Source organism: Amphritea sp., from assembly GCF_048266285.1.
Lineage (GTDB): Bacteria > Pseudomonadota > Gammaproteobacteria > Pseudomonadales > Balneatricaceae > Amphritea.
Map to the genome: position 1 here is coordinate 1 of NZ_JBLWZV010000026.1, position 51240 is coordinate 51240.

40 protein-coding genes are annotated in these 51240 nt (G+C 46.1%); 28 read left to right on the forward strand and 12 right to left on the reverse strand.

All coding sequences use genetic code 11. The features are described 5' to 3' along the window. Positions 1-687 precede the first annotated feature (687 nt). On the forward strand, positions 688-1776 hold the full coding sequence (locus ACN0T0_RS18270) for a DNA-binding protein (RefSeq protein ID WP_417228171.1): 1089 nt from the start codon (positions 688-690) through the stop codon (positions 1774-1776). Between the two features lie 383 nt (positions 1777-2159). On the opposite strand, the gene ACN0T0_RS18275 is transcribed toward ACN0T0_RS18270, so the two are convergent. Then, a complete protein-coding gene (locus tag ACN0T0_RS18275; protein ID WP_417228172.1) occupies positions 2160-3086 on the reverse strand; it encodes a LysR substrate-binding domain-containing protein in 927 nt (308 codons plus the stop codon). A gap of 164 nt (positions 3087-3250) precedes the next feature. Here ACN0T0_RS18275 and ACN0T0_RS18280 point away from each other — a divergent pair, with 164 nt between their 5' ends. From ACN0T0_RS18280 to ACN0T0_RS18310, 7 genes are all read left to right on the forward strand, one after another. Continuing rightward, positions 3251-3811 carry a TRAP transporter small permease gene (locus tag ACN0T0_RS18280; RefSeq protein WP_417228173.1) on the forward strand — a complete coding sequence of 187 codons (561 nt, stop codon included), beginning with the start codon at positions 3251-3253 and terminating at the stop codon, positions 3809-3811. Continuing rightward, on the forward strand, positions 3804-5102 hold the full coding sequence (locus ACN0T0_RS18285; RefSeq protein WP_417228174.1) for a TRAP transporter large permease: 1299 nt from the start codon (positions 3804-3806) through the stop codon (positions 5100-5102). Before ACN0T0_RS18280 ends, ACN0T0_RS18285 begins: the two co-directional genes overlap by 8 nt. A 64-nt stretch (positions 5103-5166) precedes the next feature. After that, the gene (gene dctP / locus ACN0T0_RS18290; RefSeq protein ID WP_417228175.1) at positions 5167-6168 is read left to right on the forward strand and encodes a TRAP transporter substrate-binding protein DctP; all 1002 of its coding nucleotides are present in this window, start codon (positions 5167-5169) and stop codon (positions 6166-6168) included. A gap of 71 nt (positions 6169-6239) precedes the next feature. After that, a complete protein-coding gene (locus ACN0T0_RS18295) occupies positions 6240-7367 on the forward strand; it encodes an NAD(P)/FAD-dependent oxidoreductase (protein WP_417228176.1) in 1128 nt (375 codons plus the stop codon). Next, positions 7345-7665: a (2Fe-2S)-binding protein gene (locus ACN0T0_RS18300; RefSeq protein WP_417228177.1), complete on the forward strand. Its 321-nt coding sequence runs from the start codon at positions 7345-7347 to the stop codon at positions 7663-7665. The genes ACN0T0_RS18295 and ACN0T0_RS18300 overlap by 23 nt, the downstream gene beginning before the upstream one ends. Then, on the forward strand, positions 7662-9056 hold the full coding sequence (locus ACN0T0_RS18305; RefSeq protein ID WP_417228178.1) for an NAD(P)/FAD-dependent oxidoreductase: 1395 nt from the start codon (positions 7662-7664) through the stop codon (positions 9054-9056). Before ACN0T0_RS18300 ends, ACN0T0_RS18305 begins: the two co-directional genes overlap by 4 nt. A 52-nt stretch (positions 9057-9108) precedes the next feature. Beyond that, a complete protein-coding gene (locus tag ACN0T0_RS18310; RefSeq protein WP_417228179.1) occupies positions 9109-9459 on the forward strand; it encodes a RidA family protein in 351 nt (116 codons plus the stop codon). A gap of 299 nt (positions 9460-9758) precedes the next feature. Here ACN0T0_RS18310 and ACN0T0_RS18315 read toward each other — a convergent pair whose 3' ends face one another. The 8 genes from ACN0T0_RS18315 to ACN0T0_RS18350 form a co-directional block, all read right to left on the reverse strand. Then, on the reverse strand, positions 9759-10583 hold the full coding sequence (locus ACN0T0_RS18315) for a phosphodiesterase (RefSeq protein ID WP_417228180.1): 825 nt from the start codon (positions 10581-10583) through the stop codon (positions 9759-9761). Between the two features lie 22 nt (positions 10584-10605). Further along, positions 10606-11478: an EamA family transporter gene (locus tag ACN0T0_RS18320; protein WP_417228181.1), complete on the reverse strand. Its 873-nt coding sequence runs from the start codon at positions 11476-11478 to the stop codon at positions 10606-10608. Between the two features lie 179 nt (positions 11479-11657). After that, entirely contained in the window at positions 11658-13145 is a 1488-nt protein-coding gene (locus tag ACN0T0_RS18325) for a PLP-dependent aminotransferase family protein (RefSeq protein WP_417228182.1), read from the reverse strand. A gap of 221 nt (positions 13146-13366) precedes the next feature. Beyond that, positions 13367-14824, reverse strand: a complete 1458-nt coding sequence (locus ACN0T0_RS18330; RefSeq protein WP_417228183.1) for an APC family permease — start codon at positions 14822-14824, stop codon at positions 13367-13369. Between the two features lie 26 nt (positions 14825-14850). After that, complete coding sequence (gene dauA / locus ACN0T0_RS18335; RefSeq protein ID WP_417228184.1) at positions 14851-16572, reverse strand: C4-dicarboxylic acid transporter DauA; 1722 nt, start codon at positions 16570-16572, stop codon at positions 14851-14853. Between the two features lie 137 nt (positions 16573-16709). After that, on the reverse strand, positions 16710-17879 hold the full coding sequence (locus ACN0T0_RS18340) for an iron-containing alcohol dehydrogenase (RefSeq protein ID WP_417228185.1): 1170 nt from the start codon (positions 17877-17879) through the stop codon (positions 16710-16712). Between the two features lie 139 nt (positions 17880-18018). Further along, positions 18019-19404, reverse strand: a complete 1386-nt coding sequence (locus tag ACN0T0_RS18345) for an aldehyde dehydrogenase family protein (protein ID WP_417228186.1) — start codon at positions 19402-19404, stop codon at positions 18019-18021. 64 nt (positions 19405-19468) lie between these two features. Beyond that, a complete protein-coding gene (locus ACN0T0_RS18350; protein ID WP_417228187.1) occupies positions 19469-20332 on the reverse strand; it encodes a type 1 glutamine amidotransferase in 864 nt (287 codons plus the stop codon). 386 nt (positions 20333-20718) lie between these two features. Between ACN0T0_RS18350 and ACN0T0_RS18355 the strand changes: the two genes are divergently transcribed. From ACN0T0_RS18355 to ACN0T0_RS18375, 5 genes are all read left to right on the forward strand, one after another. Further along, positions 20719-21858 (forward strand): extracellular solute-binding protein, encoded by a 1140-nt coding sequence (locus ACN0T0_RS18355; protein ID WP_417228188.1) that lies wholly within the window; start codon positions 20719-20721, stop codon positions 21856-21858. Between the two features lie 382 nt (positions 21859-22240). Next, positions 22241-23326 carry an ABC transporter ATP-binding protein gene (locus ACN0T0_RS18360; RefSeq protein ID WP_417228189.1) on the forward strand — a complete coding sequence of 362 codons (1086 nt, stop codon included), beginning with the start codon at positions 22241-22243 and terminating at the stop codon, positions 23324-23326. After that, positions 23319-24332 carry an ABC transporter permease gene (locus tag ACN0T0_RS18365; protein WP_417228190.1) on the forward strand — a complete coding sequence of 338 codons (1014 nt, stop codon included), beginning with the start codon at positions 23319-23321 and terminating at the stop codon, positions 24330-24332. The genes ACN0T0_RS18360 and ACN0T0_RS18365 overlap by 8 nt, the downstream gene beginning before the upstream one ends. After that, entirely contained in the window at positions 24329-25219 is an 891-nt protein-coding gene (locus ACN0T0_RS18370; RefSeq protein WP_417228191.1) for an ABC transporter permease, read from the forward strand. The genes ACN0T0_RS18365 and ACN0T0_RS18370 overlap by 4 nt, the downstream gene beginning before the upstream one ends. A gap of 239 nt (positions 25220-25458) precedes the next feature. Beyond that, positions 25459-26745, forward strand: a complete 1287-nt coding sequence (locus tag ACN0T0_RS18375) for an NAD(P)/FAD-dependent oxidoreductase (protein ID WP_417228192.1) — start codon at positions 25459-25461, stop codon at positions 26743-26745. Positions 26746-26857: 112 nt separating this feature from the next. On the opposite strand, the gene ACN0T0_RS18380 is transcribed toward ACN0T0_RS18375, so the two are convergent. Then, the gene (locus ACN0T0_RS18380; protein ID WP_417228193.1) at positions 26858-28258 is read right to left on the reverse strand and encodes a hypothetical protein; all 1401 of its coding nucleotides are present in this window, start codon (positions 28256-28258) and stop codon (positions 26858-26860) included. A 198-nt stretch (positions 28259-28456) separates the two neighbouring features. After that, complete coding sequence (locus tag ACN0T0_RS18385) at positions 28457-30022, reverse strand: class I adenylate-forming enzyme family protein (RefSeq protein WP_417228194.1); 1566 nt, start codon at positions 30020-30022, stop codon at positions 28457-28459. A gap of 509 nt (positions 30023-30531) precedes the next feature. On the opposite strand from ACN0T0_RS18385, the gene ACN0T0_RS18390 reads away from it, so the two are divergent. Beyond that, positions 30532-31317, forward strand: coding sequence for an IclR family transcriptional regulator (locus tag ACN0T0_RS18390; RefSeq protein WP_417228195.1), 786 nt, complete (start codon positions 30532-30534; stop codon positions 31315-31317). 307 nt (positions 31318-31624) lie between these two features. Here ACN0T0_RS18390 and ACN0T0_RS18395 read toward each other — a convergent pair whose 3' ends face one another. Further along, positions 31625-32533, reverse strand: coding sequence for a helix-turn-helix transcriptional regulator (locus tag ACN0T0_RS18395; RefSeq protein WP_417228196.1), 909 nt, complete (start codon positions 32531-32533; stop codon positions 31625-31627). 129 nt (positions 32534-32662) lie between these two features. On the opposite strand from ACN0T0_RS18395, the gene ACN0T0_RS18400 reads away from it, so the two are divergent. The 14 genes from ACN0T0_RS18400 (at position 32663) to ACN0T0_RS18465 (ending at position 51010) form a co-directional block, all read left to right on the forward strand. Next, positions 32663-33172, forward strand: a complete 510-nt coding sequence (locus ACN0T0_RS18400; RefSeq protein ID WP_417228197.1) for a PaaI family thioesterase — start codon at positions 32663-32665, stop codon at positions 33170-33172. Between the two features lie 723 nt (positions 33173-33895). Continuing rightward, positions 33896-35098: a 3-oxoadipyl-CoA thiolase gene (locus ACN0T0_RS18405; protein WP_417228198.1), complete on the forward strand. Its 1203-nt coding sequence runs from the start codon at positions 33896-33898 to the stop codon at positions 35096-35098. A gap of 27 nt (positions 35099-35125) precedes the next feature. After that, entirely contained in the window at positions 35126-37228 is a 2103-nt protein-coding gene (locus ACN0T0_RS18410) for a 3-hydroxyacyl-CoA dehydrogenase NAD-binding domain-containing protein (protein WP_417228199.1), read from the forward strand. A gap of 94 nt (positions 37229-37322) precedes the next feature. Then, positions 37323-38318 carry an NAD(P)H-dependent flavin oxidoreductase gene (locus ACN0T0_RS18415; RefSeq protein ID WP_417228200.1) on the forward strand — a complete coding sequence of 332 codons (996 nt, stop codon included), beginning with the start codon at positions 37323-37325 and terminating at the stop codon, positions 38316-38318. A gap of 51 nt (positions 38319-38369) precedes the next feature. Beyond that, complete coding sequence (locus ACN0T0_RS18420) at positions 38370-39125, forward strand: enoyl-CoA hydratase-related protein (protein WP_417228201.1); 756 nt, start codon at positions 38370-38372, stop codon at positions 39123-39125. A gap of 492 nt (positions 39126-39617) precedes the next feature. Then, on the forward strand, positions 39618-40814 hold the full coding sequence (locus ACN0T0_RS18425; RefSeq protein ID WP_417228202.1) for an acyl-CoA dehydrogenase family protein: 1197 nt from the start codon (positions 39618-39620) through the stop codon (positions 40812-40814). A gap of 10 nt (positions 40815-40824) precedes the next feature. Then, a complete protein-coding gene (locus tag ACN0T0_RS18430) occupies positions 40825-41964 on the forward strand; it encodes an acyl-CoA dehydrogenase family protein (RefSeq protein WP_417228203.1) in 1140 nt (379 codons plus the stop codon). A 30-nt stretch (positions 41965-41994) separates the two neighbouring features. Further along, positions 41995-42744, forward strand: coding sequence for an electron transfer flavoprotein subunit beta/FixA family protein (locus ACN0T0_RS18435; RefSeq protein WP_417228204.1), 750 nt, complete (start codon positions 41995-41997; stop codon positions 42742-42744). A gap of 1 nt (position 42745) precedes the next feature. After that, the gene (locus ACN0T0_RS18440; RefSeq protein ID WP_417228205.1) at positions 42746-43672 is read left to right on the forward strand and encodes an electron transfer flavoprotein subunit alpha/FixB family protein; all 927 of its coding nucleotides are present in this window, start codon (positions 42746-42748) and stop codon (positions 43670-43672) included. 213 nt (positions 43673-43885) lie between these two features. After that, entirely contained in the window at positions 43886-45523 is a 1638-nt protein-coding gene (locus tag ACN0T0_RS18445; RefSeq protein ID WP_417228210.1) for an electron transfer flavoprotein-ubiquinone oxidoreductase, read from the forward strand. A gap of 146 nt (positions 45524-45669) precedes the next feature. Beyond that, the gene (locus ACN0T0_RS18450) at positions 45670-47475 is read left to right on the forward strand and encodes an acyl-CoA synthetase (RefSeq protein ID WP_417228206.1); all 1806 of its coding nucleotides are present in this window, start codon (positions 45670-45672) and stop codon (positions 47473-47475) included. A 483-nt stretch (positions 47476-47958) separates the two neighbouring features. Continuing rightward, positions 47959-49011, forward strand: a complete 1053-nt coding sequence (locus ACN0T0_RS18455) for a C4-dicarboxylate TRAP transporter substrate-binding protein (RefSeq protein WP_417228207.1) — start codon at positions 47959-47961, stop codon at positions 49009-49011. 124 nt (positions 49012-49135) lie between these two features. Further along, the gene (locus ACN0T0_RS18460) at positions 49136-49666 is read left to right on the forward strand and encodes a TRAP transporter small permease (protein WP_417228208.1); all 531 of its coding nucleotides are present in this window, start codon (positions 49136-49138) and stop codon (positions 49664-49666) included. Positions 49667-49669: 3 nt separating this feature from the next. Beyond that, positions 49670-51010, forward strand: a complete 1341-nt coding sequence (locus ACN0T0_RS18465; protein ID WP_417228209.1) for a TRAP transporter large permease — start codon at positions 49670-49672, stop codon at positions 51008-51010. The last annotated feature ends 230 nt before the right edge of the window (positions 51011-51240 follow it).

Here is a 51240-nt window from a genome sequence, read left to right on the forward strand (position 1 = left end):
TGGATTTATGCATGTTACGTTCCCATCTATTTTTAAATGGGAACTTCGCATCTCACTTATTTTCAAGCAACGTGTGAGCAGTCAACGCTTACATTAACACTGCATATTAAGTATTTTAACATCCTACATGTGTACCCATGTAGGATGTTATTCGTGCCTATCGGATTCGTGATGGCTTGCAAGTATGTCGTCAAAAACTCATTTATCCTTATCAGCAGCCTTTCGTTTATGTGATTTTTTGAGTGAATATGTAATTGATTTCTTAACTAGTGATAATTTATATTCCCGCTAGTTAAGACTTATTAATAGCCAGATTTTCACATGAAGGTCTGTTTTTATGTTGAAAGTCTTAGAGTTGGGTGTTATTTAACACTGTGCTTGATGTTAAATAACACTGCAGTGATATACACGTGTATGATGTTAAATGATAATTTATTCTTCGATTATTAATTGAATAGTCATGATTTATGATTAACTATGGATGATAGACTTTTGATGGTTTTATAAATTATTCAAGGCATGTTTTTATAATATTTTTAATAAGTGGTTATGGATTTTATTAGTAATGATGTAAATATATTGCTAGATTTTTGTTATATTTTTTAATTTTTTCTTGCATAATGTTATTTTGAATTTATTATTGTGTTTGTAAATAATAAAGGTGTATGTATATGTAGGATGATAATTATGAAATATGAAGGGCTTTCTTCTCGAGATGAAATTAAAATTGTAGCAAGGAGTTTGTTAAAAAAAGGCATAAGACCTTCTCAAAATAATGTAAAAAAAGAGCTTAATAAGAATTCAAGTAATACCACAATTAGCCAAGCTCTTGACGAATTTTGGTTGGATATTTCCAATGAGCTTGAATTAAATGATACTCGGCCAGGGATCCCTGATGAATTATATGAAATGATTCAGAGGTTATGGGTGATGTCTTTAGAATCGGCTAATAAAGTAGCGCAAGATAGAATGGATGAAGCGTTAAAAGTTGAATCTAATGCTTTAGAGCGTGAAGCAAAAGCACAGGAAGAAATAGCTAAGATTTCCTTGAAAAATGATAAGTTAGTAGGGGAACTTGATAAAATGAAGGCTCTTTTAAAAAATGAGAGGGCATCGTCTGCGGATCTAGGCTCACGCTTAGTTATGTCTCAGGAGAGTGTTCGTGATATACAAGCACAGCTTCAGGAAACGATTAAGAGCAATGAAGTTTCTCGTGCAGCAGAAAATCAACGTTTGGACTCATTAATGTCTGAGCAGACTCTGCTTAGAAGTAGGTACGAAGCCCGTGAAACTCAATTAAAGACCGAGTTGGATCAATCTGCTAAAGAGTGTCGGACATTAAATGAATCGCTTATGAGTCGCATAGCGAAAGTTAGTCAGCTGGAAAAATTCGAAGACCTACACGAGCATGAGAAGAGTGAGAATAAAAGGCTCTTAGCACAACAAGATAAACTAACAGATCAGGTTGAAGTGCTTCGTGATCAACTACAAGGCATGAGGGAAGAGATCGAGACACAAAGAAAGGATTTTGAACAACAGCTTAAACAACAGCGAAAATTATTAAGTGATAAGTCAAAAGAGATTGCCGTAGGTGAGGAGAGGCACCTGGTAGAAATAAAAGAGCGGCAGGTCTTAATTGAACAACTTAAGCTTGAGCATTTAACAAGTTGTCAGGAGCTAAAAATTCAGCATGAATTATTGAATGCAGAAATGGTTCAATTAAAAAAACGAGATGAAATAAGCCAGTCGAAAAAAAAGCCAGCAGGCGTTAATTAAGAAATTAAAGTGACCTGAAGAAATGACAGTCTCACCGGTTCGCAAAAGCGGCCAGCTAGGCTTCATTTCCCACACCTAAACAATAAATTGAGGTGTCTCATCTTTATGTTGCGGAAGAGGTTAGGGCACAGCAGTTTCTACCATTACGAGTTGCTGAAAAATTTGATATGCAGTGGAGTCTAGAAGCAGGGTCTACCCCTTGCAAAGTGTTGATCATAGTTAGTAAGTACGATCATTTAGTCTCCCCCCCCTATCAGATCGAAGTGTTGTATCGTCTGGCGCGATGGCTGCTTTTGACGTTTTAACTGTGGTGTAATATCCATGGATCCCGGTAGAAACGGTCTACTGAGGTTGTTTATTGATTGATGCTTAACAAGCTGCTTTTATGCAAGTTTGAACAGATTGTTTGAGTTATCAGAGAGCTCTTTTATGCGTGTTTTTAATAGCTTACTAAAATCCAATGCTAATTGTGATACTGGGCGCGCAGCGGGATAGGTTAGGTTGTAATTGAAGGGTACAAAGTGAGTAAAGGGTTTAACCACTAGGCCTTGTTTGATAAAGCTTATGGCTGTGACTGGATCCACTAGTGAAACTCCTGAACCTGCAAGTACATAGGTACAAGCGATATGCGATACCTGGGTATCAAGTAACATCTTTCTGTTAACTCCAGCCTGCTCAAAAACATCGTCCACCTTATAGCGAACGCTTTGTTCTGTTCCTAATGATATAAATATCTCATCTTCTAAGTCGTGTGGTTCTATACATGCTTTATTTTTAAGGCGGTGGCCTGGCGGTAATATGCAAACTAATTTGCTGCGAGCAAGGGGTTCCGTTTTTATTGCGGGGTCTAAAACGCCGCTGGCAGATAGGCCAATATCGAAATGTTGGGTAGATATCCAGTTTGCTACTTGTTCCGAGCCGCGAACCTGCAGAGTCATTGAAATCCCTTGATTTAATTCCATAAATTCTTGTGATATTCGTGGCACGAACTCATGAGCTAGAGCTGGCATGCAAGCGATCCGCAGTGTCCCTCGGTTAAATGCTCTTAGTTCTTCGGCGGTTCTTGCCAGCTTTTCAATACCGATGAATGAACGTTCTATTTCATCAAACAAAATCTGTGCTTCGGGTGTAGGCACCAATCTTTTTTTCTGCCGCTCAAATAAGGGCACTTTAACTGAGTCTTCAAAATCACCAAGCAGGCGACTCACCGCGGGCTGAGAAATGTAAAGCATCTCTGCCGCTCCGGTGGTGGTGCCTGCAATCATAACCGCTCGGAACGCTTCGACCTGTCTGAAGCTCAATTTAGCCATAGATAACCCCCTTTTAATTAAGTTACAGAATATAACATTATGTTATCAAGTGTCAGTTAATTGGTATTTGATATTATATCATTGATTGGAGATTATGTGATTTCAACATTAAGGGTGCTTTTCCAGAGGCACGAGTCATAGGCTCCAACATAGAGATAATAATTATGGAGACACTGTTTAAGTATATCTTGGCGGTATTGATAAGTACGGTTGCAGGTATGCAATTTGTACAGGTGGTAACGCGTTATGTTTTCGAAACCCCAATTATGGGACTGGAAGAGATAGCAGTTATTCCGACTTTATGGCTTTACATTCTTGGGGCAGTCAATGCTTCTCGAGAAGATACTCAAATTCGTGCGAATGTTTTGGAAATATTCCTCAAAACGGAGCGGGCACGTCATGTTTTACTCATCATTTCTGAGTCCATTAGTTTTGTCATATCAAGCTGGTTGACATATTGGGCTTGGGATTATTTCAAATATGCGATGCGGGTTTCAAAAGAGACGCCGACACTCTATTTGCCAACACTTATCTATGAATCAGCGTTGTTTATCGGTTTGTTGCTGATGACATTCTATGTACTGCTGCATCTTTGCAGGCACATTCGGCGTCTATTCGCAGGAGGAGTTGAAAACGATAAGTTAATCGATCATGAGCATCCTCATACGAGTGAGCTTGATGAATTCGAGTTGCTGGCACCGCAGGAGGATCGTAACAATGGTTGAAGTAGCACTATTAGCATTTGCTGTATTGATTATTTTACTTAGCCTTGGCGTCCCCCTGCCATATTGTTTTGGCGCAGGTTTAATGGTGATGACTCTCATTGGTGAGGCAACATTTAAAGGGATGATGTTATGGGGATTTAGTCAGCTTACCAATCCCGTATTACTGGCAATTCCTCTATTTGTGTTTGCCGGTACGATTATGAGTGTTAGCGGTATAGCGGCAAGCTTGCTTAAATTTGTCAACGTTTTTGTGGGGAGAGTGCGCGGTGGCTTAGGTGTTGTGGCATCGATCAGTTGCGCCATTATTGGGGCGATATCCGGTAGTGGGTTGACCGGTATTGCAGCGATTGGCCCTCTACTGATCCCAGAGATGGAGCGTAAAGGATATCCTCGGGCTTATGCTACGGCATTGATTGCGAACTCTTCGATACTTGGGTTATTGATTCCACCTAGCGTCACAATGATCGTCTATGGCTGGGTTACAGAAACATCAATCTTAGCAAGCTTTTTGGCAACACTGGGGCCTGGGATTTTGATTATGCTTAACTTTGCCATCGTTAACTTGGTTATGGCACGTAAGTTCCCTTTGATATTGGATGAGAAAGTCTCTTTTAGTGAAACCCTTAAATTAGCCGGAAATAATACAGTTTATGCCACGCCAGCGTTGTTGATGCCGGTGATTATTCTTGGCGGTATTTATGGTGGCATCATGACGCCAACAGAAGCCGCGGCAGTGGCTGTAATCTATGCCTTACCCGTTGGGTTTATGATTTATAAAGGACTGACTTGGAAGGCGTTTCTTGAAGCCGGTAAAGAGTCGGCGACGGCCGTTGGGGCAATCCTAATCATGATTTTGTTTAGCTTGATGCTGAGTCAAATTTTCGTGATGGAGGATATTCCTCAAGCGCTGGTTGAGTCGATTTTTGATATCACTCAGGACAAAACATTATTGCTGATATTGGTGACGCTATTTCTATTTGCTATCGGCATGGTGGTAAACGATATCACTGCGATCATTTTGACAGCGCCACTGCTGATGCCTCTGATGAATGCATTGGGGGTAAGTCCTATACAGTTTGCAGCCATTATGGGAGTGACGACTGCGATGGGTGGCGTGACTCCACCGTATGCCAGCATTCTTTATCTCGGTGCACGTATCGGCAAGGTGAAGTTCACCGAAGTGATTAAGCCCGCCATGATTTTATTACTATTTGGTTATCTACCGGTGGTAGCTATGGTGCTGGTCTGGCCTGAACTGTCGGAGTTTATTCCGACAATGCTCGGTTACTAACTAGCTGAATATTGAAGTTTAAAAAACCGTCCATTAGGACAAAAACAAAAAAATGAGGAAAGTTATGTTGACTGCACTATCTAAAAAGCTATTACTTGCCGCGTCTCTATCACTTGCGACTCTTGGCGTTGCTGAAGCTGCAACATTGAAGCTCTCTCATGTGCGGCCGCAGGGCACAGCAATTGATAAAGATGCTACCCAATTTGCCGAAGCGGTGAAAGCTGCAACCGATGGTAAATTGAAAGTAAAGCTATATCCGGCAAATGCCCTAGGTGATTATACTGTTGTTCAGGAGCGTGTGGGATTGGGAGCCATTGATATGGCGGTTCAGCCTATCGCTTCTAGTGTCGATAAGCGTCTGCAAGTCGTTTCTCTGCCATACATGGCTCAAAATTGGGCCGATGCACAAAAGAAATTTGGTCCGAATTCAGTGATGCGTAAGACTGTATCAGGCCTTTATAAAGAACAAGGAATTAAGGTGCTGGGTGCTTGGCCTGTTTATTTTGGTGGTATCGCTTTAAACCAGGCAGTTGAAGGCGCCGCTGATGCCGATGTTAGTAAAGCCGCGAAAGTACGAGTCCCGCCGATCAAGGTTTTCCAGCTGTTGGCCGATAATTTAGGCTATATCGCCTCACCATTACCGTTTTCAGAGGCTTTTACTGCAGTACAGACAGGAGTTGTCGATGGTGTAATTGGCTCGGGTGCAGAGGGGTACTACGCGTCTTTCCGTGATGTCACTAAATACTATGTACCGATCAACACTCACTTTGAGGTGTGGTATCTGCTGATTAACGAAGAACGCTTTCATGATTTAGATGGGGATCAGCAAGAGGCTTTAGGTAAGGCTGCCATGGTGTTTGAAAACCGTCGTTGGGCGACTGCAGAAGCAGATCAGAAAGCTAATGAGCAACGTTTGCAAGAGGCTGGCGCCACAATCGTCCCAGTTTCTCCTGAGCAGATGGCTGCCGCTGCTGAAAAAGTTAAACAGAATGTATGGCCTGTCATTGTTAATGATATTGGTAAAGAGTGGGCTGAAAAAATTCTCAAAGCAGCATTAGCTGAATAATACTGTTTTACCGGCTAGGTATTCGTCTAGCCGGTCTTTTAATTGAAAACCTCTTTTTCTGGAGAAAACATATGACGGAGAGTGTGCGGGATAACCGTAGGAACTCTGATATAGCTGTCATTGGTGGAGGCCTTGTTGGTTTGTGTGTAGCGTTAGGCATACAACGGCAGGGGCGACAGGTTACGGTGTTCGATGAGGGCGATCTTGCTTTACGCGCATCACGAGGCAATTTCGGCTTAGTTTGGGTGCAGGGGAAGGGAGATAACCTACCTGAATATGCGCAAATGACTCGCCTATCAGCCAAGCTTTGGTCTGACTTAGCAGAGGATTTGACACAGCATACTGGGATTGACATTCAATTACAGCAACGGGGAGGCTTATTTGTCTGTTTAACAGAATCTGAATTACAGAGTCGGAAACAGATGTTACAAACTATGGCTGCAGAGCATGCCGAGGGTTACCCCTTTGAGGTGCTTGATCTGCAGCAATTGCGCGAGATGATGCCTGATATTGGACCTACGATTGCTGGGGCTACATGGGGGCCGGAAGATGGACATGTCAACCCACTTTATTTAATGCGTGCTTTGGTCAATCGGTTTGAATCACTGGGTGGTGAGTTGGTCAATGCTGGTCAGGTGAATAGCATTAAGCCGCAACAAGGGCAGTTTGTTCTAAAAACTCAACAGGGTGATTTTAGTTGCAATAAAGTGGTTTTGGCGGCGGGCTTGGGTAATAAGGATCTGGGGCCAATGGTGGGTATTGACGCCCCAGTTGTGCCAAACCGAGGCCAAGTTTTGATTGCTGAGCGGGTGCGGCCCTTTTTAAATTATCCTACCGGGCATGTTCGTCAGACAGTTGAAGGTACCGTACAGTGCGGCGATTCAAAGGAGGATGTTGGTTTCGATACAGGAACGACAACTGATGTGCTAGCACAGATTGCCCACCGTGCAGTAACCATGTTTCCTTTGTTGAGAGAGGTGAACTTGATTCGCTCTTGGGGTGCTCTGCGTATTATGACGCCAGATGGGAGTCCTATTTACCAACAATCCGAGCAATATCCCGGAGCATACCTGGTTACCTGCCATAGTGGCGTGACCCTTGCTGCCGCTCATGCTGGACCAATTGCGGACTGGATTGCTACTGGTGTTGAGCCTGCTTTAGATTTGGAGAAGTTTCATGGCAGCAGATTTAAGCTTTAAACGTTTGCCTTGTAATGAAAGGGCAGAAGTTGAGATTATTGTTGAGGGACAAAAAGTGACTGCCCTCGAGGGGGAAAGTGTTGCTGCAGCAGTATTGCATGCGGGCCTTAGACCCACCCGCAAAACACCGGTGAGTGATGCCAGTCGAGCTCCCTATTGCATGATGGGCGTGTGTTTTGAATGTCTGATGAATATCAATGGAAAACCCAATACTCAGGCTTGTATGACAGAAGTGCATGAGGGGATGGTAATTACTATTCAACAAGGTACTCGAGAACTATTTGGAGAAACTCGATGACAGTTGAGCAGCAATACGATTTAGTGATTATTGGCGCGGGACCGGCGGGAATGGCTGGTGCTCATGAGGCTGCTGTGGCTGGGCTCAAAACACTGATAGTGGATGAGCAATCAGGTGCAGGTGGACAAATATACAGAAATATTGGCCAACCAATATTACAGAATCGTTCTATTCTTGGTCAGGATTATTATGTTGGTGAGTCGCTGCTAGCTGGATTGGCTCATACATTGATCACTCATATTGCCAATGCGACGGTCTGGGAAGTCGCCAATCATACTTTATACTTCTCCGTGGCCGGTGAAACTCGTCAGGTTCGTTTTAATAAGTTGCTGTTAGCGACCGGAGCGCAAGAACGTCCAGTGCCATTTTCTGGTTGGACTTTACCCGGTGTAATGACCTGTGGTGCCGCTCAAATACTATTGAAATCATCGGGTCTGACACCAGCGGGTCCGCTGGTGATAGCGGGCAGTGGTCCGTTATTATTGTTGATTGCTTGTCAGTTGATCAGGGCAGGGGTTAGCCTTGCTGCGATCGTTGATACAACCCCTATCAGTAACTACAAGAGGGCGCTGAAGGAGATAAAAGGCGCGGTAAAAGGTTGGCGGTATCTTCTGAAAGGCATGCGAATGCTTAAGGAGATCCGCGCTAGTGGTGTGAAATATTATAAGTATGCAAAGGAGCTAAGTGCTGAAGCTGACAGTGATGGTAACCTTAAATCCATTAGCTTTGGTAAAGGGAAAACTCGACATCAAGTAGATTGCCGGACTCTATTGGTACACCAAGGTGTCATTCCTAATACTCAATTAGGCCGGGCGCTTGGGTTAACGCATCAGTGGGATGACATCCAGCAGTGCTGGAAACCGGCACTTTCTGAAAACGGCAGTAGTAATCGTCCTGATATTTTTGTAGCAGGTGACTCAGGCGGAATTGGTGGGGCTATCGTGGCAGAGATTCAAGGTCGTATTGTTGCGAATGAAATAGCGAAACAATTAAATCACACGAAAAACGTTGTTAGCCGAATTACACAATTACGAGTCGAATTAGCAGACCAACTGGCCATCCGTCCGTTTTTAGATCATCTTTACCGTCCTTTGGATATGTTTCTGCGGCCGCAAGGTGAAACGATTGTGTGTCGTTGCGAAGAGATAAGCGCTGCTGAAATTCGCGGCCTTGCTAAAAAAGGCTGTATCGGGCCTAACCAGACTAAAGCGTTTTGTCGCTCCGGTATGGGGCCTTGTCAAGGGCGTCAGTGTGGTTCAGCGGTTGCCGCACTGCTGGCCGATGAGTTGGATAAAACCCCGGCACAAGTGGGTTATTACACTATTCGTTTTCCGATAAAACCGGTGACATTAGGCGAACTGGCTAGTTTGAACCAAACTGATTCAAACTAGCCATAAACCACTTATACAAATTAATAAAATTGAAAAGTTGAGATTTAAAATTATGACGATTGAACGCCACCAAACTGCAACCCGTATGAGTAAAATTGTGGTTCATAATAATACGGCTTACTTATGCGGCCAGGTTACAGAAGATCGCAGTGCAGGGATTACGGTGCAAACACAAACAATGCTGAAGAAAGTCGATGATCTATTGATATCGGTAGGTAGTAGCGCGGAAAAAATCTTATCAGCAACCATCTATATTAAAGATATGGCACTGTTTGCAGAGATGAATGCGGTATGGGATAGCTGGATTCCCGCAGGCCATGCACCGGCGAGAGCTTGTGTTCAAGCATCAATGGCTAGCCCTGAGTTATTAGTCGAAATATCAGTGATTGCCGCCATCGATTGAATCAGTTGCTGATTAATAGATGTGGTTTTAAGCGTTATTCGTTACGTTTTTAGATGGGCAGCTATATAAAGCCGAAGGGTTTTATGACATCTGGCAGATATCGTTACTTATGTAACTGCTGTTAGCGGCTGTTCACTTTCTCTTTATTAAATCCTAAACCCGACATTGAGTGCCGTGATTTATACAAAAAAAAGCCTGCGTTAGGCGCAGGCTAGGGAACGTTTCCCTTAAGTGGATGGTAAGGTGCCCATCCATAGATCCTAGTGACGGGAGTCAGAACTAGGACCGAACCGTGAACATTAAGGGGTGCTTTTTGGCGGCGTTGGCACACCTTCGGTGACTCCACCGGGGTAATCACCAATAAATGTTAGATGCGAAACCAGTCCCGTGTTCTCAGACCAGTAAAAGAGTCTGCAGATACCAGGTTCAAATACTGGATCGATATCGGGTACTTCATCCATTAATAGATCGTAGGAAAACGCTGAACTACCGGTGACAAATAGTAAGGTATCCGCCCAATTTACCGTGGCGTCACGATGCAAGTGCCCACAGGCTATGGCTTTTACTTGTCGGTGTTGTTCGATTATCTGCTTCATCTTATCGCCATTTTTGCAATTCATCGCATCCATATAAGGATATTGAACTGGCGCAGGAGGGTGGTGCATAAATATTAAAGTTGGTTTGTTCGGTTGTTCACTTAGGGTTTGTTCTAGCCACTGTAATCGTTCATTACAAAGTAGACCGTGATGCTGACCTGGATCGAGAGTATCTAATGCAATCAATCTTAATGGCAATTCTTCGATCGTGTAGTTAAGAAAGTTACTATTGCTCTGCAGATAGCCGTGATCAGAAAATATATCTCGAACCCGCTGGCGGTGATCATGGTTTCCCGGAACGATCAGGTATGGCATTTTTAGAGTATCAAGTGCTGCTTTCGTACGAATATAATCCTCTTCTCTTCCGTGGTTGGATATGTCGCCGGTGATGACAACTAAATCAGGTTGCGCATCTAGAGCGTTAATGTGGTCGACTGCTTCTAGTAGGCGATGATATAGGTCAATTGGGCCTGCAGTGGTTTCAATGATACGTCCGACATGAAAATCGGTAATTTGTGCAATTAGCATAAGTTTTCCCGCCTATGATTAATCAAACGCCAGACTGCGCTAGAAGAAAAATTGAGAAAGCAGCGCAACCGACAGCTGCTAGTTTGCGTTTGGTTATATGTTCCATTTTCATCATCACAGAAACCGCCATCGCAACAATAAAGCTCATATTGGCGATAGGAACCAGTACGCTGGCCTCTCCCCGCTCTAAGGCGGCGATAAGGAAGTTGACGATCATAAAAATGAGTACCCCGGATAAAGCAGAGTAACGCAATTTATCTAGGGAGATACGGACACGCTTTTCTCGTATTAAGGCATAAAGAAAGCCGCCGATGATCCAGCAAATTGAAGAGATCAGCATCATCGTGGCAGGCTGAGCACCTTCAGATATTCCGGCTTTGGAGATAACGCCATAACTTGCACGAACGATAGCTGCTAGCATTGCGACTACGAGGAATACTCGCGCCATGCTTGCCGCCTCATCAAGAGAAACATGTTTGTTACGTTTATAGAGAATTAAGACGCCAATAACGCCGCACAGAACCCCCGCACCTTTCATCCAGCCGAGAGACTCACTGAGGAAGATAAATGAAAACACAACCACGCCAATGGTATTTAGACGGTAGATAGTAGACCCGAGACTGACATCCAAATGCGTAAGGCTTTCCAATAACAGAATATTGGCTAAAGCAACGGCGATACCTGCTGCAATGCCGTAATACAATGTGGCTTCATTCAATATGATTGCTTGGTCATTAACCACGAACATCGTTAGCTGTAACATTGTCCAGATAATGCCAATACCACAGATATACATGCCCCGGGAACGTTCTTTTCCACAATACTTCTTGAAGACTACGTCGCTAAAGCCTGCTGCTAATAGGCTAAGTAACGCAAAAAATACACCACTAGTCATGGGCTTTGTATCCTTTGATCTTATTGTCAAATAGGTTGATTAAGTGGTCCCACTGGGACTTACTGTGAATCTAGATTAAGGAGAATAGCGGTTAGCTTAAATGTCCAATAAATAGATTGTCATAAGGCCGCTTTGTCTGAGCATGTAGGGTAGTGCCGACACCTAATGTGTCGGTTCGGCTATAGCATACTTCGAATGGCGTCTGCTAAAAGGGAGGCTGCTGCGGGCATCGATTCCGGGTCCACGCAGCTGAAACCAATGAGCAGCCCTGGTGGTTGAATGCTGTTTACGCAGTAGATTGATAAAGGAATGACATCGACGCCAAATTCTCTAGCGCGGATACTTACAGCGCGGTCGTCGAGATGCTCTGGCAGCCAGCCTATTAGGTGCATACCTGAATTTGAGGGGGCTGGTTTTATTAGACCCTGGCAGTATTGCTCTAAAACGTCGAGCAACGCCTGTTGGCGTTCAAAGTAGAGGTTGCGCATCTTGCGTATATGAGCAGTGAAGTAACCTTCACTGATAACGTCAGCCAGAATCGCTTGGGGCATGGTTGGTGCGGCCCGGTCGAGTAAGCTGTAAACGTTAGCAAAGCTTTCAATCAGAGGTTTGGGTACAACGAGGTATGCCAGCCTGAGTGAAGGAAACAGTACTTTACTAAAGGTACCTATATATATTACGTGGTTGTATTCATCTAGACCTTGCATGGCGGTTAATGGGCGGTCTTTAAAGCGAAACTCACTATCGTAGTCATCTTCAATTAGCCATGCACCTGTCTTATAAGCCAGTTGTAGTAACTCTAATCGACGGGAGAGACTGGTTGTTATGCCAAGTGGGTGTTGGTGAGAAGGAGTCACCATAATCATTTTAGGCTGGGCTTCGAGGCTCAAGCCTGCTTTTATATCGATACCTTCATGGTCTAAGGGGACCGGTACTATACGCGCTCCGGCACCTTGCATTACTTGGCGGGCGGCGATATGACCCGGGTCTTCAACCCAAGCGCTATCACCCTCATCCATTAGCGCCCATGTACAGAGGCAGAACGCTTGTTGTGCACCACTGACGACCAGTACTTGTTCTTCATCACAGTTCACCCCACGGGCATCGCGCAAGTAAGCAGCGATCTCTTGACGTAAAGGTAAGTATCCACGCGGATCGCCATAGTTGAGCATGTGGCTGCGAGCCCGACGCCAGTGCTTACCGGATATTCGCGTCCAGGTTTGAATTGGAAACTGATCTAGGGCGGGTGTTCCTGGATGGAATGGTCGAGGCGTTTGGTGATGGACTATCTTATCGCGGGGCTGTAGCGCCCGTCCCCGATCTGATATTCGGCCCCGCAGTTTTTTATCGCTGTTGACGGGAGTGATGTTAGGTTGGTCGGGAGAGAGGTCGCAGGAGTTTAAGTGTGCAACAAAGGTTCCTGAGCCTGTTTTTGCTTCAAGATAACCTTCTGCGATCAGTTGCTCATAAGTGTTTTGCACGGTCAGGCGAGAGACGCTCAAGGTCGTTGCTAATTCACGAGTTGAAGGTAGCTGTGTGCCCGTTTTCAATTGGCCGGAAAGAATCGCTTCGCGTAATTGTGTCCCAAGTTGACGAAACTTGGGTATAGCTGAATCCTGAGATAGTTGGATCATTGATAATAAAGCGCTACGAGAATATCGAGCCATGTCATGTTCCTGTTATTTACTTTAGCGTGCGGCTATCCCTGTTATGTCTTTAATTTATGGTGACTTATAACGTTTATGTCTTGGTCATTTTTACTTAGTGTACTCGATTCGAAAGATATAGAAACATGTTGAGTGTTCTTTAATATGTATTCTATGATTTGAATATATGTAGGGAAAAAAGGGCCAGAACTTGTCGTGAAAGTGCTGGCCCACTGGTCACATTACCGAGCTAACACAGCCTCTTTTTCTTCTTCCTGAGAGAGTGTGTGGTTTGAATTAATCTCAGCGTCTAAGATCGCTTTCACTTCACTTTCACTGTGTTGTGCAGATGTCATGATATAAAGAATTACCCCGAAAAGAGTCCAACCGAGAACAATAGCCCATTCAGGCGGAGTCAGAGCTGCAGGGCTGCCCGGTAGATACAAGGTACCAATGCCTGCAGACAAAACAACAGCTGACCAGCCAACCAGTTTCCCCATAGGGACGCGGAAAGGGCGTTTCATTTCAGGTGCTTTTTTCCTCAAAATTAGAAAACTGAAAGCAACAAGGGCATAGGCGACGATGATGCCAAGTCCGCCAGCGTCGACTAACCAAACCATTGATTTTCTACCCATTAATGGTGCTAATGTGCTGATAATTCCGATTAAGATAATGGCATTTACTGGGGTGTTATAAACAGGGTGTAGTTTGGCAAGAAAAGAGGGAAGCATACGGGCGCGTGCCATAGCATAAATAGCACGACTGCCACCAACATAGAAGGCATTCCAGCTAGTCACGATGCCGCCTAGGCCGGCCAGAACAATTAACTTTCCACCCCAAGTCGCACCTACGAGAGCAGACATTGCATCAGCCACTGGAAGGCTTGAATGCTTTAATTCTTCGGTGTCTAGTGCGACAGCGACGGACAGGGTGATAAATGCGTACCAGCATGTAGCGATGATCACGGATACGATGAGAATCTTACCTATCTCTTTATAGGGAAGGTCGATCTCTTCTGCTGCCTGTGGAATAACGTCAAAACCGATGAACATGAGCGGTACCATGACGATGACACCCATAATGCCTTTATAACCTTCGGTAAATAATGGGTCGGCCTTGGCGGTATCGCCTTCAAGTAGTGCGCCTGACATTAGCATTGCACCGGCGATTAAAATGAGAATAGTAACCACTTTTTGAAACAGCGCGGCACTTTTTACTCCGCGGTAGTTTATCCACATCATAACGATTGAACCGACGATGCCGACGAGAACCCAGGTGGCGTACACATCCCAGCCGGCAACGGTATATAAGTAGCCGACTTTATAATGGGGGAAGATATATTCCAGCACCGTAGGCAATGCAACGGCTTCAAATGCAATCACTGATATGTATCCGAGTAGCATCGCCCAAGTACATATGAAGGACCATTTAACACCCATGGCTCGATAGCTGTACACATGTTCGCCACCGGTAATCGGCATGGCGGAAGCAAGCTCTGCATAGGTCAAACCGATAAGAATGACCGCGACGCCCCCGATTATAAAAGCACTAAAAGCCCCCAACGCACCTGCTGAAAGTACCCAGTTACCAGCCAAGGCGACCCAGCCCCAGCCGATCATGGCACCAAAGGCGAGTGCCATAACGTCTTGCCGACCCAGTACGCGTTTAAGCGAACCTGAGTTTTGCTTAGATGAATTCATAATGTCTCCAGTTAAGTTATTATAATTTATGTAGCTATATTGAGATTGAATTTTTCTAGACTGCTTTCTAACGAGGGCTCAAACAGTAGCCAGTGCTGTTTTGGCGCAATACCGGCTAGCTTTAAAGCTTTACTCGGTTGAGGTTGTAAGTCGGTGAGTATGAGACGAATGTTGCGATGACGCATTTCTTGGATTACTGCTTCAAGGCAGGTAACACCGGTTGCATCGATGATAGGCACGGCCTCTAGATAAAAAATAATGGTGTCTAGTTTGCGATCCATCATCAGTACGCTTTGTAACGTTCTTTCAGCGCCAGCAAAGAATAAGGGGCCTGAAAATTTCAAGACACAGACATTATCAGGTAGGTCATAGGGCAGACTCGGACTCTTCTGCTTTAACTCTCTTACCTCTACGGTAGTGTCCATTCTGCGGATGAAAATCAGAGCGCCTAGCACAATACCAATCCCCACGGCGGCCACCATATTGACTGTTACGGTCAATAATAAGGTGGTGAGCAACAGAGCTTTGTCCCCTCTGGACGATATTCTTAATAAGCGCAGTAGATGTGGCAGTTCGCTCATATTCCAAGCGATCATCAGTAATAATGCGGAGAGTGCTGACATCGGTAAATATGATAACAACGGAGCTAGGTACAGAATGCCCAGCAGTACCACTGCTGCATGTATAACAGCTGATAATGGGGAGCAGGCGCCTGCCTTATAGTTAGCAACGGTTCGTGCTATAGCGGCTGTGGCGGTAATGCCGCCAAAAAATGGGGCTATGATATTGCCTAATCCCTGACCAACCAACTCACTGTTTGCATGATGACGATGGCCGCTCATTCCGTCAGAGATAACAGCGCACAGCAGAGACTCAATGGCGCCTAATAGGGCGATAGCAAGTGCGGGTATAAACAATTGCTGCAATAGGGATAAGCTGAGTTCGAGTGGCTGGCCGTCTGGGCCGGGTAAATCCCAAGGAAAGAGAAAAGAGGGGGCTAAAGGAGGGATTCCGGGTAAGGTTTTCCCTTGATCTTGATAGCTGAATAATGTGCCTATCGTGGCAATGTCACTGCCATTACTACTTAGCCATTGCGCAACGGTAACGCCTGCCGCTAGGGCAAAAAGATGCCCCGGGATACGTAAGGGTAAGCGGGGCCAGATAACCAATACTGCTAGGGTGGTTAATCCTATTAATAGGTCACTGCTGTTGTAGCTTGGAAGCGCCTGCCACAGTGTAATAATTTTATCGATATATCCCGCAGGCATGTATGCGATATTCAGGCCGGCAAAATCTTTTATCTGTAAGGTCGCGATAACGATGGCGATGCCCGCGGTAAAACCGATAACGACGGGGGCCGGGATAAATTCGATTAATTTCCCCATCCGAGCAAGGCCCATCAGCAACATCATCATGCCTGCCATGATTGTCGCTATCAATAAGCCGGCAATGCCAAATTGCTGTGTGACCGGGTAAAGAATGACAACAAATGCTGCTGTTGGTCCGGAAATACTAAGACGGCTGCCGCCGGTTAAAGCAATGACCAAGCCTGCGACCACGCAAGTATAGAGTCCATATTGGGGCGGCACACCACTGGCAATTGCCAGTGCCATTGCGAGTGGAATCGCTATGATACCGACGGTAATACCGGCGACTAGATCCCGGCGTAGATGGGACACGCTATAGTCGGCTGCAATTGACTGACGCAAGCCAGCTGCAAACGGTATCTGTAAAAGCCAGTTCAGCATAGAAAACTCCGAAGCTTGATGTAATACAAACGAGTAAAAACACTATTGCTAGGGTTGGCTGCTCCTCCCGGGGAACGCTATTACGCGTAGAGCTGAATAAAGCTCCTTAGTATGGGAGAGGCAGCCAGAACGGTTCTTTATAAATCTCCTCTGATGGCGGCAGTAAAGATGGCGCTATATTGATCGGCAGTGAACGGAATAGGGTTGCCTCCGGCGCTTGGGTCTTCACTGGCCATTTGACCTACTTTGACGGCATCGTAGCTATTGATACCGATTTCCGATAAAGAGTGTGGGATACCTAGACGTTCGCGCATTTCAAGCACCCAATTAAGGAAACCATTAAATGAAGCATCTTCCAGTCCCATGTAGCGGGCACATCGTTCGATTCGTTCATCAATCGCATGGCGATTTGCTTTGAGTACATATGGCATCAGGATAGCGTTGAGCATTCCGTGATGAGCGTCGTATAGTGCGCCCAGTGGATGAGCTAGGGCATGCATGCCACCTAGTCCTTTTTGAAACGCGGTGGCGCCCATTGCCGAGGCAACAATCATTTGCATACGTGCTTCTATGTCATGACCATCGCTGGTGGCACGTGGTAGATATTCCTGTACCAGTCGAATACCTTCGATTGCAATGCCTTCAGCCATTGGGTGATAAAAAGGTGAGCAGAGTGCTTCTAGGTTATGTGACAGAGCGTCCATACCGGTTGCTGCGGTGATATTAGAAGGCAATCCGACAGTCAGTTGTGGGTCAAGAATGACGACTGACGGTAACATCTTAGGGTGAAATATAATCCGTTTGATGTGATTTACATCATCGGTAATGACCGATGCTCGACCCACTTCAGAACCCGTACCGGCGGTGGTTGGTACGGCGACAATGGGGGCAACACCTTCTTCTTTTACATGAGTCCAATTATCGCCGACATCTTCAAAGCTCCATAGAGGTAAGTCTTGGCCTACCATAAGAGCTACCGCTTTAGCCGCATCCAGCCCGGAACCACCGCCAAAAGCAATGACGCCATCATGGTTACCCTTTTTATAAGCGTCAACGCCATCCATAACATTCTGCCCGGTTGGGTTACCTTTAATGTTACTGAATAGCTCACAGCGCAAGTCAGCATTGCGGCAACTGGCTACTGCATCGGCGATCATTGGCAGTGCGGCTAGGCCTGGATCCGTAATCAGTAACGGTGCTTTCATGCCTAGGCCTTTACAGACGTCTGCGAGTTCCGTGATACGTCCAGCTCCGGCACGGATGCTGTTTGGATAGTTCCAGTTACCATTAAGGTTTGCATATGTCATTTTTGTGCTCCAAAAGTTTGGCTGTGTTAGCAGCCCCGCTTATTCATTATTGTTTTACTGGAGTTAGGCACTCCGGTTTAGATTTGCCGATTGTTGTTAGGCGAAAAGCGTTACCGCCTAACAAGTCATCGGGTGCTGTTTAGTTTTTAATATGAAAGGACTTCGGGCGGGTCAGTGATTCGAAGCCCAACTTGGATAAAGTACAGCCGCGGCCTGAGTTCTTAATCCCCGTCCAGGCGAGGGCAGGATCAAGATAATCACAGCGGTTAATGAAAAAAGTGCCGGTTTCAACTTGTTCGCCCAGCTCTGTTGCATAAGCAACATCTCGGGTGAAAATTGATGCTGTGAGACCGAATTCAGAGTCATTCATCAAGGCAATAGCTTCTTCGTCACTAGTGACTTTCTGAATCCCAACGACCGGGCCAAAGGATTCTTCTGTCATTACCCGCATATCATGGTTGACGTTAGTGAGTATTTGCGGAGCAAGGTAAGCTGTACCTGGCTGATCCATCTCGAAAGTATCGGGTGAGATTTGTGCAATCGCCCCTTTTTCAACTGCATCGGCAATCTGTTCTCGAACGAAGTCAGCGGCAGCGGCGCGTACCACCGGACCTAACGTTGTGTCAGGATCATCCGAACGGCCCAGCTTGTACTGTTTGACCAATGCGACGGCTTTAGCCACAAAGTCATCATAAATAAATGCATCGACGTAGATGCGTTCGATACCGCAGCAAGATTGCCCTGAGTTAAAGAAGGCCCCATCAATTGTCGTTTCTACCGCGTAATCAAGATTCGCATCGGCACGGACATAGGCTGGATCTTTTCCGCCAAGCTCAAGTCCGACGCCGATAAAGCGTCCAGCAGCAGCCTGCTCCACCATGGCTCCACCAGGCACTGAACCTGTAAATGCAACGTAGTTAACTTCTTCTGCTTGAATAACGCTCTCAGTATCAGCATGACTAATATGTAGGTATTGGAAAACACCTTCAGGTAAGCCAGCCGCAACAAACGCTTCGGCAATACGCTCGGCACACAGTGGGGTTTGAGCTGAATGTTTCAGCACGACGGTGTTACCTGCCAGAATTGCCGGCATGATGGCGTTGATCGCGGTCAGGTATGGATAATTCCAAGGAGCAATAACAAATACCACACCAAGTGCTTCACGTTTTATGTAGCGCTTAAATCCGGCTTTTTCAGGCACGGTTACCGGCTGCAGTGCTTCTTCTGCCACCTCTATCATATAGCGTGCACGTTCTTCGAAGCCGCCGACTTCGCCTGCGGCATAACGGATGGGTCGGCCCATCATCCAGCAAAGTTCTTCACCGATTTGTTCTTTATTGCTGGCAAATGCATCGACGGCTTTGCTGCAGATCGCTTGTCGTTCAGCTAATGAAACTTTTTTCCAAGCCTTTTGGGCTTGTTGCGCTCGTTGTAGAGCTGAACGTATTTGCGTTTGATCGGCGTATTCACGTTCAACATAAACTGATCCGTCGATAGGAGATAGGGTACGTAGTTTATCGCTCATATTCATATTCTCATTACTATTATTGAGTCAGGTTTTTATTGTTGAGTCGTCGTTTGAATTAGCATCAAAGGTTTGATTTCATGCGTGGCAAGACAAGCTCGGTAATCCAGTTACGAACTTCTGTCTGGCGAACTTCTTCATGGGTCAGATCTGTGCTGATACCTAAGCGCCATGCGATATCTTTACGTTCTGGATGGGTATAGAGCGTTTCTAAATCTTCGACAAAGAGTTCTGCATCTTGAAGTGAATCAAAGAAACCAAAGCCGGCAAGGCGTTCACGCCGGGCATAACACAAGCGGGCAAGTTCATGCAGGTTATATTCTGGATGATATTGAGTAGCCCAAAAGGTACCCTTTTTATGGGTAACGCTGACCGCTTGGACGCGGGTGTAATCATTTCCAGCGAGAATCTGTGCGCCGGGAGGGAGGTGGGTAATTTCATCATAATGACTGATAAAACCATCAAATACTGTTTTCTTGTCGCGATATAGCGGATGACCACGACCGGTTTCAGTTAGGCTGATATTTCGAGCAATACCGAACTCTATGCCATCGGGATGGGCTGCACACTGACCACCTGCTGCAGTTACGGCCACCTGAGCTGCCCAGCAACTTCCGAATTGAGGAATACCCGCTGCAAATGCTAGTTGGGCTAGCTCAATCTGACGGGTCACCTGTGGTACATCCTCATAAATAGTTAAGCTTGAGCCCGTCCAGGCTATACCGTCGTAGGTGTTAAGTTGATCGATATTTGGCAGTTCATTATCTAAGTCGGCGATATAAAGAATTTCAGTGGTTGCCCCTTCTGCTACGTGCTTTAGTAGCTGACTGTAGAGTTGTGATGCGTTAGATGCCCCGTATTGGCCAAGCTCTTCGCGAGCTGCTTTCGGGTAGGCCTCTACGACCAGAAAGGATGGTTTGTTAGTCATGGGTCATCTCCTAATTTTTTGCCGTAGTCGTTTTATTATCAAAGCCCGATATCGAAACCCGGGTTTAAGTTCAGCAAAGTCTAAGAGACAAGTGGTATGTGTTTTATAGCCATTTGAATCAATCTTATAAGTCCGATTTTAACTGGCCTGCTTTCCTCTCTGTTTTAGTTACGATCAATAGCAGTAAACATAATGGACTTATTAAAGTGATTTAAATGGACCTTAAATAAGTCCAAAAGAGCGATTAGCTTTAAGTGAAGCTGTTTTGCAGTGGTGAATAATTAAGCCTTCAAATTTAGAGGCGTTCTCGATGGGTGTTATTTCACCTGTTATTGGGAAGCTCTTTATGCCGATGTGATTAAACCTAGTCTTTTGGAGAAAACGTTATGGCTAAAAATCAAAAATTAAATGTAGCTCGACGGTCCTTTATTAAGAAAAGTGCAGCAATGGGCGTGGCCGCCTCTGTTGCACCTTGGATTATAAGTCGGGATGCTTTGGCTTCGTCCGGTGAATTGAAAATTATGAACTGGGCGGGTTATCTTCCCGATGAAGTAAAAGAGCAGTTTGAAAAAGATACCGGAATACAGGTTAAATTCACTCAGTTTGGTTCTAATCAAGAACTGATCAATAAAATGAAAGCGACCCGGGGACGGGGTTTCGATATTGTCGGGCCGACCTCCAATATGATGCCGCAATGGCGTGATCTTGAGTTGTTAAAGCCTTGGGATATGAGCCGGATACCAACTGACAAAATTCTTGCTCCGATGTTAAGAACATCGATGGAGCACGGCGGTTGGAATGATGAATACCATCATCTGCCATATCTTTGGGGCACCGAAGCGCTTGCCTGGAATACTGAGAAGTTGAGTCGGGAATATAAAGACCTTAGCTATGGCGATCTATTCTCGCCGGAGGTAAAAGGTTTTGTTATGGGACGCCCACATTCAATGATGCTGGGCGTCGGTTTATATTTGGACTCGACAGGCGTCTTACCATCTAACCGGATGCTGGATGCTTATAAAGATGAAGAAAACATGCGGCGTATATGGGGAGAAATCACTAAATACTGTATCGAGCGTAAAGAGTGGGTTAAACAGTTCTGGGCCGATGCTGATGCGCAAAAAAATGGTTTTACACAGAATGATGTGATGATTGCGCAAACGTGGGATGGACCTGCGATGCAGCTTAAGAGTCAAGGTAAGCCGATCCAGTATATGGCACCCCAGGAAGGGGCACTTACTTGGCTAGATGGGCTAGCAATGCCTGTAGGCGTTCGTAACACCGATGCTGTTTATGCGTTTATTGAATATCTATATTCAGCAGAAGTTGGCGGGCTATTAGCGAATACTACGGGTTATAACAGCTGTGCTGCCGGGGGAGATCAGTTTGTTACTGATGAGGCTAAGAAAAATTTCCTTGAAGCATATCCGGAAGATGCGTTAGAGCGTTTATGGTGGTGGCCAGCTGAGCCTTCTTGGTACGCAGGTATCCGGGCTCAATACCGGGATAAGTTTGTAGCAGCCTGATTTTATCTGTTGTTATGAGGCGGCGGAGCTTTTTCGCTGCTATATCGGTTGGGGGTTAATGTTTCTGGGTTCGCTGTTTTATCGTACATATTACGTATCTAGATAGGCTTATCTATGTGATTACATTTGCTTGGATTAATGTTTATTTTAGATTCAGTGTATCAAGTTTTTATTGTTTCAGGATATTACCGTCTTAGTCCATCTTGGAATATCTACCTTTATAAAAGGTAGCCTCCATTTATCTGTTTATCATGGCCCTGAATAGGGCCGATATTAACCAGTTGCCCATTTGTAAAGTGCGGTAATCATACATATTTATTTCTATTTCTTTGTGTAGTTGGTTCTGCGCGTAAATTTGGCAAGTTAGTGAGAGAATTATCCCATGAGTTCTAATGTTGAATTGGAAAACCTGAATATTCGTTTTGGTGATTTTCACGCGGTTAAAAATATAAATCTCAATATTAGTGATGGTGAGTTTTTTAGTTTTTTAGGGCCCTCAGGCTGCGGAAAAACGACCATTTTAAGAGCTGTTTCCGGGTTTAATGATCCTTCTGATGGGCAGATCCGGATTGGTGGAGAGGATATGCTGGGGTATGGCCCGAATGAGCGACCTACAGCACTAGTCTTTCAAAATTTAGCGTTGTTTCCTTTGATGAGTGTTGCTGAAAATATTAGTTTTAGCCTAAAGGTGCGAGGTGTAGGTAAAGCGCAAAGGCGTAAAAAAGCAGATGAGTTGCTTGATATGATCGCGTTATCTGGCCAAGGAGACAAGTTGCCTAGTGAGCTCTCCGGTGGACAACGTCAGCGAGTCGCTATTGCCCGTGCTTTAGCGGTTGAGCCTAAAGTTTTATTACTTGATGAGCCTTTGTCAGCACTAGATCTTAAACTCCGTGAGCATATGCGGGTTGAGTTACGGCGTATTCAACAAAAAGTTGGCATCACTTTTATCTATATTACCCATGATCAGGGTGAAGCACTGACGATGTCGGATCGAATTGCTGTGATGAGCCATGGCGTTATGCAGCAAGTGGGGACTGCACAAGAAATTTATGATAATCCGGCCACTCCGTTTGTTGCTTCGTTCGTCGGTGAAAATAATTCTATTTACGGTACCGTTACCCGCGTAGAAGACGGGTATGCCCAGATAGAAACTTGCTTTGGCGAGTTGAGCGGACGGAATGAACAGAATCTAGTGGTGGGGGATTTCGCAACACTGTTTATACGGCCACAAAACCTCAGTTTGATGTCCGGTCAGCCGTTTGAAAATATCATTCAGACGCGGGTTAATGATCAGGTATTCGAGGGTGAGTTTGAACATCTTCACCTTGCGGGTGATCGCCGCAACTTGGTAGTCTCATTGGTTAACGATGGGAATATTCCGGCCTTCGAGAAAGGCGCGCTGATTAGTGTCGGGTTTAAGCCTGAGTGTGCCGTCGTATTGCCTGCGGGGGATATGGCCTATGAATAATTATCTATTACCGCTGGCGTCGTTAATCGGTGCAGCCCTTGTTGTCGCTTTACTGGTTGTTTACCAACGCAGTTCATTATCGGCAAGCACTGGTTTTGGGCGTTTTCTACGCCGAAATGGGATTGTCGTTTCGTGTTACCTCATTCTAAGTTTGATCGGCTGGCTGTTTTTCATGATCATTCTTCCTCAACTTTATATGGTTGATTTCTCTTTCAGTCAAAACTTACCCCCGAGCAAAATAGGCGGGCCTGAGGATGTCTATACCACACAAAATTATGAATACCTGCTATTTGGTCCGGAGGGTGGAGAGGAAAGTTTCAACTGGCTCCATTTGAAAATTTTCTTACGTACGATTATTGCGGCAGTGGTCGTGACTATTATTGATTTGGCAATTTGTTATCCCGTTGCTTACTACATGGCGCAAGTTGCCAGCTCCGGCAGGTTACGTCTGTTGGCGCTTTGTTTATTGTTACCTTTCTGGGTGAATGAAATTCTGCGGGCGTTTGCCTTTAGAATTTTATTTGGTAGCGGTGGTGTGATGAATTCGGTATTGATGTGGTTGGGTTTGACTGACCAGCCCGTTGACTTCATTCGTGCTGATGTTGCGCTATATTCCGGCTTGTCCTATGCCTATCTTCTACTGATGATTTTCCCTTTATATAACGCCATCGAAAGCTTGGATCATAATCAGATTGAGGCTGCAAAGGATTTGGGTTGTTCCTGGTGGCGAGTTCATTTTGAGGTTGTCATGCCTTTTGCTAAACCAGGAATTGCTTCTGGCTCGACGATGGTATTCATGCTTTCCTGTGGAGCTTTAGCTGCGCCGCAGATTCTTGGAGGCCCAAGTAGTCTTTGGTTTACGCAGATAATCTACCAGTGGTTTAACACCGGGGGGAATTGGCCACAAGGAGCCGCTTATGCCTTTGTGTTGCTACTGGTTTGTATCATTTTTGTAATGGCCGTGATGAAGCTCTTCAAAGTGAGCTTTGGGGAGATTGTAAAATGACTAGCGTTACACAAATTACACAGCCCCGCAGTAAAGCTAAAGTGGGGTTTCAGCTGAAGTCGACACATATTCGACAGTTTATGATGGCTTTTTATCTGTTGTTGTTTTTCGCTTACTTGTTTGGCCCATTATTGATGATGAGTGCCACGGCGTTTAACGATAATGCCTATCCACAGGTAACGCCGTGGGGAGGATTTACATTAAAGTGGTTTGAGGAGCTGCTAAATGATGGGTTTATGATAGAGGGCTTTATCAATAGTTTGATCATTGGTGTTGGTGTTATCTGTATGTCGATACCTTTTGGCTTGGCGGGTGCGTTGATGTTAAACCAAGTACATCACCGTGTACGGGGCATTTATTATGTAATCGTGTTGTCGCCGATCTTAACACCCGGCCTGATCATTGGTATTTCGACGTTAGTGTTCTGGGATTGGATGGGAATGATGCTGGATGCTGACTTTGAAAGCCCTTTTTACAACGGTATCTGGTTAACTATTCTGGGGCAGGCTACTTTTATCAGCTCTTACACAATGTTGATATTTCTGGCTAGATTACAGCGTTTTGATACTACTCTTGAAGAAGCCGCCCTGGATTTAGGGGCAACGAGAAATCAGGTGTTTTGGCAGATACTTGTTCCATACCTTAAACCTGCGCTGATCTCTGCTGCGGTATTGGCTTTTCTAACGTCGTTCGAAAACTACAATACCACCGTGTTTACTATTCAGGCTGAAAGTACCTTAACAACGGTGCTAGCGGCAAAAGTGCGGTTAGGTATTACGCCGGCGGTTAGTGCCTTGGCGGTGTTGATCATTGGTTTGACATTGATCGGCGCTACAGTGCATGAAGTGCTTCGGCGTCGTGAAAAAAATATGGTGAATGTTGCTTAGCTTCAAAAATTACTTATTTAATCAGTATGTGCTTATGGCTATTTATATCGGAGATTAAATGATGCTGTTTGGTTATTTAATGATGATTGATAGCTATGAGCCATTTTCAAACTAACTTATTGTCAATGATGTTTTGGTTTGAATATTAAGTTGCGTTATTTGTCTGTCTAGGGTTTTCAGTTTGTTCAGATTAAGGTTTTAGTTAGAGCCTTAATCTGAACTAATTTGAAGGGTCGATTATGAAAAACATTGTCATTGTAGGAGGGGGCGCTGGTGGACTAGAGTTGGCAACTCGCCTGGGTCATAAATACGGTAAAAACAAGCAAGCTAATATTATTTTGATAGATCGGAACAGAACACATATCTGGAAACCGCTACTGCATGAGGTTGCGACGGGCTCACTTGATATTAACACTGATGGTGTCGTGTATCGTGCACATTCTCACTCGCACTATTACCAATTCCAAATCGGAACCATGATCGACTTAGATTCTCAGAATAAACGGATAACATTGGCAGCGTTGTTTGATGATGAGGGCAAGGAAGTTTTGCCGGAAAGGACTCAGTCATTTGATACTCTTGTGCTGGCTGTGGGGAGTGTTAGCAATGATTTCGGTACTCCGGGTGTTTCTGAAAATTGCTTTTTTCTCGATTCGAACCAGCAAGCTGAACGTTTTCATCAAGCACTCATAAACCAATTTATGCGTATTAACCAGCAATCTTCTAAGAGTGAGCTACGACTGGCGATTGTGGGAGGAGGGGCCACGGGCGTTGAGTTGGCCGCTGAGCTTTATCATGTTGCTAGTTTGCTCAATATTTACGGGATGCCGGATATGTCAGCAAAGCGGCTTAAAATTGATCTGATCGAAGGTGGACCTCGCATATTGCAGGCTTTGCCAGAGCGTATTGCTGTTAAGGCTAAGCAAGAGCTAGCTAAATTGGGCGTGAGTATTCATGAAAATGTACGAGTAACTCAGGTCGATAAGAAAGCAGTGGTGGCTGATGATTTGCGTATAGGCGCCGATCTGATTGTATGGGCCGCCGGTGTTAAAGCGCCAAACTTTATTCAAGAGATAGACATTTTTGAAACGAATATAAGTGGCCAGATTGTTGTCAAACCGACGTTACAGAGCACCATTGATGATAGTATTTATGTCATTGGTGATTGTTGTGCATGTCAGCAAAAAAATGGATCTTGGGTGCCTCCTCGGGCACAGTCTGCGCACCAGATGGCAGGTTTAGTGTATAGAAATATTATCCAAAATAGACAGGGAGAACCGTTGAGCGAGTACGTTTATAAAGACCACGGATCACTGGTTAATCTGAGTAAATATAGTACGGTGGGTAGCTTGATGGGTAATTTATCGAAAGGCTCCATGTTTATTGAAGGGCGAATTGCAAGGTTCGTTTATATATCACTCTATCGTATGCATCAGGTGGCCATCCATGGTTTGCTTAAAGCTTCGACAGTCATGTTGGCTCAAAAAATTGGTAGCGCCGTAAAACCGAAAATAAAACTTCATTAAGCATTGAAAGTAGCCTTTTTTTAAAAGGCGCACCTTGCCTAGTATTTCCGCAACTAATGCAATTGAAGAGACTCGATTCGGTTGTTCAATGATCATCAACCTAGCAGAAAACCTACAGGCTGAATAAAGTCGAATTCAAAACGCTAAGCCAAACACTTAATCCAATAATACTCAGGAGAGTGTATAGAACATTCCAGCGGTAGGTGATTATCCTCGGCAGGCAGCCCGTTATTTTACTGATCAGTAGTGTCGGGATAGCAACCGGAGATGAGTTCATGGCAAGGCACCATCCTGACATTAATCCAATCGCCAGTAATTCTGGGGATAGCTCAAACGATTCGGCAGGGGTTAGTACTGACGCGATGATCGTTACCGTGACGATGGGGTTCAGACCGATATGTGACAAGAGTGTTATCAAGACACACGCCGTAATGGCTAATGGTGTGCCTGTAATGTGCAGCACTTCGACCAATTGCACTAGCGTGTCGTGAGGGAGAGTGTCGGCAATGATGATGCCAAAGAAGCAGGCGCCCGTCATTATGCTTATCTCTGAGCGCAGTCCTGTTATCTCATGTGGTAGCTCGAGTTTGATCTGTTGATAGGTGTGTTTATATGTCTTGCCTTCTCGATAGTGTCTTAAGTAAATCCATAAGATGCCAAAAACCGGGCTTAAGATAATAATTGCCAGTGATAGGTTTGCCGGTGTGAAACGTTCGATCAGCGCCGCTAGTGAGAAAATCGAGAGGATGAGTGCTAAAAATTTCCATGCAGGCAGCCAGCTGAGAGTCGAGTCTTTGTATTGTGCTTCGATGGGGGCAGGGTGTGGATTTTGAACGTAATCAAGAATCCAGCCGAGCAAGATCAGCATGGCTGCCGTGGCGATGCCAATAGGCAATAATTTCAGCCAGTTTAAATCAGGAATAGCGGCTAGCATTAACGTCATGGTAATGGAGAACGGAGACGCTAGAGGGAGAACAGCAAAACCTCTGAGAAGGGCAAGGCTCATTCGCTGGCGTCGTTTCTCTTGTATCCGGATGAGGTTACCGGCCGATTCCAGCGTGTTGCCTTTAGCGATCATCTGTCCAAGAAGATGAATGACACCAAAATTGAGGACAATACCAAAGATATAACTAGCATATGAAATGATACCATAGCGCAGAGCGGGTGGTTGATTGACAACCAGTTCACCGCAGCGGCTCACCATCATTGAGTGCTTAGCCGCAAGGCGTAAAAAAGTGAGAGCAACTAAAAAGGTAGCGAAATAGCAGGCTCGAGATAGTGCTGTTGCTGCGGTATTGAGAGGATCTTGAGTTAAGCTAAGCAGCAGGGTTGAAGATGCGGCAGCACCTAACAGAATCCGAGCCGTGGTATTCATCTGTGGCCATTGCATCGCGAAAAAGGCGATGGTCGCAATGGCAGCGCAAAGCATATAGAAGGTGTCACCAAGCAATTGATAGCAAACCGTTGCCGCCATCGTGAGTATCAGACAGAGTGCTGACAGGCTATTAATCATTGGCTCTATCCCTCCAGGCGGGCTAGTTATTTTAATACTGGGCTGCATCCAGTGTGTGGTTGCCGTTCGCAAAGCCACACATCGAAATAGATGTTGAGCAACATTATCTTAAGATGATGGGAGACGTTTTCTCTGAGCCCTGACGGATAGGTAGGGCTGACGTGGTTAACGTCAGCGAGTATCAATGGCTAGAGTCTTTCATGCCACAGCTTGAGTTTTTAGCTTGCTTTTCAGTATTTTACCGGTTGCCGTTGCCGGCAGTTCCTGCATGATGGTGATTTGAGAGGGGCATTTATAGGGGGATAAAAGTTGTCGACAGTGCTGCTTGAGCATTTCGGCGGTGAGGTTGCCTTCTGCGGAAGGCTGAACGAATGCCAGAACCGTTTCATCCCCTTGAACCTGTTTACCAATAACCGCAGACTGGACGACCAAAGGGTGTGTATTGAGGGCCGCTTCAACTTCGGCTGGGTATACATTGAAGCCTGATTTTACGATCATCTCTTTGGTGCGGCCAATAATATAAACATTATCTAATTCATCGGCCTGTGCGAGGTCTTTGGTGTTGAGCCATCCGTCACTGTTAATAATTTCTGCTGTCTGTTCCGGCTTACGAAAATAACCCTTCATTACGTTTGGCCCTCTGATCCAAAGTTCACCCACTTCTCCTTTGGCGACATCAGTACCATCCTTAGCCACAAGGCGAATTTCAACCCCGGGGATTGGCCGGCCGGTGGCACAGCTTTCTAATGGCTCATCAATTCTGGTTTGAGTAATGGTGGGGCTTGTTTCGGTCATGCCATAGCCGTTGTTCAGTGGTATTTTGAAAAACTCTTCGGTGAGTTTTTTCGTTTCAGGGTCAAGCGGTGCACCACCGCAAGAAATATAACGAAGGTGTAAATCATCGGCACTCATTCCCTTGGTGTTCTTTAGGTAATCGACCAACGCACAGAACATTGGGGGAACTCCCTGTAATACGGTAATGTGCTGTTCTAATAATGCTTTGATACATAAGGTGGTGTCGAAGCGAGGCGCTAAGTAAAGGCAGCCGCCAACAAACAGTGTACCTAAGCACGTTGACGCGAGACCAAAGACATGGGAAATAGGCAGTACGGCATAGACTCGGTCTGATTGAGACAGATCTCGCAGCTCTCCGGAGATGGTTGCCACAAACGCAATGTTCTGATGAGTGAGCATAACGCCTTTCGGTTGCCCTGTGGTGCCCGAGGTATAGATCATGGCGAAGACTTGATCTTTTCCGCTTTCTGAAACGGGTTCAGGGATTGCTTCAAGGGAGCCACTGTAAGCGATCTCACCTAGAAAGGGATGCTGTTGAAAGGTGGCGTTTTGTCCCTGTGCATGTGATTTAGCTTCGCTTGAACACTCCGCGGTGTAGACGATATGGCGAGGCTCGCAATCGAGTTTTATGCCTTCTATTTCGTGCTTAGATAGGCGAGCGTTGATGATCGCAATCCAAGCATCCATTTCACTCGCGGCCATGATAAATGCAATGAGGGCGCAGGAGTTTTCACCAATGATCATAACCCGGTCACCCGGGCGTACTTGATGTTGTTCAAGGTGTAATCGAGCGGCATCAATCGCTTGCCCTAGTTGAGCAAAAGTCCAGCTGCGTGAACGTTCATTGAGAGCGAATGCGTCTGGGGTTTTCTTGATCCATTGTTTGATTTTATGGCTGACTCTAGCGGGAAGAGAGTTTGTTATCTCGTTGGCTGGTTTACCCATGAATATGTCATCACCATGTATCATTGTTCTTATTTCCTGTGGCCATTATTCGTCAATAGCAAAATTTACTCGTCTACCATCAGCATCCGATAGAGACGATATGAATGGTTTGTTAAGCTATATCAAATGAATCTCAGGGTCAATATGCATAATTAAATTCCGCTATGCGAAATTAATGTTGATTTTTTGTTAGTAAAAGGTTTTATTGTTCTCTGTGATGACGGCGATGTTTCCTAGCCTAAGACTATCTGACATTTCGATAGGTCGCTTGGATGCCTAGGGGTTAATAGGGTGTGTTTGAAGGAAAGCCTCAGGCCTGCAGAAAGGCGGATAAGCGTCTATTTCTGCTGTTTTTTTGCAAGTAGAGGCGTTATTTCGACAACAGAGCTTTTTAAGGATGCGTAAGCACGCTTAGAACCTACCTATTCATCATGAATGGAACTATAATTCACTAATCACGGGATCTGTGGGCTTAAATGGAATTCACTGTTTAAATAATTTTAATTTAGAGATTTTTAAGGTGTACGAACAATATGATGGACTTTCCCAGAGAAAAAGAAGAAGTCAAAAATCGGAAGTTTGTCGAGGCGTTAGCCAGAGGCTTGGATATCCTTCGAGCGTTTAGTTATGGCGGCGGTGTACTCGGTAATCAGGAAATTGCAGCGATTACAGGCTTACCGAAACCGACAGTATCCCGAATGACATATACCCTTATGGAGTTAGGCTACCTTAGCTATTCACCTCGGTTGGAAAAGTATCAACTGGATGCGGGTGTTTTAGCGCTCGGATATGCCTACACGTCCAATTTAAAAGTGAGACAAGTTGTTAAGCCATTGATGGATGATCTCGCTCATCGCACAAAGGTGTCGGTTGGGTTGGTTGCTCGGGAGAGGCTTTCAATGATTTATGTTGAAAACTGTCGCGGCGATAACTCGCAATCTTTGCGTATGGAAGTTGGTTCTCGTCTACCGATGGAAACCTCTTCTGCAGGTCGGGCATATCTAGCCTCTTTAAATGCAGATGAGCGGGAAGTTTTCCTTAACATGCTGGAAAATAAAAGCGGTGATAAGTGGCCAGCAATAGCCGCGGGTATAGAAGACGCTGTTACCTGCTATGAAGAAAATGGTTACTGCCTTTCATTGGGGGACTGGGACAAAATGGTTAACGCCGTGGCAGTGCCTTTCCGTCTTCAAGATGGCAAAACAATGTGCTTGAGCGTCGGTGGACCGAGCTATCTGGTGACTGCTGAGATGGTTACAGATTTATTTGCTCCGCAGTTAATTCATGTTGTCCGCGATATTGTAAACATGGGTGTTTAAGCACTTAACCGTGAGATTGCTTAATCGCATTATTGTTACTTTGAGAAGAGGTATTGTTTAAAAACCTGCCGATTCGTTGAAAGCACTTTAGCGTTATTCATCACGACATTGACCTTCATATCTGTGCAGGCGTTAATCCTGACAACCAGGTTGCTATTGAATTTTTGCTTTAAAGATAAGTGTCTATAAGGAATGTTAAGACGTTATTAGAGGCAACCTAGGTCTCCCCTCTGAAGTACTGTACTTGCCTGATGGCTTAGCGGAGATAGGGCGCCACTATTTTGCCGCTTTATGCTGTGCAGCGGTGTTATGCTGTTGAGTTACTGCTGAGTACTTCCTTTGTAACCGATGTGTTGTCGATATGTTTTAGGTAATCGACAAGAGGGTCTGCTGCTGAACTTTCGGTCATCGTTCTCAATGAATCTAAAAACAAATGGAACACCTCTACCTGAGAGCTAACGTCTAGTTTGGTATAAAGGTTTTTGCGGTGATGCTTAACCGTTTCAGGTTTGATATTTAGTTTTGTGGCTGTTGATGTAATGTTGTGGCCGCGGAGCATCATTTCTAATGTTTCACATTCGCGTCGTGTCAGCAGCGAATGTCCAAAGTTCCTTAATGCACTATCCAAATGAGGGCTGAGCAACGGTTGTTTTTCGCTCTGCTGGAATGCTTGATACCACTTCAATGATATTTCTCGCACAATCGAGAATACACTGCGACAAAATTCGCGCTCTGCTGTTGTAAAGCTTGAGCCACCCTTAGTGCGTTTTACGGAAATTTGAATACTGGTGCTTTTCTCTGTCGGAATTAGCATGCAGATCTCATCTGTCAGGTTAAACCGGCGGCCATAACGATAGTGATTAGACTTGCTCTGCCTGTGCTCGCGCGAAACGACTTCTGACAAGGTATATACCCCTTCTGCCGAGCCATTCATGGCGAGTCGGTAAAAGGGGCTATGGTGATCTGTATTGTTAATATAATACTGATGACTATGTTGAGTGCTGTCGCTGTCAGGGTCTTGACTGCAGATATGCCTTGGTCGTGCATCTTTGTGAAAGATTGTAATACTGCTGTTGCCACCGTTAATAATGGAACGAATAGTATCGACCAAATAGCCGACCGATTGCGTATTAATCCCCTGTTTAACAATGCTTGCTATTGCGTTGTGCCACTGTTCGAGGGATGGGTCCGTTTCTCTGAGTACTTGAGGCAGCATATCTTAATCCTGTAAAAGCAAGTGGTTAGGGTTCTGGCAGTGCGGTTAATCGTCCGTTTTAATGGAGAAGCTTAGTTAGAGTATATTGCTTTATAAATGAATTTCAATTCCGCTTGATGAAATGCTATTATGTTTTTTTTGTATAAAAATGGTGTTATTGAAATGCGTAACAATTTAAGAGAAGTAAGCTCTGGAGCGGAACAAGAGGTCGTGAAAGTTGATATTGACAATTTTCCAGCTTCTCTTGGGTACCAGGTAGTGGAAAGAAATGAAGATTCTGCCGTGCTTGAACTTAAGCTAAAACCTCAACATCTTAATCGCGCAGGGATTATGCATGGAGGTGTTATTTCCTCTTTGCTAGATGTTGTTTGTGCGGAAGCGGGGTTGTTTTGTCCTGACCCCGAGCGTATTCGCATGGCCATTACTCTATCTTTAACAATTACCTTTACAGGGCAATGCGGCGAAGGTGTGGTGCGAGCGGTTGGTAAGAAAAGGGCGGGTGGACGACGCATATTCAACAGTAGCGGTGAGCTTTTCGATCAGCACGGTAAGTTGCTGGCTATAGCAGAAGGGACTTTCAGACTTAGATCGGGTTCTGATTCGGCAGAGGGTGTTCTGCTCAGCGAATTGAATAACTAAAAAAGATGAGTCGTGATCGTTCTATCATCAACGATCAGCTGTTTGTTGTTAGCCTCAGCCAGTTTTACTGCTGAGGCTTAATTTGTTAAGGGTGATATTTTAAACACTATATTCATGATATTTAAGGTGTTTTTTATTTAATACGAAAAGTCTTCGTTTCTAACTATCGATTTTCAAGCCTCAGATTTTGTTATTGTCTTCTCTATCATTGTTGTTATAGGCGTGCTCTTTCACTGGCTCGTTGCACAATCGTTGTTCCCCTTGGCGCGTATTATCGCTAGGTGGGGTTGCGGTGCTCTTTTCTCCCTATGAGCGTTGGCTAATGGCACCTACTTTGCGGATTAGTCCGTGGTAGTGGTCAACTTTAGATAGCCTCACAACGTTTTTTATCAGGGCGGGGTTTTTGATCCTAGCGTCTAGGACTAGGCCTCTTTCAGGTGTGTAAGGTTTCGTCTTTCATAAGAGTTCTTTGCCTATTTGTTGCGGTAGAGGCAGCGGCTTGCATCGTTAATGAATCACTTTTCTATTTCTGGCTGTCACTGTTTTCGCTGATTTCACGGGCGATTCTAGCTACCTTTTTTTTCATAATCCTCTTTACAGCTCTTCAACGTTTTAAGACACCTAATCATAAATTTCAAACTCGGGTTGCAAGTGATATTAAAAAATATTAAAGTGAAAGTATATTTCGCAGAGCAAAACTTAAAGTTATTTTTGGAGTTTAATATGTCTGGTGCTTTTATTTATGATGGTGGTCGTAGCGCATTTGGTCGTTATGGTGGTGTACTTTCACCTTTGCGTCCGGATGATTTGCTGGCTCAGGTGATTAAGACGTTGGTTGATCGCAACGATTTCGATTTTGGTCTTTATGAAGATGTGATCGCAGGTAGCACCAACCAAGCGGGTGAAGATAGCCGTAATATTGCCCGTTTTGCTGGCTTGCTGGCTGGCTTGCCGATTGAAACCGGTGGTTTGACGGTGAACCGCTTATGCGGCTCTAGCCTAGCTGCGACCTTAGATGCTGCCCGTGGGGTACGCTGTGGCGAAGGTGAGTTGTTTGTTGCCTGTGGTGTTGAATCGATGAGCCGTGCGCCATTGGTTTTATCAAAGTCAGCGAGTTCATTTGATCGTGGTCAAGTATTGGCCGACACCACAATGGGGGCTCGCTTTACGAATCCTCGCATTATCAGTCAGTTTGGTGGCCACTCAATGCCTGAGACTGCAGATAACATTGCTGCCGATTTAGGTATCTCTCGTGAAGAGAGTGATCAGTTTGCGGCTGTTTCGCAGGTCAAGTATGAAGCTGCTCGCACAGCCGGCTATTTCACCGATGAGATTATTCCTGTTGATGTTCCTCAAGGCCGTAAAAAGCCAGCGTTAGTTGTTGATGCGGATGAACATCCTCGCCCGAGCACTGATATGGATGTACTGCAAAAACTACGCCCACTGTTTGAAGGTGGTGTGGTGACGGCTGGTAATGCCTCGGGTATCAATGATGGTGCTTCAGCGCTGCTTATTGGTAATGAAAGCGTCGGCGAAAAAGCGGGTATTAAGCCTCGTGGACGTATTTTAGCCGGTGCCATCGCCGGTGTTGACCCCCGTGTTATGGGGTTGGGTCCTGTCCCCGCTTCACAAAAAGCGCTGGCTCGCGCAGGTCTAACGTTAGCGGATATGGATGTCTTGGAATTTAACGAGGCGTTTGCTGTTCAGGCGTTGGGTTGCATGAAATTGCTTGAAGTAGATTTCAATGATTCTCGTGTTAACCAAAATGGTGGCGCTATCGCCATCGGTCATCCATTGGGTGCTAGTGGGGCGCGAATTGTATTAACAGCATTACGTCAACTTGAACGTACCGGTGGCCGTTACGCCCTCGCGACCATGTGTATAGGTATTGGTCAGGGTATTGCTGTTGTTATTGAGCGTGTTTAATTCGAGTCACGAGTGAGGATTACTTGTATGTCAGTTGTTGAATATGAACTTCATGGTGATATCGGTGTTATCACTATCAATTACCCACCGGTTAATGCCCTGTCGCAGCCGATGCGCGAAGGGGTTAAGGGGGCTGTTGAAGCGGCACAGAGTGATGCATCTAAAGCATTGGTGCTTATCTGCGCGGGTCGCACCTTTATTGCTGGGGCGGATATTACCGAGTTTGGTAAGCCCCCAATCGCGCCGTCGCTGCCTGAATTATTGAGCACCATTGAGAATTCGACAAAACCGATCGTCGCGGCTATTCATGGAACGGCACTCGGTGGTGGTTTTGAAACAGCCCTAACTTGTCATTATCGTTGTGCCTTGTCTTCGGCGAAGATTGGTTTGCCAGAAGTAAAGCTTGGTTTACTCCCGGGCGCGGGTGGTACACAACGTATTCCGCGTCTGATTGGTCCTCAAGCGGCGCTGGATCTCATGCTGTCTGGTAACCCTATTTCTGCGGCTAAGGCTGAAGGTTTAGGATTGATCGATAAAGTGGTTGAGGGTGATTTATTAGCCGGCGCACTCGACTATGCTAACACGTTATTAGCCGTGAATGCTGAGTTGAAGCGTGTACGTGATATCGTCATTGATCCGTCCACCGTGAGTGAAGGGCTTTTTGACCAATACCGGGCGAATTTATCTAAGCGTGCCCGTGGCCAAATGGCGCCTCAGCATATTGTTTCCTGCGTTGAAGCCGCGGTGAGTCTGCCCTTTGATGAGGGTCTACAACGCGAAAGAGAAGCGTTCCTTGAACTAAGAGATTCATCTCAGTCAGCTTCTATGCGGCACCTGTTCTTTGCTGAGAGGCAGTCCGCTAAAGTGAAAGGCTTAGCTAAGGATATGCCAATTCGAGAGATTAAATCTGTTGGTATTATCGGCGGTGGCACGATGGGTGGCGGGATCGCCATGAACTTTGTCAATGTTGGCATTCCGGTAACCTTGATAGAGATTAATGATGAAGCGCTACAGCGTGGCATGGATATCATTAGTAAGAACTACGCAGCGACCGTCAAGAAAGGTCGGTTGTCTGAAGCCGAGTCTACTAAGCGACAGAGTTTGGTCACCGGTTCCACCTCTTATGATGATTTAACCGATGTGGATATGGTTATTGAAGCTGTGTTTGAAAACATTGAAATCAAGAAAGAGGTTTTCGCTAAGCTTGATTCGGTCTGTAAGCCGGGGGCTATTTTAGCGTCCAATACGTCTTACCAGAACGTGGATGAAATCGCCGCAGCAACTTCGCGCCCTGAAGATGTTATTGGTTTGCACTTCTTTAGCCCTGCAAACGTGATGAAGCTGCTGGAGATTGTGCGAGGTGAGAAAACCAATGATGACGTGCTAGCGACATCGATGGCTGTAGCCCAAAAAATCAAAAAAGTACCTGTGTTATCCCGTGTCTGTTATGGCTTTATCGGCAACCGAATGTATCGCCAGTATTTGCGAGAAGCGCAGCTGTGTCTGATTGAAGGTTCGACGCCCGAAAAAATAGACCAGGTGATGACGAATTGGGGCATGGCGATGGGGCCTTTGTCAGTCGGCGATTTGGCCGGTATCGATATCGGTTATAAGGCGCGTCAGGCGTTAACCGATGAAGAGAAGGGCGACCCTAAGAGTTACTGTATTGCCGATAGGCTGGCAGAGATGGGACGTGTCGGCCAGAAAGTTGGGGCAGGCTACTATCTGTATGACCCAGTGACCCGTGCGCGCAGTTCGGACCCTGAAGTTTTACAAGTGATTGAGGAGGAAGCGCAAAAGCAAGGCATCACTCGTCGCGATGTAACTGATGAGGAAGTCGTTAACCGCTTAATCTTCGCCATGATCAATGAAGGGTTCAAGATCCTAGAGGAAGGCGTCGCGCAGCGGCCTAGTGATATTGATGTTGTGTTTGCCTTTGGCTATGGCTTCCCTGTGTATCGAGGTGGACCTATGTTCTTTGCCGATACCGTTGGCTTAGAGACTGTTTATAAAACTCTTTGCGAATATCGTGAGTTGCACGGTGAGCAGAATTGGGCTCCCTCAGCATTGCTTGAGACGTTGGTGAAAGAGGGTAAAACTCTCTCTCAGTGGGCTTCAGAACAGCATTGATAACACCAAAATAATAATTGTTTGTATCAGTAGGGTCTGTCTCGGCTTAGCGGCCGGGCAGCTTAAACCCTGCTTTTGGATGGGGAGAAAGATAATGTCTAGTGTCGAATCCGGCCGAGATTTTAAAGCACTTTTTGGCACTCGGTTGCCGATCGTTGCTGGTGGTTTAATGTGGCTGGCCAACGCAGAGTATGTGGCTGCGGCGGCTAACGCTGGAATTCTTGGATTTATCGTGGCGGCCATGTTTCCTGAGGAAGATGATCTGCGCGCGGAGATTCGAAAGTGTCGTGAACTGTGCGGTGATGCTCCTTTTGGTGTTAATGTTTCGATGCTGCCTAAGCTGGTGCCGGGTGAAAAAACCGAAGAGGTTTTTCAAATCATCATTGATGAAGGCATTAAAGTTGTAGAGACATCGGGACGCAATCCTGAAGCTTATTTGCCGATGCTAAAAGCGGCAGGGGTGAAGGTGTTACATAAAGTGCCGGCGGTTAAGTATGCGCTCAAAGCGCAGGCTATCGGTGTCGATGCTGTTTCGATCGTTGGTGCTGAGTGTGGTGGGCATCCTGGGATGGAAATGATAGGCAGTTTCGTTAATTCGGCGATGGCTTTAGAGAAGCTTGAGATTCCCTACCTGATTGGCGGCGGCGTCGGTCATGGCTCACAAATCGCTGCGGCGATGATGATGGGGGCTTCAGGGGTTGTGATGGGCACGAAGCTGCTGGTTGCCGAGGAAATTTGGGCACATGATGACTTTAAGCGTCATTTGATCAACGCGTCGGAGTCAGATACGACCCTGATTATGTCGAGTATTCGTAACACGGTTCGCGCGCTTAAGAATGATACAACTGCGCTAGTGCAAGCAAAAGAAGCTGAATTAGAGCACGTCACTATTCAAGACTTACTGCCGCTCATTTCTGGAAAAATAGGCCGCGAAGCTTATGTGACCGGTGACTGTAGCCGTGGTGTGTTGTCTGCGGGGCACGCACTTGCGTTTGTAAAACAGATTGAGCCGATGGCCGATATTATTGCCACTCTCGAGAGTCAGGCTAATGAAGCATTACAGCGAATGAGTTCTGTCTCTAAATTGTAAGTGAGAGGCGGGTGAGAACCAGCTTAAGTTTTTTCAATTGAGTGAAAAACAATGTCTAATTCAGAATTTATTGATGTTACATGCGAACAGGGTGTCATGCAGATTGGTCTTAATCGACCGGATAAGAAAAACGCGCTTAATCGTGCGATGTATGATGCGATTCGTTCGGCATTTTTAATAGCCGAACAGGACCAGCAAATTAAGTCTGTTTTATTGTACGGCACGGCGGATGCCTTCACGGCGGGTAATGATCTCGCTGATTTTAATGATCGAGATCCAAGTAAACCCTCTCCGGCAGCGGTCATGTTAGAAGTCATACATGATTTCAGTAAACCGGTCGTGGCCGCTGTTGCAGGTTTGGCAGTGGGTATTGGTGCGACCATTTTACTTCATTGTGATTTGGTTTATGCCGCTCCCGAGACTCGCTTTCGCTTACCGTTTGTTGCGCTGGGTGTTTGTCCTGAAGCGGGCTCCAGTTTAATGGTGCCCGCATTGGCAGGACATCGTTTAGCGGCAGAGTTATTGATGTTAGGCGACTTTTTCACCTCTCAAACGGCACTTGATGCAGGTTTCGTGACACGCATTGTGGCGGATCAAGATATCAAGGCATTCGGTTTTGATAAAGCTGAGCAACTGGCGCAACAGCCTGTTGAGGCGCTATCGATTACTAAGCGGTTACTCAAGCAGGGTCAGCATCAAGTACTGAAAGAGCGAATGACAGAAGAGTTTATGTTGTTTAATCAGATGCTGCAGTCCGATGAATCTATCGCTGTGCGTCAAAAGCTGAGTGCTAAACTGAAGAAATGATAGGTTGTGACAACCTTGGTCCAGGCCGTTGAGTGCTAACACGAAGCGGCAGGCCAAGCATGCCTCTACGGCTGGTAGCCCATTTTCTGCTTATTGGGTTCGATCATTAAGGTAACTGGCCAGTTTGCTCGCGTTGAGTATCTGAGGCGAGATCGATTAGCCCTCGCTAGTCATCATCGATAGCGCTGTATGTTACATATTCGTTATTGCCTGCTTTACCTCTCTCTATTGTCTATATCACTGTCGTTCTGTCCGTCACTATATTCATGATTAGCCCCACCTGCGTTGATTACCTCCCTATTATTGCCCTAATTGAGCCATTTTCACGGTTGCTTTCGTGATTATCTGGGCTGCTTTAAGAGATTAAATACACTTGTTTATCGTGAACTGCAGTTTCGCTATGCGAAAATAAAAGTCATAATTCGTTGTCTGTTGTGATTTATATTGGTACTATATTTTGTAATGAAGCTATTTCTAGGCTGGAGTGAAGAGATGAATGTAGATTTTACAAACGAAGAACTCGCCTTTCGTGAAGAGGTGCGGGAATTTTTTAAACATAAGTTTCCTGCTGCGGTAAAGGATAAGCAGGAAAAGGGTATCTACCTCACCAAAAACGATCATATCGTTTGGCAGAAAGCTTTATATGATCAAGGCTGGGCGGGTATCAACTGGCCAGTAGAGCACGGTGGTACGGGTTGGTCAGCGACGCAGAAGTATATTTTTGCAACGGAAGCCGCCGAAGCAAAATCACCTCGCATTATTCCGTTTGGTTTGGCGATGGTGGCACCGGTTATCTACACCTATGGTTCTGAAGAGCAAAAGGCGCGTTTTTTACCTGATATTCTGGCGACCAATGTTTGGTGGTGTCAGGGGTATTCTGAGCCGAATGCTGGCTCCGATCTGGCTTCAGTGAAGACTAAAGCCGTTCGTGATGGTGATAGCTACGTTGTTAGTGGTACTAAAACATGGACAACATTAGGTCAGCATGCGGACTGGATTTTCTGCTTGGTTCGTACCGACGATAGTGGCCGCAAGCAACAAGGCATTAGTTTTCTCCTGATTGATATGAAGACGCCTGGTGTAAGTGTGACGCCGATCATCACTATCGATGGCACCCATGAAGTCAATGAAGTGCATTTTGATGATGTACGTGTGCCTGCCAATAACTTAATTGGTGAAGAAGGTAAGGGTTGGACCTATGCCAAGGTTCTGCTGACCCATGAGCGGACAGGTATTGCCCGTGTTGCTGAGTCTAAGGCACGACTTAATTCGATTAAGAAAATGATTGATGAAGCAGCGGCAAGGGGTGAAGACCTCAAATCTAATGCTGTCTTTATGGCTCGGTTACTCGAGATCGAAGTTGAACTTAAGGCGCTAGAGTATACCGAGCTGCGGGTATTATCGTCTGTTTCAACGGGTAAAGCACCGGGGCCTGAGTCGTCAATTTTGAAGATCAAAGGCTCAGAAATGATCCAGATGTTGGATGAGCTGGTACTTGAAATCGCCGGTATTTACGCCTTGCCATTTGTCCCTGAACAGTACACTGAAGGCTTCGATGGCGAGTCAATCGGACCACTGTTTGCCGCTAAAGCCGCACCGACTTATTACAACGATCGTAAAGTCAGTATCTACGGCGGAACTAATGAAATTCAGAAGAACATCATCGCCAAGCAAGTGCTAGGGCTATAGGAGAATAGTGATGGATTTTTCACTGAACGATATTCAGCAAATGATGCAGGATAGCGCAGCAAAATTTATTCAAAATGACTATGACTTTGAAACCCGTCGGGGGTTATCTAACAGTTCAGCGGGATACAGTGAGGATAACTGGAAGTTATTTGCTGAACTCGGATGGTTAGCGCTACCGATCAAAGAAGCCTATGGCGGTTTGGATGGTGATTTGGTCGACACGATGGTGTTGCAGCAAGAGTTTGGTAAGGGCCTATTGGTCGAACCTTATTACGCGACCGTTTTGCTAGGCGCGAACCTGATTCAGAAGCAAGCGAGCGATGCTCAGAAACTGGAACTACTTGAGCAGGTTGTTGCCGGCGAACTGAAACTGGCCTTGGCCCATAGTGAGGCTCAAGCCTCTTTTGATGTGTCTCAAACGAAAACTCGTGCTGAGAAGCAGGGTGACCAGTATGTACTAAATGGCCATAAAGCGGTGGTACTCGGTGCTGAATCAGCAGATTACTTATTAGTGCCAGCCCGCACCTCGGGTGTCATGGGTGACGCTGAAGGCATCACTCTATTTTTGATCGACCCTAAGTCAGCCGGCGTGCAGTTGCGTGGATATGCCACGAATGATGGGCTTCGTGCCGCTGATGTTGGTCTGACTGATGTAACCGTATCCGCGTCATCTATTTTGGGCCAGGCCGATTCGGCAGCGCCAGCCATTGAGTTGGTACTGAACGAAGCGATTGTCGCATTAGGCGCTGAAGCGGTCGGCATCATGGAGAAACTGCTAGCTGCGACGTCCGAATATATCAAGACTCGGCAGCAGTTTGACCAGCCGATCAGTCGTTTTCAGGTATTGCAGCACCGTTTAGCCGATATGTTTATGGAAACCGAGCAAGCGAAGTCGATGGTGTATTTTGCCGCGATGGAAGTGGCTAAAGGTGGTCCAGAAGCGAGCCGCGTGGCATCGATGTTGAAAGTTAAGATTGGCAGTGCCGGACGTTTAGTTGGCCAGCAAGCGGTGCAGCTTCACGGTGGTATGGGCATTACTGATGAGCTAGATGTAGGGCACTTTTTCAAGCGTCTAACCTGTATTAATAATCAGTTGGGTTCGCGTGATTACCATTTGCAATCATTAGTTAATAAAGCCGCTGCCGGCTGAGTTGCCAACCGATAATAGTAAGGTAGAGCTATGAAAGTATTAGTGGCCGTTAAGCGAGTGATTGATTACAACATCAAGGTCCGCGTTAAAAGTGATCAATCCGGTGTTGATCTTGCCAATGTAAAAATGGCGATGAACCCCTTCTGTGAAATAGCGGTAGAGGAAGCCGTTCGCCTGAAAGAGAAGGGGGTTGCTGATGAGGTAATCGTCGTTTCTATTGGGCCGAAGGTGGCTCAGGAGCAAATTCGCACGGCGATGGCTTTAGGGGCTGATCGCGGTATTTTAGTGGAAACCGATGAGCCGTTAGAGTCTCTGGCCATTGCTAAGTTGTTAGCCAAGGTGGTCGAGGTTGAGCAGCCAGATTTAGTTATTTTAGGCAAGCAGTCGATCGATGCCGATAATAATCAGACAGGGCAAATGCTCGGGGCGCTGGCCGGCATGTCTCAAGGAACCTTTGCCTCAGAGATCAATGTGGGTGAAAACTGCGTTGAAGTGACGCGCGAAATCGATGGCGGTCTACAAACACTGTCGCTGAATTTGCCCGCGATTATCACCACGGATCTGCGGTTAAATGAACCTCGCTATGCGTCTTTGCCCAATATCATGAAAGCTAAACGCAAGCCTCTGGATGTTAAAACGCCAGCTGACTTCGGCGTTAATGTCATATCGGGACTTAAAACCTTACTCGTTGAATCCCCACAAGAGCGAAGTGCCGGCGTGCTCGTCGGTAGTGTGAGTGAGTTGGTTGAAAAGCTAAAAAATGAAGCAAAGGTTATCTGATATGAGCATTCTGGTTATTGCTGAACACGATAATGGGTCCTTAAAGGATGAAACCCTTAACACGGTGACCGCCGCTGTCCAGATTGGTGGCAACGTTGATTTATTAATTGCGGGTGAGAACTGCAACGCAGTTGCAGAACAAGCCGCCAAGATTAGCGGTGTGAACCGCGTACTGGTCGCAGATCATGCGGTCTACGCTCATCAGTTAGCGGAAAATATCAGTCTGTTAGTGACTGAGTTGGCGGCAGATTACAGTCATGTGCTAGCACCAGCGACCACCAATGGTAAGAACTTTATGCCGAGGGTTGCAGCGACCTTAGATGTATCGCAGATCTCTGAGATCACAGCGGTTGTCAGTGCCGATACGTTTAAGCGGCCTATCTATGCGGGTAATGCCATCGCGACCGTGCAATCTACGGATAAGGTTAAGGTGATTACGGTGCGGGCAACGGGGTTTGATGCCGCTGCGTGTGATGGTAGTGCAACGATTAAATCGCTGGATAAGGTTACGGATGCAGGCTTGTCTTCTTTTGTTAAAGAGGAGCTGGCGCAATCGGATCGACCTGGACTGACCAGTGCCAAGGTCATTATTTCGGGTGGTCGAGGCATGGGTAATAGTAGCAACTTCAGCCTATTAGAGCAGGTCGCGGATAAGCTGGGTGCTGCGGTAGGCGCCTCTCGTGCCGCAGTGGATGCCGGTTATGCACCCAACGATATGCAAGTAGGGCAGACGGGTAAAATTGTTGCCCCGGATCTTTATATTGCTGTCGGTATTTCAGGTGCGATCCAGCATTTAGCGGGTATGAAAGACTCTAAAGTCATTGTTGCTATTAATAAAGATGAAGAAGCACCTATCTTTCAAGTGGCCGACTTTGGCTTGGTCGATGACCTGTTTGATGCAGTGCCTGAATTAGCGAACAGCCTCTGAGTTGTATGATCTCATAGCGTTTTCCCTGGTAGACCAGCACCTTTTCAACGGTGCTGGCTTCGCCTTAAGTTTTACTTAGGGCCTTTTTATAAAAGACGTTGAGTCATGAATGGTGTGTTGCCCTTATAGCGTGAGGGTCGCGATGTCATTGCACGCTTTAACGGCAGTAACGATCTAAATAATTATTTGGAGGCTATCGTGCAACGCGAAGCGATGGAATTTGATGTTGTCATTGTTGGAGCAGGCCCCGCCGGGCTCTCTGCTGCTTGTCGATTGATGCAGCAGGCTCAAGTCAATGGTCAGGAATTAATGGTCTGTGTCGTAGAGAAAGGTTCAGAGGTTGGCGCGCATATATTATCGGGTGCGGTGTTTGAGCCTCGTGCACTTAACGAACTCTTTCCTGATTGGGAAGAGCAGGGGCTGGCATTAGGCGACAAAGTTAGTGCCGATGAAATTTACCTGTTTAAAGATGAGCAGAAAGCCATCAAGATACCTAATTGCATGGTGCCAAGCACGATGCACAATGAAGGTAACTACGTTATTAGTTTGGGCAATCTGACGCGTTGGCTGGCCGAAAAAGCTGAATCATTAGGGGTTGAGATTTTCCCCGGTTTCGCCGCCGCTGAAATTCTTTATTGTGAAGATGGCGCAGTCAAAGGGATTGCTACCGGTGATATGGGGGTCGATGAAAATGGACAACCAAAAGATAGCTATATGCCGGGTATGGAACTACATGCCAAATACACTCTGTTTGCTGAAGGTTGCCGTGGTCATTTAGGCAAAGAGTTAATCAGCCGATTTAATCTTGATAGTGATAGCGATCCTCAGCACTATGGCCTAGGTATTAAGGAACTGTGGGATATCGACCCGGCAAAGCATAAGCCCGGTCTGGTTATTCATGGGGCCGGTTGGCCTTTAGGTAAAAATGCGGCGGGTGGATCATTCTTATACCACGCCGAGAATAATCAAGTCGTGCTGGGGTTAATCACCGATCTTAGTTATGAGAACCCTTATCTTAGCCCGTTCGATGAAATGCAGCGGATGAAGCACCAGTCGGTATTCAAGCAATATTTAGACGGTGGAAAGCGGGTGTCCTATGGCGCTCGTGCCATTGCTAAGGGTGGCCTTAATTCTTTACCGAAAATGAGCTTCGCTGGTGGCCTACTAATCGGCTGCGACGCGGGCACTTTGAATTTTGCCAAAATTAAAGGAAGTCATACGGCCATGAAGAGCGGTATGATCGCTGCCGATACATTAATAGGTGTCCTTGCGAGTGGCGATGCGGGCGGCAAGGATTTGACCCAATTCGGTGAAGACTTTAAGCGTAGCTGGCTAAATGAAGAGCTGCAGTGCTCACGTAATTTTGGCCCTGCGATGCATAAGTTTGGTATGGTCTTTGGCGGTGTGTTTAACTATTTGGATCAAAACTGTTTCAAAGGTAAGTTACCCTTTACCTTGCATGACCTTAAACCTGATTTTGCGCAGCTGAAGCCCGCGTCAGAATGCCACAAAATCGACTACCCAAAGCCTGATGGTGTGTTTAGCTTCGATAAATTGTCTTCTGTCTTTTTGTCGAATACCCATCATGCAGAAGATCAACCCTGTCACCTTAAACTTCAGGATGCCACGATTCCGTTGGCACATAACCTCGTGTTATTTGATGAGCCTGCACAGCGTTTCTGTCCGGCAGGTGTGTATGAAATAGTCGAGGATGAGCAGCACAACAAAGCGTTTCAGATAAACTCGCAAAACTGTGTTCATTGTAAGACCTGTGATATCAAAGACCCATCTCAGAATATTACCTGGGTGACACCCGAAGGCGCCGGCGGCCCAAATTATCCCAACATGTAGGCACCTTTTAATTGTACCTACTGGAGAGAAGTAAAATGCAGAAACAGACTACAACAATAAACAAACCTTTTACCCCTTCGTTTCCGATCAAATGTTTGGCCGATATTGAGCAACTGGAACAGATTCCGCTGGAGCAGGCATTGCCCGTGCGCAGCACCTATGAAATTATGCGAAATTCGGCGCACGCGTTTGGGGAGCGGAATGCACTCACTTTCCTGCGCACCACCAACCTATCTGAGGAGCCTATTCGTTGGACATACAACGAATTATTAGCGGGTATTAACCAGACGGCCAACCTTCTGCATGAGCTTGGGGTCAAACCGGATGATGCGGTGGCTGTGATGTTACCGGGCTGTTTAGAGTATCACCTCGCATTGTGGGGCGGTGAAGCGGCCGGGATTGTGCAGCCTCTGAATCCGCTGTTAAACGAAGAAAAGTTGATTTCGTTGATGAATGCGGGGCGTGCCAAGGTGTTGATTGCCTATGGTAATGATGATGACAGTGGTATTTGGTCGAAAGCGATGCGTATATGCAACCAAGTGCCCACATTGACCCATGTGCTACGTGTTGCCCCGTATGATGAAGCCGCGTTGCCGTCTGATCTACCCAACAATGTGATTGATTTTACCGCTGCTCGTGCTGAACAACCCACTGATCATCTTGTCAGCGGGCGTATTATTGAAGCAGATGAAATTGCCGCGTATTTTCATACCGGTGGTACAACCGGTGCGCCTAAGCTTGCACGCCATTCACATGGCGCGCAGGTTTTTACCGCCTGGGCCAGTGTTAAGTTTCAGGGTAGTACATCGCAAGATATCGTTATCAATGGTTTTCCGTTGTTTCATGTTGCGGGTGTTTTACCCGGTGCGCTAACAGCGCTTGCATGTGGCATGGAAACGATTATTCCAACCACAGCGCTGTATCGTAACCGTGATGTGATCACTGATTTTTGGCGCCTGGTGGAAGCCTATCGAGTCACGGTTTTATCTGCCGTGCCAACGGTGCTAGCGGGGCTGGCTAATGTGCCACTCGATGGGGCTGATATCTCATCGCTCAAATACTGTCGTACCGGTGCGGCGCCACTTTCTCCTGAGTTAACCGAACGCTTCGAGCGGTTATTTGGTCTGCATGCCCACGAGAGCTTGGGGATGACCGAGATGGCGGGTATTTCGGCAATTACTCCTCCCGGCGTTGTGGCGCCGACTGGTTGTGTTGGATTTAGACTGCCCTATGCACAGTTACGTATCGTGGCTCTGGATAGCGAAGGTGGTGCAAGTGACAACGATATGCCGTTGGGTGAGCAAGGTATGGTGTTATTTAAATCACCTAATCTATTCTCTGGTTTTCTTGATACACAGTCGACCGGTCACGCGTTTACCGATGATGGTTGGTTGGCGACCGGAGATCTGGGCTGGCTCGATGATCAAGGCCGACTACATTTGAGTGGCCGCTCTAAAGATTTAATCATTCGCAGTGGCCATAACATTGATCCGAAAGAGATTGAAGATGTGGTGTCTGCTCATCCTGCCGTTCAGTTTGCTGCCGCCGTCGGTGCGCCTGATGCGTATGCGGGTGAGCTGCCGGTGGTTTTCGTCACACTGATTGAAGGGGCCAGTGCGACTGAAGAGGAGTTGTTAGCATTCACTGCTGCGGGGGTTGATGAGCCACCGGCGAGACCGAAAAAATTGGTAGTGCTTGATGCAATGCCGATGACCAATGTTGGCAAAATTTACAAACCCCGTTTACGGGCGCTAGCGGCGGAAGCCGTGGTTCGTGACATGGTTGAAGTGATGTGTCTAGAGCATGGGCTAACGATGAGACCGAAGATTGAGATCGAGCAGGATCAGCGAGTGCTGGTGTTGCTGCATCATGTAGATCTTGAAGGGGTACGGCAGCGACTGCAAGAAGCGCTGGCACCGTTGCCCTTTATCACGCAATTAGTCAGTCACTGAGGCTAGATAACGCTATGACCAGCAGGGTGCTTATCATCAGCACTCTGCTGCGCTGACTGAGTCACGCGCATGCATATAGCGCATGGGACTACAGAATAAGGACGCCGTTAGATCGATACTGAATTAATAATTACGTCATGCTAAAAATCAGAACTAAATTCCGCTAAGTAAAATCATGTGTTTTTGTCATTTTCTCTTAATACGTGCTCTATCTGTGCCTGTAAAGGGAGAGATGATCATGAGCGCGAGCGGAAGTGAAAGCCGTTATTGCCCCTGTTTATGCCGTAATTACCGCTATGATCAAGATTTTTAACCCAAAAATAATATTGTATAGACCTTAGGCGTAAAGCGATTAAAGACGATTGTATAAATGAATACGATAGCCTTGATTTTTGCTTTTAATAGTGTAAATTGGTACTACGTTTCGCACAGCGAAAATAATCAAAACAAGCAAAGCTTAGACCGAACCGTAAGGAATTGAGAATGAATCTAATAAAAAAGATGGCACTTGTCAGCACGATGACGGCAGTGAGTTTAACCGCTGTGCCAGTATTCGCCTCTACCGTATTGACCTTTGGCGAACCAGGTCCAAACCGTGGCCAGCGGGCTGTGGATACTCAGTGGTTTGCAGACCAAGTTGAGTTGCGCTCGGGTGGCGATCTAAAAATTAATATCCAATGGGGCGGTGCACTTTTTAAGGCTAAAGCGGCGCGTCAATCAGTGGCCACCGGCGTTGCTGATATGGGTACTATTATTCAGGGTTACTTTCCAAGAGAGCTTGTCTCTTACAGCATCGGTGATATGCCTTTTGTTAACCAAGACGCTTGGGTTGGCACACGGGCATTGAATGAGCATATGCAAGATCCTGCCATTAAAGCCCAGTTGGCTGCGCAGAACCTCGCTTATGTTGCTCCGCACAGTGCCGGTAAGGTTGTTGTGGTATGTAAAGGCGACCCTATCCGCACGCTGGATGATATTAAAGATAAGAACATTCGTGGTATCTCCGCTTACGGTAAAGGTTTTGGTGATTTAGGTGCAAACCTCGTCAATATGAGTATCTACAAAGCTTACCAAGGGCTGGATACTGGACTGATTGACTGTACTCAAAGCTATTTGGCGCCTTCCGCTGCCCTCAAGCATTATGAAGTCAGCAGCAACGTGACCAAAGTAAACTGGGGACTGTTCGCGGGTCTGGGTATGTTCATCAATACAAACTCTTACGAGCGTCTAAGCGCAACGCAGAAACAGGTACTTGATGCGGTTGCTGCCGACTATGTCGATCACATTTCTAAAAGTGCTTTGGAAGGTGAAATTACCGGTGAGAAATCATTAAAAGATGCCGGTCTTAAATTTTACACCCTGTCTGCTGAAGATACAGAAAAGCTATCTAAAGTAGGCGAACCTTATATCGTTGAGTGGGCTAAGCGTGCGACGCAAAGCGGTTTAGATGGTGATGCTATGGTTAGCCGTTATAGAGGTTTGCTGGAAAAATACACTCAAGAGCTAAATGAAAAGGGCTATCCTTGGGCTCGCTAAGGTATTAATTCCTTGAGTTTTTTTGGGAGAACTAGGGATGGTTCTTGTTAACCAATGATGGTATTCAGGCGGAATACTGTTGGTCGTCAGGTTCATAGCTATTTGGATAGTAGAGGTAACTGTGATGCTTAAAAAATTAGAACTAGGCGCATTGGCCATTGCTGGGGCGTGTATTGTTGCCCTCGGTTTATTGATAACCACCACGGTTATCTTGCGGACGTTTTCTGGCGCAGGCGTTTCCGACGATGTGACCCTGGTTAGTGAGTTAATGGTCGGTGCTATCTTTTTGCCCCTAGCCTATGTGACCGCTAACTATAGTCACATCACGATTGATTTTCTTTTTAACTGGATGAATGAGCGTGTAAAGCTTTGGACTCTGGCTATTGGCTCTACCTTAAGTCTTGTTATTTTACTGCCGATGGCGGTAGCCGGGTGGAACGAGTTTGCACATGCCGTAGAAGCGGGCAGCTATTTTTGGGGTGATTTGGATTTACCAAAATGGCCGGGCCGATTTATCTTTTTCCTCGGCGCACTGTTGTTTGTTCTGCGCTTGAGTATCGTGTGTATCGCAGACCTTCGTGCGGCGATCCGAGCCGATGCCGATTATCTAGTGAAACGCACCGATGCTGTTCACGACACCATTGAAGAGAGCTGATTCATGGATCCATTAACGTTAGGTCTTATCGGATTCGGTTGTGCGCTAGTCATGCTGGCGATTCGGATTCCTATCGCCTTCACACTTGCAGGCGTTTCAACTGCTTTTGTTTTTATTATTTTTGCTACACGCTCCGGCGGCTTTGAAGTCGAACGCGCCATAGCACCAACCCTATCAATGGTGTTTGCTAATACCTTTGATCTGGTGCACTCCTATGATCTGAGTATGATTCCATTGTTTGTCTTATTAGGGCATGTGGCTTATCACACCGGAATGACAACCGATATTTATCATGCGGCTCGCATTTGGCTGATGAAAGTCCCTGGTGGTGTCGCCATGGCGTCGGTATTTGGTTGTGGTGGTTTTTCTGCGATCACCGGTTCGAGTATTGCTTGTGCATCCGCAATGGGTAAAATTTGTTGCCCTGAGATGCTGCGGGCGGGTTACGATCAACGTTTGGCGACCTCGACAGTTGCGGTTGGCGGAACCCTAGGTTCATTGATTCCGCCAAGTGTGCTTTTCATTATCTACGGTATCTTTACCGAAATGTCGATTAACCGTCTCTTCTTGGCCGGTGTTATTCCAGGATTACTTTCTCTGGCTGGCTTTTTGGTGGTTATCTATATTTGGGTTAAACGTAACCCTGAAGCGGCGCCTATTCCAGATGTGCAACTCGTCAAGGGTGATCGTCGTAAAGCGGCTATAAAATGTTGGCCCGCTCTGACTTTGTTTGGGATTATCATTGGCGGAATTTACGGCGGCATCTTTACCGCAACAGAAGCCGCCGCGATCAGTGCTTTTGTCGCCGTGCTGGTGGGTGTTTTACAAAAGAAACTGAATTGGAAACAGTTCGTTCAATCGGTAAAAGAAACCTGTACCCAGACTACCTCGATCTTTTTTATCGCCGCGGGTGCTAAAATCTTTGTCGGCTTTGTTGCCTTAACCGGCATGGCTCCTGCGCTGGTGGATATTGTAGAGTCTGCCGATGTGTCACTGTGGTTGTTGCTAGTCATGATCGCCGGTGTCTATCTGCTGTTAGGTATGTTCCTCGATCCACTGGGTATTTTAGTACTGACGCTACCGTTCTTAATCCCAATGGTAGAAGGTTATGGACTGGATCTCGTTTGGTTTGGTGTTGTCGTGATTAAACTGCTCGAAATCAGTTTGATAACACCGCCTGTGGGACTTAACGTGTTTGTGATCGCCAGTGTCACCACCCCGGCAGTGAAGGTGTATGACATCTTTATGGGTGTATTGCGCTTCTTGGTCATGGATATCATGGTCCTTATTGCGCTCATTGCGTTTCCTATATTGTCCTTGCTGCTGCCCACCACGATGTTCTAGTACATCGTTTTTTTTCATCTCCGCCCGTCTTTTGACATTGGGCATTCAGCGTCTCTTAATATGATTAAGAGGCGCTTTTTTTGGGAGGCTGACAGTGATAAAACCACGCTTCCCTGTAGCGAGCAGGTAAGCGTGGACTGCTCACACGTTGCCTGAAAATAAGTGAGATGCGAAGTTCCCATTTAAAAATAGATGGGAACGTAACATGCATAAATCCACACTACCGCCAC

What these genes read in the sequence shown, in the direction of transcription:
- ACN0T0_RS18270 (WP_417228171.1), top strand. Translation starts at nt 688, where the DNA reads ATGAAATATGAAGGGCTTTCTTCTCGAGATGAAATTAAAATTGTAGCA.
- ACN0T0_RS18275 (WP_417228172.1), bottom strand. Translation starts at nt 3,086, where the DNA reads ATGGCTAAATTGAGCTTCAGACAGGTCGAAGCGTTCCGAGCGGTTATG.
- ACN0T0_RS18280 (WP_417228173.1), top strand. Translation starts at nt 3,251, where the DNA reads ATGGAGACACTGTTTAAGTATATCTTGGCGGTATTGATAAGTACGGTT.
- ACN0T0_RS18285 (WP_417228174.1), top strand. Translation starts at nt 3,804, where the DNA reads ATGGTTGAAGTAGCACTATTAGCATTTGCTGTATTGATTATTTTACTT.
- dctP (WP_417228175.1), top strand. Translation starts at nt 5,167, where the DNA reads ATGTTGACTGCACTATCTAAAAAGCTATTACTTGCCGCGTCTCTATCA.
- ACN0T0_RS18295 (WP_417228176.1), top strand. Translation starts at nt 6,240, where the DNA reads ATGACGGAGAGTGTGCGGGATAACCGTAGGAACTCTGATATAGCTGTC.
- ACN0T0_RS18300 (WP_417228177.1), top strand. Translation starts at nt 7,345, where the DNA reads ATGGCAGCAGATTTAAGCTTTAAACGTTTGCCTTGTAATGAAAGGGCA.
- ACN0T0_RS18305 (WP_417228178.1), top strand. Translation starts at nt 7,662, where the DNA reads ATGACAGTTGAGCAGCAATACGATTTAGTGATTATTGGCGCGGGACCG.
- ACN0T0_RS18310 (WP_417228179.1), top strand. Translation starts at nt 9,109, where the DNA reads ATGACGATTGAACGCCACCAAACTGCAACCCGTATGAGTAAAATTGTG.
- ACN0T0_RS18315 (WP_417228180.1), bottom strand. Translation starts at nt 10,583, where the DNA reads ATGCTAATTGCACAAATTACCGATTTTCATGTCGGACGTATCATTGAA.
- ACN0T0_RS18320 (WP_417228181.1), bottom strand. Translation starts at nt 11,478, where the DNA reads ATGACTAGTGGTGTATTTTTTGCGTTACTTAGCCTATTAGCAGCAGGC.
- ACN0T0_RS18325 (WP_417228182.1), bottom strand. Translation starts at nt 13,145, where the DNA reads ATGGCTCGATATTCTCGTAGCGCTTTATTATCAATGATCCAACTATCT.
- ACN0T0_RS18330 (WP_417228183.1), bottom strand. Translation starts at nt 14,824, where the DNA reads ATGAATTCATCTAAGCAAAACTCAGGTTCGCTTAAACGCGTACTGGGT.
- dauA (WP_417228184.1), bottom strand. Translation starts at nt 16,572, where the DNA reads ATGCTGAACTGGCTTTTACAGATACCGTTTGCAGCTGGCTTGCGTCAG.
- ACN0T0_RS18340 (WP_417228185.1), bottom strand. Translation starts at nt 17,879, where the DNA reads ATGACATATGCAAACCTTAATGGTAACTGGAACTATCCAAACAGCATC.
- ACN0T0_RS18345 (WP_417228186.1), bottom strand. Translation starts at nt 19,404, where the DNA reads ATGAGCGATAAACTACGTACCCTATCTCCTATCGACGGATCAGTTTAT.
- ACN0T0_RS18350 (WP_417228187.1), bottom strand. Translation starts at nt 20,332, where the DNA reads ATGACTAACAAACCATCCTTTCTGGTCGTAGAGGCCTACCCGAAAGCA.
- ACN0T0_RS18355 (WP_417228188.1), top strand. Translation starts at nt 20,719, where the DNA reads ATGGCTAAAAATCAAAAATTAAATGTAGCTCGACGGTCCTTTATTAAG.
- ACN0T0_RS18360 (WP_417228189.1), top strand. Translation starts at nt 22,241, where the DNA reads ATGAGTTCTAATGTTGAATTGGAAAACCTGAATATTCGTTTTGGTGAT.
- ACN0T0_RS18365 (WP_417228190.1), top strand. Translation starts at nt 23,319, where the DNA reads ATGAATAATTATCTATTACCGCTGGCGTCGTTAATCGGTGCAGCCCTT.
- ACN0T0_RS18370 (WP_417228191.1), top strand. Translation starts at nt 24,329, where the DNA reads ATGACTAGCGTTACACAAATTACACAGCCCCGCAGTAAAGCTAAAGTG.
- ACN0T0_RS18375 (WP_417228192.1), top strand. Translation starts at nt 25,459, where the DNA reads ATGAAAAACATTGTCATTGTAGGAGGGGGCGCTGGTGGACTAGAGTTG.
- ACN0T0_RS18380 (WP_417228193.1), bottom strand. Translation starts at nt 28,258, where the DNA reads ATGATTAATAGCCTGTCAGCACTCTGTCTGATACTCACGATGGCGGCA.
- ACN0T0_RS18385 (WP_417228194.1), bottom strand. Translation starts at nt 30,022, where the DNA reads ATGATACATGGTGATGACATATTCATGGGTAAACCAGCCAACGAGATA.
- ACN0T0_RS18390 (WP_417228195.1), top strand. Translation starts at nt 30,532, where the DNA reads ATGATGGACTTTCCCAGAGAAAAAGAAGAAGTCAAAAATCGGAAGTTT.
- ACN0T0_RS18395 (WP_417228196.1), bottom strand. Translation starts at nt 32,533, where the DNA reads ATGCTGCCTCAAGTACTCAGAGAAACGGACCCATCCCTCGAACAGTGG.
- ACN0T0_RS18400 (WP_417228197.1), top strand. Translation starts at nt 32,663, where the DNA reads ATGTTTTTTTTGTATAAAAATGGTGTTATTGAAATGCGTAACAATTTA.
- ACN0T0_RS18405 (WP_417228198.1), top strand. Translation starts at nt 33,896, where the DNA reads ATGTCTGGTGCTTTTATTTATGATGGTGGTCGTAGCGCATTTGGTCGT.
- ACN0T0_RS18410 (WP_417228199.1), top strand. Translation starts at nt 35,126, where the DNA reads ATGTCAGTTGTTGAATATGAACTTCATGGTGATATCGGTGTTATCACT.
- ACN0T0_RS18415 (WP_417228200.1), top strand. Translation starts at nt 37,323, where the DNA reads ATGTCTAGTGTCGAATCCGGCCGAGATTTTAAAGCACTTTTTGGCACT.
- ACN0T0_RS18420 (WP_417228201.1), top strand. Translation starts at nt 38,370, where the DNA reads ATGTCTAATTCAGAATTTATTGATGTTACATGCGAACAGGGTGTCATG.
- ACN0T0_RS18425 (WP_417228202.1), top strand. Translation starts at nt 39,618, where the DNA reads ATGAATGTAGATTTTACAAACGAAGAACTCGCCTTTCGTGAAGAGGTG.
- ACN0T0_RS18430 (WP_417228203.1), top strand. Translation starts at nt 40,825, where the DNA reads ATGGATTTTTCACTGAACGATATTCAGCAAATGATGCAGGATAGCGCA.
- ACN0T0_RS18435 (WP_417228204.1), top strand. Translation starts at nt 41,995, where the DNA reads ATGAAAGTATTAGTGGCCGTTAAGCGAGTGATTGATTACAACATCAAG.
- ACN0T0_RS18440 (WP_417228205.1), top strand. Translation starts at nt 42,746, where the DNA reads ATGAGCATTCTGGTTATTGCTGAACACGATAATGGGTCCTTAAAGGAT.
- ACN0T0_RS18445 (WP_417228210.1), top strand. Translation starts at nt 43,886, where the DNA reads ATGGAATTTGATGTTGTCATTGTTGGAGCAGGCCCCGCCGGGCTCTCT.
- ACN0T0_RS18455 (WP_417228207.1), top strand. Translation starts at nt 47,959, where the DNA reads ATGAATCTAATAAAAAAGATGGCACTTGTCAGCACGATGACGGCAGTG.
- ACN0T0_RS18460 (WP_417228208.1), top strand. Translation starts at nt 49,136, where the DNA reads ATGCTTAAAAAATTAGAACTAGGCGCATTGGCCATTGCTGGGGCGTGT.
- ACN0T0_RS18465 (WP_417228209.1), top strand. Translation starts at nt 49,670, where the DNA reads ATGGATCCATTAACGTTAGGTCTTATCGGATTCGGTTGTGCGCTAGTC.